Annotated in this window: 53 protein-coding genes and 2 pseudogenes (2 of these 55 running past the window's edge); 32 read left to right on the top strand and 23 right to left on the bottom strand. The window is 70.9% G+C overall.

Features of this window, described 5'->3' with window-relative positions:
* Positions 1-160, top strand: partial view of a phosphotransferase enzyme family protein gene (locus OG858_RS27125; protein ID WP_328544335.1) — the final stretch only. 866 nt of this gene lie to the left of the window's left edge; the window shows 160 of its 1,026 coding nt (coding positions 867-1,026); its start codon lies off the left edge, out of view; it ends in the stop codon at positions 158-160.
* Positions 161-191: 31 nt separating this feature from the next.
* Here the strand turns inward: OG858_RS27125 and OG858_RS27130 are convergent, their stop codons facing one another.
* The 4 genes and pseudogenes from OG858_RS27130 to OG858_RS27145 form a co-directional block, all read right to left on the bottom strand.
* Positions 192-587 carry a TOBE domain-containing protein gene (locus OG858_RS27130; RefSeq protein WP_046709707.1) on the bottom strand — a complete coding sequence of 132 codons (396 nt, stop codon included), beginning with the start codon at positions 585-587 and terminating at the stop codon, positions 192-194.
* Between the two features lie 320 nt (positions 588-907).
* Entirely contained in the window at positions 908-2,176 is a 1,269-nt protein-coding gene (locus tag OG858_RS27135; protein ID WP_328544334.1) for a pyridoxal phosphate-dependent aminotransferase, read from the bottom strand.
* Positions 2,177-2,344: 168 nt separating this feature from the next.
* A pseudogene (locus OG858_RS27140) lies at positions 2,345-2,656 on the bottom strand (serine hydrolase); the annotation flags it as partial.
* Positions 2,657-2,751: 95 nt separating this feature from the next.
* On the bottom strand, positions 2,752-3,189 hold the full coding sequence (locus OG858_RS27145; RefSeq protein ID WP_003974483.1) for a hypothetical protein: 438 nt from the start codon (positions 3,187-3,189) through the stop codon (positions 2,752-2,754).
* A 961-nt stretch (positions 3,190-4,150) separates the two neighbouring features.
* Here OG858_RS27145 and hemL point away from each other — a divergent pair.
* The 10 genes from hemL to OG858_RS27195 all read left to right on the top strand — a co-directional run bounded on the left by hemL (position 4,151) and on the right by OG858_RS27195 (position 16,692).
* Positions 4,151-5,470 (top strand): glutamate-1-semialdehyde 2,1-aminomutase, encoded by a 1,320-nt coding sequence (gene hemL / locus OG858_RS27150; RefSeq protein WP_319066383.1) that lies wholly within the window; start codon positions 4,151-4,153, stop codon positions 5,468-5,470.
* Positions 5,467-6,141 carry a histidine phosphatase family protein gene (locus OG858_RS27155; RefSeq protein ID WP_086754541.1) on the top strand — a complete coding sequence of 225 codons (675 nt, stop codon included), beginning with the start codon at positions 5,467-5,469 and terminating at the stop codon, positions 6,139-6,141. Before hemL ends, OG858_RS27155 begins: the two co-directional genes overlap by 4 nt.
* 666 nt (positions 6,142-6,807) lie before the next feature.
* Positions 6,808-8,085, top strand: coding sequence for a polysaccharide deacetylase family protein (locus tag OG858_RS27160; protein WP_319066382.1), 1,278 nt, complete (start codon positions 6,808-6,810; stop codon positions 8,083-8,085).
* Between the two features lie 110 nt (positions 8,086-8,195).
* A complete protein-coding gene (locus OG858_RS27165) occupies positions 8,196-8,798 on the top strand; it encodes a TlpA family protein disulfide reductase (RefSeq protein WP_327744794.1) in 603 nt (200 codons plus the stop codon).
* A 1-nt stretch (position 8,799) separates the two neighbouring features.
* On the top strand, positions 8,800-9,594 hold the full coding sequence (locus OG858_RS27170) for a cytochrome c biogenesis CcdA family protein (protein ID WP_327744795.1): 795 nt from the start codon (positions 8,800-8,802) through the stop codon (positions 9,592-9,594).
* Between the two features lie 4 nt (positions 9,595-9,598).
* Positions 9,599-11,338 (top strand): cytochrome c biogenesis protein ResB, encoded by a 1,740-nt coding sequence (gene resB / locus OG858_RS27175; RefSeq protein ID WP_327744796.1) that lies wholly within the window; start codon positions 9,599-9,601, stop codon positions 11,336-11,338.
* A gap of 187 nt (positions 11,339-11,525) precedes the next feature.
* Entirely contained in the window at positions 11,526-12,650 is a 1,125-nt protein-coding gene (gene ccsB / locus OG858_RS27180) for a c-type cytochrome biogenesis protein CcsB (RefSeq protein ID WP_086746091.1), read from the top strand.
* Positions 12,651-12,799: 149 nt separating this feature from the next.
* Positions 12,800-13,402 carry an RNA polymerase sigma factor gene (locus tag OG858_RS27185; RefSeq protein ID WP_086746095.1) on the top strand — a complete coding sequence of 201 codons (603 nt, stop codon included), beginning with the start codon at positions 12,800-12,802 and terminating at the stop codon, positions 13,400-13,402.
* Complete coding sequence (locus tag OG858_RS27190) at positions 13,399-14,535, top strand: CU044_5270 family protein (protein WP_319066381.1); 1,137 nt, start codon at positions 13,399-13,401, stop codon at positions 14,533-14,535. The genes OG858_RS27185 and OG858_RS27190 overlap by 4 nt, the downstream gene beginning before the upstream one ends.
* Before the next feature lie 495 nt (positions 14,536-15,030).
* Positions 15,031-16,692, top strand: coding sequence for an alpha/beta hydrolase (locus OG858_RS27195; RefSeq protein WP_328544333.1), 1,662 nt, complete (start codon positions 15,031-15,033; stop codon positions 16,690-16,692).
* A gap of 110 nt (positions 16,693-16,802) precedes the next feature.
* On the opposite strand, the gene OG858_RS27200 is transcribed toward OG858_RS27195, so the two are convergent.
* The 9 genes from OG858_RS27200 to OG858_RS27240 form a co-directional block, all read right to left on the bottom strand.
* A complete protein-coding gene (locus OG858_RS27200) occupies positions 16,803-18,857 on the bottom strand; it encodes a hypothetical protein (RefSeq protein WP_328544332.1) in 2,055 nt (684 codons plus the stop codon).
* Between the two features lie 73 nt (positions 18,858-18,930).
* Positions 18,931-19,116: a DUF397 domain-containing protein gene (locus tag OG858_RS27205; RefSeq protein ID WP_319321377.1), complete on the bottom strand. Its 186-nt coding sequence runs from the start codon at positions 19,114-19,116 to the stop codon at positions 18,931-18,933.
* Between the two features lie 29 nt (positions 19,117-19,145).
* A complete protein-coding gene (locus tag OG858_RS27210; protein WP_086750471.1) occupies positions 19,146-19,532 on the bottom strand; it encodes a GntR family transcriptional regulator in 387 nt (128 codons plus the stop codon).
* On the bottom strand, positions 19,525-20,310 hold the full coding sequence (locus tag OG858_RS27215; protein WP_256960682.1) for a hypothetical protein: 786 nt from the start codon (positions 20,308-20,310) through the stop codon (positions 19,525-19,527). The genes OG858_RS27210 and OG858_RS27215 overlap by 8 nt, the downstream gene beginning before the upstream one ends.
* Positions 20,311-20,510: 200 nt before the next feature.
* Positions 20,511-21,485, bottom strand: coding sequence for an isopenicillin N synthase family dioxygenase (locus OG858_RS27220; RefSeq protein ID WP_408059492.1), 975 nt, complete (start codon positions 21,483-21,485; stop codon positions 20,511-20,513).
* The gene (locus tag OG858_RS27225; RefSeq protein ID WP_328544330.1) at positions 21,478-21,990 is read right to left on the bottom strand and encodes a nucleoside deaminase; all 513 of its coding nucleotides are present in this window, start codon (positions 21,988-21,990) and stop codon (positions 21,478-21,480) included. The genes OG858_RS27220 and OG858_RS27225 overlap by 8 nt, the downstream gene beginning before the upstream one ends.
* A 126-nt stretch (positions 21,991-22,116) precedes the next feature.
* A complete protein-coding gene (locus OG858_RS27230) occupies positions 22,117-23,250 on the bottom strand; it encodes an abortive phage infection protein (RefSeq protein ID WP_319268429.1) in 1,134 nt (377 codons plus the stop codon).
* Positions 23,251-23,368: 118 nt separating this feature from the next.
* The gene (locus OG858_RS27235; RefSeq protein ID WP_319321376.1) at positions 23,369-24,106 is read right to left on the bottom strand and encodes a MerR family transcriptional regulator; all 738 of its coding nucleotides are present in this window, start codon (positions 24,104-24,106) and stop codon (positions 23,369-23,371) included.
* 189 nt (positions 24,107-24,295) lie between these two features.
* On the bottom strand, positions 24,296-25,294 hold the full coding sequence (locus OG858_RS27240; RefSeq protein WP_319320309.1) for a quinone oxidoreductase family protein: 999 nt from the start codon (positions 25,292-25,294) through the stop codon (positions 24,296-24,298).
* Between the two features lie 115 nt (positions 25,295-25,409).
* On the opposite strand from OG858_RS27240, the gene OG858_RS27245 reads away from it, so the two are divergent.
* Complete coding sequence (locus tag OG858_RS27245) at positions 25,410-25,736, top strand: ArsR/SmtB family transcription factor (RefSeq protein ID WP_086753979.1); 327 nt, start codon at positions 25,410-25,412, stop codon at positions 25,734-25,736.
* A gap of 116 nt (positions 25,737-25,852) precedes the next feature.
* Here the strand turns inward: OG858_RS27245 and OG858_RS27250 are convergent, their stop codons facing one another.
* Positions 25,853-26,260, bottom strand: coding sequence for a PLD nuclease N-terminal domain-containing protein (locus OG858_RS27250; RefSeq protein WP_328544329.1), 408 nt, complete (start codon positions 26,258-26,260; stop codon positions 25,853-25,855).
* A gap of 117 nt (positions 26,261-26,377) precedes the next feature.
* On the opposite strand from OG858_RS27250, the gene OG858_RS27255 reads away from it, so the two are divergent.
* Genes OG858_RS27255 through OG858_RS27265 form a run of 3 tightly spaced genes read left to right on the top strand, consistent with a single transcriptional unit; the run spans position 26,378 to position 29,352 of the window.
* Complete coding sequence (locus OG858_RS27255; RefSeq protein WP_319320306.1) at positions 26,378-27,835, top strand: menaquinone biosynthesis decarboxylase; 1,458 nt, start codon at positions 26,378-26,380, stop codon at positions 27,833-27,835.
* Positions 27,832-28,734, top strand: coding sequence for a menaquinone biosynthesis prenyltransferase MqnP (mqnP, locus tag OG858_RS27260; protein ID WP_319066372.1), 903 nt, complete (start codon positions 27,832-27,834; stop codon positions 28,732-28,734). The genes OG858_RS27255 and mqnP overlap by 4 nt, the downstream gene beginning before the upstream one ends.
* Before the next feature lie 45 nt (positions 28,735-28,779).
* Positions 28,780-29,352 carry a Uma2 family endonuclease gene (locus OG858_RS27265; RefSeq protein ID WP_086749872.1) on the top strand — a complete coding sequence of 191 codons (573 nt, stop codon included), beginning with the start codon at positions 28,780-28,782 and terminating at the stop codon, positions 29,350-29,352.
* On the opposite strand, the gene OG858_RS27270 is transcribed toward OG858_RS27265, so the two are convergent.
* The gene (locus OG858_RS27270; protein ID WP_086749873.1) at positions 29,342-29,965 is read right to left on the bottom strand and encodes a rhomboid family intramembrane serine protease; all 624 of its coding nucleotides are present in this window, start codon (positions 29,963-29,965) and stop codon (positions 29,342-29,344) included. The genes OG858_RS27265 and OG858_RS27270 overlap by 11 nt on opposite strands.
* 91 nt (positions 29,966-30,056) lie before the next feature.
* Between OG858_RS27270 and OG858_RS27275 the strand changes: the two genes are divergently transcribed.
* The 6 genes from OG858_RS27275 to OG858_RS27300 all read left to right on the top strand — a co-directional run bounded on the left by OG858_RS27275 (position 30,057) and on the right by OG858_RS27300 (position 34,616).
* Positions 30,057-30,755 (top strand): UbiX family flavin prenyltransferase, encoded by a 699-nt coding sequence (locus tag OG858_RS27275; protein WP_086749874.1) that lies wholly within the window; start codon positions 30,057-30,059, stop codon positions 30,753-30,755.
* 184 nt (positions 30,756-30,939) lie between these two features.
* Complete coding sequence (locus OG858_RS27280) at positions 30,940-31,398, top strand: Lrp/AsnC family transcriptional regulator (RefSeq protein ID WP_037693678.1); 459 nt, start codon at positions 30,940-30,942, stop codon at positions 31,396-31,398.
* Positions 31,399-31,462: 64 nt separating this feature from the next.
* Positions 31,463-32,626 carry an aminofutalosine synthase MqnE gene (mqnE, locus tag OG858_RS27285; RefSeq protein WP_086749875.1) on the top strand — a complete coding sequence of 388 codons (1,164 nt, stop codon included), beginning with the start codon at positions 31,463-31,465 and terminating at the stop codon, positions 32,624-32,626.
* 228 nt (positions 32,627-32,854) lie between these two features.
* A complete protein-coding gene (locus OG858_RS27290; RefSeq protein WP_319066370.1) occupies positions 32,855-33,379 on the top strand; it encodes a GNAT family N-acetyltransferase in 525 nt (174 codons plus the stop codon).
* A gap of 111 nt (positions 33,380-33,490) precedes the next feature.
* A complete protein-coding gene (locus OG858_RS27295) occupies positions 33,491-33,874 on the top strand; it encodes a DUF4229 domain-containing protein (RefSeq protein ID WP_086748182.1) in 384 nt (127 codons plus the stop codon).
* An 82-nt stretch (positions 33,875-33,956) separates the two neighbouring features.
* A complete protein-coding gene (locus OG858_RS27300; RefSeq protein ID WP_086748181.1) occupies positions 33,957-34,616 on the top strand; it encodes a TetR/AcrR family transcriptional regulator in 660 nt (219 codons plus the stop codon).
* A gap of 316 nt (positions 34,617-34,932) precedes the next feature.
* Here the strand turns inward: OG858_RS27300 and OG858_RS27305 are convergent, their stop codons facing one another.
* Positions 34,933-35,976 carry a MaoC family dehydratase gene (locus tag OG858_RS27305; protein WP_086748180.1) on the bottom strand — a complete coding sequence of 348 codons (1,044 nt, stop codon included), beginning with the start codon at positions 35,974-35,976 and terminating at the stop codon, positions 34,933-34,935.
* Positions 35,977-36,261: 285 nt separating this feature from the next.
* On the opposite strand from OG858_RS27305, the gene OG858_RS27310 reads away from it, so the two are divergent.
* On the top strand, positions 36,262-38,214 hold the full coding sequence (locus OG858_RS27310; RefSeq protein ID WP_328544328.1) for an AMP-dependent synthetase/ligase: 1,953 nt from the start codon (positions 36,262-36,264) through the stop codon (positions 38,212-38,214).
* Between the two features lie 29 nt (positions 38,215-38,243).
* Here OG858_RS27310 and OG858_RS27315 read toward each other — a convergent pair whose 3' ends face one another.
* Positions 38,244-38,726, bottom strand: coding sequence for a hypothetical protein (locus OG858_RS27315; RefSeq protein ID WP_086748178.1), 483 nt, complete (start codon positions 38,724-38,726; stop codon positions 38,244-38,246).
* 166 nt (positions 38,727-38,892) lie between these two features.
* Between OG858_RS27315 and OG858_RS27320 the strand changes: the two genes are divergently transcribed.
* The gene (locus OG858_RS27320) at positions 38,893-39,384 is read left to right on the top strand and encodes a hypothetical protein (RefSeq protein ID WP_143677171.1); all 492 of its coding nucleotides are present in this window, start codon (positions 38,893-38,895) and stop codon (positions 39,382-39,384) included.
* A gap of 63 nt (positions 39,385-39,447) precedes the next feature.
* Here the strand turns inward: OG858_RS27320 and OG858_RS27325 are convergent.
* Together OG858_RS27325 and OG858_RS27330 are read right to left on the bottom strand one after the other, a co-directional pair.
* Positions 39,448-39,780, bottom strand: a pseudogene (locus tag OG858_RS27325) (GNAT family N-acetyltransferase); the annotation flags it as partial.
* Positions 39,781-40,264: 484 nt separating this feature from the next.
* Positions 40,265-43,051 carry a helix-turn-helix transcriptional regulator gene (locus OG858_RS27330; protein WP_327724687.1) on the bottom strand — a complete coding sequence of 929 codons (2,787 nt, stop codon included), beginning with the start codon at positions 43,049-43,051 and terminating at the stop codon, positions 40,265-40,267.
* A gap of 256 nt (positions 43,052-43,307) precedes the next feature.
* Here OG858_RS27330 and OG858_RS27335 point away from each other — a divergent pair, with 256 nt between their 5' ends.
* Entirely contained in the window at positions 43,308-44,126 is an 819-nt protein-coding gene (locus tag OG858_RS27335; RefSeq protein WP_086753065.1) for a hypothetical protein, read from the top strand.
* Between the two features lie 86 nt (positions 44,127-44,212).
* Here the strand turns inward: OG858_RS27335 and OG858_RS27340 are convergent, their stop codons facing one another.
* Entirely contained in the window at positions 44,213-44,506 is a 294-nt protein-coding gene (locus tag OG858_RS27340; protein ID WP_086753067.1) for an AzlD domain-containing protein, read from the bottom strand.
* A 17-nt stretch (positions 44,507-44,523) separates the two neighbouring features.
* Complete coding sequence (locus OG858_RS27345; protein ID WP_327744799.1) at positions 44,524-45,309, bottom strand: AzlC family ABC transporter permease; 786 nt, start codon at positions 45,307-45,309, stop codon at positions 44,524-44,526.
* 104 nt (positions 45,310-45,413) lie between these two features.
* On the opposite strand from OG858_RS27345, the gene OG858_RS27350 reads away from it, so the two are divergent.
* A complete protein-coding gene (locus OG858_RS27350; protein ID WP_086749930.1) occupies positions 45,414-46,001 on the top strand; it encodes a helix-turn-helix domain-containing protein in 588 nt (195 codons plus the stop codon).
* 86 nt (positions 46,002-46,087) lie between these two features.
* Here the strand turns inward: OG858_RS27350 and OG858_RS27355 are convergent, their stop codons facing one another.
* Positions 46,088-46,291 carry a cold-shock protein gene (locus OG858_RS27355; RefSeq protein ID WP_007490911.1) on the bottom strand — a complete coding sequence of 68 codons (204 nt, stop codon included), beginning with the start codon at positions 46,289-46,291 and terminating at the stop codon, positions 46,088-46,090.
* Positions 46,292-46,671: 380 nt separating this feature from the next.
* Here OG858_RS27355 and OG858_RS27360 point away from each other — a divergent pair, with 380 nt between their 5' ends.
* From OG858_RS27360 to OG858_RS27380, 5 genes are all read left to right on the top strand, one after another.
* Complete coding sequence (locus tag OG858_RS27360) at positions 46,672-47,517, top strand: menaquinone biosynthetic enzyme MqnA/MqnD family protein (protein ID WP_086749931.1); 846 nt, start codon at positions 46,672-46,674, stop codon at positions 47,515-47,517.
* Positions 47,518-47,703: 186 nt separating this feature from the next.
* Positions 47,704-49,455, top strand: coding sequence for a serine/threonine-protein kinase (locus tag OG858_RS27365; RefSeq protein WP_319319259.1), 1,752 nt, complete (start codon positions 47,704-47,706; stop codon positions 49,453-49,455).
* A gap of 307 nt (positions 49,456-49,762) precedes the next feature.
* A complete protein-coding gene (locus OG858_RS27370) occupies positions 49,763-50,482 on the top strand; it encodes an A24 family peptidase (RefSeq protein ID WP_319319262.1) in 720 nt (239 codons plus the stop codon).
* 147 nt (positions 50,483-50,629) lie between these two features.
* A complete protein-coding gene (mqnC, locus tag OG858_RS27375; protein WP_060903836.1) occupies positions 50,630-51,829 on the top strand; it encodes a cyclic dehypoxanthinyl futalosine synthase in 1,200 nt (399 codons plus the stop codon).
* 7 nt (positions 51,830-51,836) lie between these two features.
* Complete coding sequence (locus tag OG858_RS27380) at positions 51,837-52,283, top strand: imidazolonepropionase-like domain-containing protein (protein ID WP_328544327.1); 447 nt, start codon at positions 51,837-51,839, stop codon at positions 52,281-52,283.
* 110 nt (positions 52,284-52,393) lie between these two features.
* Here OG858_RS27380 and OG858_RS27385 read toward each other — a convergent pair whose 3' ends face one another.
* Entirely contained in the window at positions 52,394-53,440 is a 1,047-nt protein-coding gene (locus tag OG858_RS27385; protein WP_328545303.1) for a chitinase, read from the bottom strand.
* 283 nt (positions 53,441-53,723) lie between these two features.
* Between OG858_RS27385 and OG858_RS27390 the strand changes: the two genes are divergently transcribed.
* Together OG858_RS27390 and OG858_RS27395 are read left to right on the top strand one after the other, a co-directional pair.
* Positions 53,724-54,173, top strand: a complete 450-nt coding sequence (locus OG858_RS27390; protein ID WP_327744800.1) for a hypothetical protein — start codon at positions 53,724-53,726, stop codon at positions 54,171-54,173.
* A 16-nt stretch (positions 54,174-54,189) separates the two neighbouring features.
* Positions 54,190-56,509, top strand: the 5' portion of a protein-coding gene (locus tag OG858_RS27395) for a bifunctional polysaccharide deacetylase/glycosyltransferase family 2 protein (protein ID WP_328544326.1). 20 nt of this gene lie beyond the right edge of the window; 2,320 of the gene's 2,340 nt are visible here — the first part of the coding sequence; it begins with the start codon at positions 54,190-54,192; the stop codon falls past the right edge of the window.

Here is a 56,509-nt window from a genome sequence, read left to right on the forward strand (position 1 = left end):
CCTGAACTATGTGCGGGTGCAGGCCGAGTGCGCGATCGACCCGAACGTGACCGCGTCGCAGCGGCAGTTCGCGAGCGCGGAGGTCGTGAGGATGCTGGGGAGGCTGCCGGATCCGGCAGCCGTCTCCCGGTTGGCGGAGGCGCTGGCTCCCGAGTGGTGAGGCCACCGTGCGCCACCGCGGGAGGGCCCGTTCAGGTTCGGTCGATGTGTACGTTCGTGGACTTCACCCGGGCCGTGGCCTCCATGCCGACCTCCAGGCCCAGTTCCTCCACGGCCTCCCGGGTGAGCAGTGAGACCAGGCGGTGCGGGCCCGCCTGGATCTCGACCTGGGCCGCCACGTCACCGAGCTTCACCGCGGTGACGATGCCGGGGAAGGCGTTGCGGGCCGATGTGTACGGGGCATCGGCCTCGTCGGTGGTGTCCGAGGCCAGCTCCACGGAGAACGCCGCGAGGTCCGTCCCGTCGATGAGCCGCCGCCCGTTCTCGTCGCGCCGTGTCGCCACCCGGCCCGCGTCCGCCCATCGCCGCGCGGTGTCGGGGCTGACCCCGAGCAGCCGCGCGGCCTGACCGATTGTGTAGGACTGCATGGACGCCAAGATATGCGGCGCCGGGCGTCCCCTCGGCTCCACGTCCGCCGCCGGGCCGACCGTTTGCAGTCCACCGGCCGGCCCGGCGCCTCACATGGCATGCATCGACAGCCTGCGGAAGCGCCGGAGCGCCGGTCGATGCGGGAGCAGTGGCGCGGTCGATGCGGGAGCGGCGGTGGGTGCTTCTGGGTCTCGCCGGCGTGATCGCAGCCTCGGTTGCTCCGACGGTGAGCCGGCCGCCGCGGGCATCCGTGCGTCCACGACCTGCGTGCCCACCGGGTCGCCCCTCTTGACCAGGGGCTGCGGCCGGGCGTCGCGGCTCACCGCAGCGTGGTCATGAACTTTCCCAACCGGGCGATCCCCTCGCGCAGTTCGTCCGCCGAGGCCGCGTAGGAGAGGCGGACGTGGGTGTCGGCGGTGTGCGTGCCGAAGTCCCGGCCGGGGGTGAGTGCGACGTGCGCCTCCCGCAGGGCCCGCTCGCAGAACTGCCAGGACGTGAGACCGGTCCCGCTGACGTCGAAGTAGACGTAGAACGCCCCGTCGGGCGGCACCGGGACCGGCAGCCCGATCCGCGCCAGCCCGTTCAGGACGAGTGCGCGCCGCTCGCCGAACTCCACCCGGCGGGCCTCGCAGACCGCCAGCGACTCGGGGGTGAAGCAGGCGAGGGCGGCGTGCTGGGCGGGGGCGGAGGCGCAGAGGAAGTAGTTCTGGGCGAGGCGTTCCAGGGCCGGTACGAGGGGCTCGGGGACGACGCACCAGCCGAGCCGCCAGCCGGTCATGCCGAAGTACTTCGAGAAGCTGTTGATGACGACGGCCCCGGGGTCGTACGACAGCGCGCTGCGCGGCGGCCGGCCCCGCTCGTCGTGGTCGCCCAGGTCGAGGTAGATCTCGTCGACGAGGCGCCACGCGTCGCGCTCGCGGGCGAGGTCGCAGAGGGCCTCCAGCTCGTCGGCGGGGACGGAGGTGCCCGTGGGGTTGGACGGCGTGGCCACCATCACGCCGCGCGTACGGTCCGTCCAGTGCGCCCGTACCGCCGCGACGTCCAGCTGGAACCGGCTCGCGGCGGTGGTGGGGACGAGGGTGACCTCGGCGCCGAAGCTCTCGACGATCTGCCGGTTGCAGGGGTAGGAGGGGTCGCCGATGAGCACCTCGTCACCGGGGTCGACGAGCGCGGCGGTGGCCAGCACGAGCGCTGCCGAGGCGCCGGCGGTGACGACGATCCGGCCCGGATCGACCTCGACGCCGTGCTGCTCGCCGTAGAACCCCGCGATGGCCTCCCGCAGGGCCGGCAGTCCGAGGGCCGCCGTGTACGTCATCGGCCGCCCGTCCATGACCTCCCGCATCGCCGCCACGACGGCCGGGGGAGCGCCGAAGTCCGGTTCCCCGAGGCTGAGTTTGACGACGTCGTGGCCCTGGGCGGACAGCGCGGCGGCCTGCTTGGCGAACTCCATGGCGTAGAAGGGGGCGACGGCCCGGGCCCGCCGTGAGATACGCACGCTGCCGGTGCTGCCGGTGCTGCCGGTGCTGCCGGTGCTGCCGGTGCCGCCTGTGCCGCCTGTGCCCGTACCGCTGTCGTTCACATTGCTCATGCCGCTCATGCTGCGGCCCGGAGGGGGCTCGGGGCCAGTGGTGACCGGGGTGCTGTCGGACATGGGGATGCCCAGCGGTGGCTGAGCATCCCCGTGGCGGTCGTCAGCCGCCCGGTGGGGGTTGCTCGCGCAGTTCCCCGTGCCCTTCAGGGGCGCGGGGCCGTGTGCTCATCGTGCCGTGAGTGCCTTTGCCACCAGCCCCGCCACCTTGGCCACCAGCGGGTTGTCCGAGGGGCCTTCGGGGGCGTGCTTGGTCGTCAGGACGGACAGGACGAGGGGCGGGCGGAGGGACGGCCAGACGACGCCGACGTCGTTGGCGACCCCGTACTGCGACCCGCCGCCGGTCTTGTCCGCGAGCGTCCAGTCGGCCGGAAGACCCGCGCGGAAGCGCTCGACGTTGGTGGTGTTGGCGATCAGCCAGTCGGTCAGCAGTTCCCGGTCCGCGTCCGGCAGCGCCCGGCCGAGGAGGAGTCGCGCGTAGTGCCCTCAACACGCCCCGGCCGCCTGACGGCCCCTCCCCGCTCATGACGAGGGCGGAGCCCGAAAGCCCCGCCCGAACACCATGAAGCCCCGGATCAGGGCCAGACCAGGCAGTACGGCTGATGCCCCGCCTCGTGCAGGCGGTGGCTGAAGTCCTGCCATTCGTGGAGGAGTTGGTAGACGTTGAAGGCGTCGCGAGGGCCGCCGCGGTCCGGGACCGTCGACCAGATGAAGGCGGCCGCGCCGACCGCTTCCTCGCCGATGCCTCTGAGGGGGTCGACGACCGTCATCGGGAGCTTCACGACGGCGTAGTCGGGGTGGAGGACGACCAGTTCGAGCGGGGGCACCTTGTGGAGGGGGACGCCTTCGATGCCGGTCAGCACCATCGCGGCCATCGTCTCCGGCTTGATCTTGGTGAACATGCCGTTCATGCCGAGTTCGTCGCCGCCGAGCTCCTCGGGGCGCATCGAGATCGGGACACGGGCCGCGGTCGCGCCGTCGGGCGCGCCGAAGTATTTGTACGTCACCCCCACCCGGCCACCATTCCTGCTCCCCGCCCGGAGCCGGTTGACCACATGGTCCAGGCCCTCCACACGGTCCGCGCGGTCCGCACTCTCGATGCGGTCCGGACGGTCCTTGCGGTCCGCACGGCTCCTGCGCTCCGCGCGACTCCTGCGATCCACCAGGTCAGGCCGGTCCATCCGGTCCGTCTGATCCATTCCGTCCACACGATTGACACGATCCACATGATCGGCACGATCCATACGGTCCATACCGTCCATACGGCTGCGCCGCCCGATCCGCTCAGGCCCAGCGCTCTGGATCCGGTCGGAGCCATTGGACGGGACCCGGTCGGAGCCGCTCTGGACGCGGTTGTCACCGGTCTCGGACCGGCCGGTACCCGCTTCCGTACGGTCGGCGTGGTCAGTACGGTCGGCGTCGCCTCGCGGACCGTCCGATTCGTGTGTGCCGTGTGCACTCTGCGGACCGTACACGCCCGGCTGACCCTGCGGGGCGTGCGGGGGCTGTGACCCCGGCGACGCCGGAGGCGCGGGTGGTACCGGTGGGGTCGGTGGGGTCGGTGGCACGGGTGGTACCGGAGGCAGCGCCGGCGGCGCCGCTTGCGGGCCTGGCGACGACCCCTGCGGTCCCGGCCCCGCCGACCCGCTCAGTTCGCCCGGCGCGCTCCGCTCCGTGGGCGCCCCGCGGTCCGACGAACCGGCCCGGTCGGTCGACCCGCTCCGCTCCTGCCGGGTCTCCGCGGCCTCCTCCGCCTCGCGTCGGTGCCTGCCCCGCCGGGCACGACGAGGACCGAGGTCACCGGTCCCCTCGCCCAGTCCGCCACCGCGATGCATATCTCCACCCGAACGCATTTCTGGGCCGCGTGACCCCCGCCGCGCAACCCGATCATCGTGTCAGTGACCTCCCCCGCGACCGCCCGCCGAAACGTGAGCGCAAACACCAGTCGGCAGGATCTTCGGAGCCTCTGACACCATGGCCTGTGTGAGCTATCCGTACGAAGCCCCAGTTTCGCAGACTCTCTTCGAGCGCGCGGCGGCCGTCACGCCCGGCGGCGTGAACTCTCCCGTGCGCGCCTTCCGCGCCGTGGGTGGTACGCCCCGGTTCATGGTGTCCGGTACCGGTCCCTATCTGACGGACGCCGACGGTCGCGAGTATGTAGATCTTGTGTGTTCGTGGGGTCCCATGATCCTTGGGCACTCCCGTCCCGAGGTGATCGCAGCCGTCCAGGAGGCCGTCTCGCGCGGCACCTCCTTCGGTACGCCCGGTGAGGGCGAGGTCGCGCTCGCCGAGGAGATGGTGGACCGGATCGGGCCGCTGGAGCAGGTGCGGCTCGTGTCCAGCGGGACCGAGGCCACCATGTCCGCGATCCGGCTCGCCCGCGGCTTCACCGGCCGCGCCAAGGTGGTGAAGTTCGCCGGGTGTTACCACGGTCACGTCGACTCGCTGCTCGCCGCCGCCGGGTCGGGAGTCGCCACCTTCGCCCTCCCCGACACCCCGGGCGTCACCGGCGCCCAGGCCGGCGACACCATCGTGCTGCCCTACAACGACCTCGACGCCGTGCGGGCCGCCTTCGCCGCCCACCCCGGCGAGATCGCCTGCGTCATCACCGAGGCCTCCCCGGGCAACATGGGCGTCGTACCGCCGCTGCCGGGCTTCAACCAGGGCCTCAGGGACGCCTGCGCCGAGAACGGCGCGCTCTTCGTCTCCGACGAGGTCATGACCGGGTTCCGGACCAGCAGGGCCGGCTGGTTCGGGATCGACGGGGTCGTCCCGGACCTCATGACCTTCGGCAAGGTCATGGGCGGTGGCTTCCCCGCCGCCGCCTTCGGGGGCCGCGCCGACGTGATGGCGTACCTCGCGCCCGCCGGGCCCGTCTACCAGGCCGGCACGCTGTCCGGAAACCCGGTCGCGACGGCCGCCGGGCTCGCGCAGCTGCGGCTGCTCGACGACGCGGCGTACGACGTCGTCGACACCGTGTCGCGGCGGATCCAGGGGCTCGTCTCGGACGCGCTCACCAAGGAAGGCGTCGCGCACACGGTGCAGAACGCCTCCAACATGTTCTCCGTGTTCTTCACGGACACGCCCGTGCGGAACTACGAGGAGGCCAAGGCGCAGGAGTCGTACCGCTTCAACGCCTTCTTCCACTCGATGCTGTCGCAGGGCGTCTATTTGCCGCCGTCGTCGTTCGAGTCGTGGTTCGTGTCGACCGCGCACGACGATCGGGCGGTTCAGCGGATCGCCGACGCCCTTCCGGCGGCGGCGCGGGCAGCAGCGGAGGCTTCGGCAGCATGAGTGACATCACGGTCGTCCACCTGATGCGGCACGGCGAGGTCGCCAACCCGGACGGGATTCTCTACGGGCGCCTCGACGGGTACCACCTCTCCGACCTCGGCCGCCGTATGGCCGACCGGGTCGCCGAGCATCTGGCGTCCCGGGACGTCACGCACGTCGGCGCCTCCCCGCTGGAGCGGGCGCAGGAGACGGCGACGCCGATCGCCAAGGCGCACGGGCTCGACCTCGCCACCGACGGGCGGCTCATCGAGGCGGGCAACGTCTTCCAGGGCAAGACCTTCGGCGTCGGCGACGGCGCGCTGAAGCGGCCGGAGAACTGGAAGCACCTCGTCAACCCCTTCAAGCCGTCGTGGGGTGAGCCGTACGTCGAGCAGGTCGTCCGGATGATGGGGGCGCTCGACGCGGCGAAGGACGCGGCGCGCGGGCACGAGGCCGTGCTGGTCTCGCACCAGCTGCCGATCTGGATCGTGCGGTCGTACGTCGAGAAGCGGCGCCTCTGGCACGATCCGCGCCGGCGGCAGTGCACCCTCGCCTCCCTGACCACGTTCACGTACCAGGGGGACAGGATCGTGTCCGTCGGCTACAGCGAGCCGGCGCGTGATCTGGTGCCGCCGCATCTGTTGGCCGGGGCCAAGCCGGTCAAGGGCAAGGACAAGGCCTTCGGAGCGTGAGCGCTCCGCTGGGTCGGGCCGGGTGAGGGTGGGCTGAGGCCGTCGGGCCGGGTGAGGGTGGGCTGAGGCTGTCGAGCCGGGTGAGGGTGGGCTGAGGCCGTCGGGGAAGTGCGGGCCGGTCGTGGTTGCTCGCGCAGTTCCCCGCGCCCCTGAAGGGTCTGCGGTTCCCGGTGTTCCTGAGGGGCTCCTTGGCCCCGGGGCTTTGAAGGGTCTGCGGTTCCCGGTGTTCCTGAGGGGCTCCTTGGCCCCGGGGCTTTGAAGGGTCTGCGGTTCCCGGTGTTCCTGAGGGGCTCCTTGGCCCCGGGGCTCTGAAGGGTCTGCGGTTGCGCGTGTTCCTGAGGGGCCCCTCGGCCCCGCGGCCCGCAGCGACCTGTAGTCCTTCGCGGTGCTCCTGACGGACCCCCGGCCACCGTGCCTCGGCGACGCCCGGGGGTTCCTGGTGAACCTGAACGACCCGTTGGCCCCGGCGCCCCCGAAAGACCCGCGGTTCCCCGTGCCTCCGAAGGCCCGCAGAGTTTTCCGTGTCGGCCGGAAGGTCTGTGCAGTTCTCCGCGCTCGTAAAGATTTGCGCTTGTCGGAGATCAATGGGAACCTTCGCGTCCTTTCATGCCTCTAAAGCGGTGTGCTTCACGTGAACTGGTACGTGGAATGACCAAGGGGGACGCAATGCGCGAAATATCGCGGAGGGGGATGCTCGGGCTCGGCGTCGGTGCGGGTGCGGTCGCGGGGCTGGGGCTGACCGGGTGCGGTACGGGGCTCGGGGGCAAGCCGGGCGAGGCCGGTGGGTCCGGTGGTGGCGGCAAGGGCCCGGGGAAGGGCGGGAAGCCGGAGAAGAGGGTGAAGCTGCTGGGTGACGGGTCGACGTCGTACACGGGGAAGCAGCCGAACCAGCCCAAGAAGCCGCAGCCGTTGGCGCCCGGCGAGACGCCGCCGCAGTTCGTGGTGTTCTCCTGGGACGGGGCCGGGGATGTCGGGAACGGCCTTTTCGAGCGGTTCCTGAAGGCCGGGAGGGAACACGACGCCCATATGACGTTCTTCCTCTCCGGCATCTATCTCCTCCCGGAGTCGAAAAAGCGCACGTACCTTCCTCCGAACAACGCCCCCGGCGCCTCCGACATCGGTTATCTGACGGATGAACACATCAAGTCGACACTGGGGCATGTGCGCACGGCGTGGCTCGACGGGCACGAGATGGGCACCCACTTCAACGGTCACTTCTGCGGTGGCAGCGGCTCGGTCGGGAACTGGACGCCGAAGCAGTGGCGCAGCGAGATCGACCAGGCGAAGTCGTTCGTCAAGGAGTGGAAGACCAACAGCGGGTGGACGGATGTCGAGCCGCTGCCGTTCGACTACGACAAGGAACTCATCGGCGGGCGGACGCCGTGTCTGATGGGGCAGGAGAACCTGCTGCCCACCGCGCGCGAGCTGGGCTGGCGCTACGACTCCTCCTCGCCCGGCGGCCTCCAGGTCTGGCCCAAGAAGAAGGAGGGCATCTGGGACCTGCCGCTGCAGTCCGTACCGTTCCCCGGCCGCAGCTTCGAGGTCCTCTCGATGGACTACAACATCATGTACAACCAGTCGCAGAACTCCACCCAGGCCCCGCCCGCCAACTACCCGGCCTACCGCACCCAGGCGACCGGCGCGTACGTCGCCGGCTTCCAGCGCGCGTACGAGACGAACCGGGCGCCGCTGTTCATAGGGAACCACTTCGAGGAGTGGAACGGCGGGGTGTACATGGACGCCGTCGAGGAGGCCCTCAAGCACATCGCGCGGGCCAAGGAGAAGGCGCCGGACGGGGAGATACGGATCGTGTCCTTCCGGCAGTTCGTGGACTGGATGGACGTCCAGACGCCGGACGTCCTGGCCAAGCTCCAGACCCTCGGGGTGGGGCAGCAGCCGACGGGTGGGTGGAAGGAACTGCTGGGGGCCGGTCCGACCGCGTGACCTCGCCGCTCCGGTCGGCCGACCTCGCCGCATCAGGCCGCCTGACCTCGCCTTACGGTGCCGTCTGACCCCGCCGTAAGCCCTCGAAACGGGCATGCGAAACTTTTCACATGAGTGTCCGTACGAGCCGTGGTCGTGCCGTTTTGCTCTCTGCCGGGGCCGCCGCCCTGGCGCTGTCGCTGTCCGCCTGCGCGGGCGGTGGCATCGAGGGCGGGGGCGGTGGGACCGGGTTCATCACCGGTTCCGACGGGATCGCGACGGTGAAGAAGGAGGACCGGGACGATGCGCCCGCGCTCTCCGGCAAGACCATCGACGGCGACCAGCTCGATGTCTCCTCCGCCTACAAGGGCAAGATCATCGTCCTGAACGTGTGGGGCTCCTGGTGCGCACCGTGCCGTGCCGAGGCACCCAACCTGGCCAAGGTCTCCGAGGACCTCGCCGACCAGGGCGTGCAGTTCGTCGGTATCAACACACGGGACACCAGCACCCGGCCGGCGGTCGCCTTCGAGGAGCAGTACAAGGTCGACTACCCGAGCCTGTACGACCCCACCGGCAAGCTGCTGCTGCGTTTCGAGAAGGGCTCGCTCAACCCTCAGCTGATCCCTTCCACACTGGTCGTCGACCGCGACGGGAAGCTCGCCGCGCGCACCCAGCAGGCGCTCAGCGAGGAGAAGCTGCGCAAGATGCTCAAGCCGATCCTCGCGGAGAAGTGACGTGGCCGGGACGTCCGTGCTGACCGCGACCACCGCACTGACCACGACCGCCGCCGACGTCAACTCGACCCTCACTGACGGGGCCCTGCTGCTCGCGCTGCCCATCGCCGTCCTCGGCGGGCTCGTCTCCTTCTTCTCGCCCTGCGTCCTGCCGCTCGTTCCCGGCTATCTGTCGTACGTCACCGGAGTCGGCGGCACCGATCTGGCCGACGCCCGCAAGGGGCGGATGGCGGCCGGGGCCGGGCTGTTCGTCCTCGGCTTCACCTTCGTGTTCGTCTCCAGCGGCGCGCTCTTCGGGTACTTCGGCCGGACCCTGCTGGAGCACCAGGACGTCCTGACCAAGGTGCTCGGCGGGCTCATGATCGCCATGGGTCTCTTCTTCATGGGGCTGATGCCCTGGCTGACCCAGCGGGAGTACCGCTTCCACACCCGGCCGGCCACCGGGCTCGTGGGTGCCCCGATACTCGGCGCGCTCTTCGGTATCGGCTGGGTGCCCTGCATCGGACCGACCCTCGCCACGGTCAACATCCTCGCTCTCGACCAGGCCAGCGCCGGTCGCGGGGCCCTGCTGATGGTGGCGTACTGTCTGGGGCTGGGCCTGCCCTTCGTGCTCGCCGCGGTGGCCTTCCGCAAGGCGCTCGGCGCCTTCGCCTGGGTCAAGCGGCACTACGTGTGGGTGCTGCGCATCGGCGGCGGCATGATGATCACGATCGGACTGCTCATGCTGACCGGCGCCTGGGACCGCATCATTCAGGAGATGCAGGTCTGGACCGCCGGCTTCACCCCTGGGATCTGAGCCAATGACGACGACCGACTCCGGCAACCGCGAGAACACCCCTGCTCAGCGCGGGAGCGCCGCCGACGACAACGATCTCGGCGCCGCCGGCTCGCAGCTCTCGACCGCCCCGCAGGAAGAAGCCCCCAACCTGCCGTCCCTGGGCGTGATCGGCTGGGCCCGCTGGTTCTGGCGGCAGCTGACGTCCATGCGGGTCGCGCTGCTGCTGCTGTTCATGCTGTCGCTGGCGGCGATCCCCGGCTCGCTGATCCCACAGTCGGGGCAGGACGCGGCCCGGGTCGCCGACTTCATGAAGCGGCACGACACGCTCGGGCCGGTCTACGAGAAACTCGGGCTGTTCCACGTCTACGGCTCGGTGTGGTTCTCGGCGATCTACATCCTGCTCTTCGTCTCGCTCATCGGCTGCATCGTGCCCCGCACCGGGCAGTTCGTCGGCCAGCTCCGCGGTCGTCCGCCGGGCGCGCCCAAGCGCCTGACCCGGCTGCCCGCGTACGCGACCTGGCGCACGGACGCCGCGCCGGAGCAGGTGCGCGAGGCCGCGCTGAAGGCGCTGAAGCAGCGCCGGTTCCGTGCGCACGTCGCCGGGGACGCGGTCGCAGCCGAGAAGGGCTATCTGCGGGAGGCGGGCAACCTCGCCTTCCACATCGCCCTGATCGTGATGCTCGTCGCCTTCGCCTGGGGCCAGCTCTACCGGTCCGAGGGCAACAAGCTGATCGTCGAGGGCGACGGTTTCGCCAACACCCTCACGCAGTACGACGACTTCAAGTCCGGCAACCTCTTCACCGCCGAGGACCTCAACCCGTTCAGCTTCGACCTCAAGAGCTTCCGGGGCACCTACGAGACGAGCGGCCCGAACAGGGGCACGCCACGTATCTACGAGGCCTCCGTCGACTACGCCGTCGGCGCCGACGGCAAGGAGCGGTCGACCAGGATCGAGGTCAACAAGCCGTTGGAGATCGGCGACTCGAAGGTCTATCTCGTCAGCCACGGGTACGCCCCCGTGATCACCATCAAGGACGGCAGGGGCAAGGTCGTCTTCCAGGACGCGGCGCCGCTGCTGCCGCTGGACGCCAATGTCACCTCCACCGGTGCGATCAAGGTCATGGACGGTTACACCGACGCCAAGGGGAAGTGGGACCAGCTCGGCATCCAGGCCTTCTTCCTCCCGACGTACGGCGGCAAGAACACCGCCGTGGTCTCGCAGTTCCCCGCGCTGCTGAACCCCGTGCTCAACCTGGAGCCGTACCACGGTGATCTCCGGGTCAACGGGGGCATCCCGCAGAGCGTGTACCAGCTCGACAAGTCCAAGCTGAAGGGGTTCAAGGACTCCAAGGGCGCGCAGGTGCGGGAGAACCTGAAGATCGGAGAGTCCATGACGCTGCCGAACGGTGCGGGCACGATCACCTTCGACGGGGTCAAGGAGTGGGCCGGCTTCCAGATCACCCAGCAGCCCGGCAGCGGGTGGGCCCTCGCCGGAGCGATCACCGCGATCTTCGGTCTTGCCGGGTCCCTGTTCATCCAGCGTCGGCGGGTGTGGGTGCGGGCGGTGGTCGGTCCGGACGGGGTGACCGTCGTGGAGATGGCCGGGCTGGGTCGCAGTGAGTCGGCGAAGGTGCCGGAGGAGCTGGGTGAGCTCGCGAGTGTTCTGTATGACCAGGTGCCGGGGGCGTCCGACGCCCCGGAGGCGGAGCCGGACGGTGTGTCCGGCTCCGACGCCGCATCATCCGAAGGGGCTGAGAAATGAATCCTCTCCCTCGCAGATCCAGGGAGATTCCTGGCTCACGCCGCCCAGCGGGCCGGCGGCCCTCCAGGTCTTCCACGATGAACGCCAGCCGGGTTGAAACCAGCCCGGTAACACGACCGCAAGCTTCCCGCCAGACCTCAACGCCCGGCCGCAAGTTGCCGGGATATTCACTCGAAGGAGTGCTGAGGTGATTCTCGCCGCCGCCACCAACGAAAACCTCGCGAACATCAGCAACACCCTGATCTACTCGGCGATGGCCGTGTACACCCTGGCCTTCTTCGCGTACATCGCCGAATGGCTCTTCGGGAGCCGGAGCAAGGTGGGTCGTACGGCCGCCGCGCTCACCGCCGGTGCCGGTGCGGCGAAGACGGCGGACGCGCCCGCGGTGACCGTGAAGACGGCCGGTGGGACCGGTGTGCTGGAGCGGCCGAAGGTGGTCGTGCGGGCCGCCGCCGGTGCCCGGGACGTGCCGGACGGACCCGGCGCGCACGGCGGGGACGAGCAGGGCGACCTCTACGGCCGTATCGCCGTGTCCCTCACCGCGCTCGCCTTCCTCGTCGAATTCGGCGGGGTGCTCACGCGGGCCCTCTCGGTGCAGCGGGCGCCGTGGGGCAACATGTACGAGTTCAACATCACCTTCTCCACCGTGGCCGTCGGCGTGTACCTCTCGCTGCTCGCGCTGAAGAAGAACGTCCGCTGGCTCGGGCTTCCGCTCATCACGACGGTCCTCCTCGATCTCGGTCTTGCCGTCACTGTCTTGTACACCGCCAGTGACCAGTTGGTTCCCGCGCTCCACTCGTACTGGCTGTACATCCACGTCTCCACCGCGATCTTCTGCGGCGCGGTCTTCTACGTGGGCGCGGTCGGCACGATCCTGTACCTGTTCAAGGACTCCTACGAGAGCAAGCTCGCGAGCGGCGGCCGGCCCGGCCGGTTCGCGACCTCCGTCATGGAGCGGTTGCCCGCCTCGGCCTCCCTGGACAAGTTCTCGTACCGGGTCAACGCCGCCGTCTTCCCGCTGTGGACGTTCACGATCATCGCGGGCGCCATCTGGGCGGGCGACGCGTGGGGCCGTTACTGGGGCTGGGACCCCAAGGAGACCTGGTCGTTCATCACCTGGGTCGCCTACGCCTGCTACCTGCACGCCCGCGCCACGGCCGGCTGGAAGGGCCGCAAGGCCGCGTACATCGCGATCGTCGCCTTCGCCTGCTGGCTGTTCAACTACTACGGCGTCAACATCTTCGTCAGCGGCAAGCACTCCTACGCGGACGTGGGCCTGGCCGTGCTGCACTCCGTCGGAGGCGGAGCCTGACGGTTCGGTTTCCGCGCGGCCGCCCCGTACGACTTCCGTACACCGAAGGCCGGTTCCCTTGTGACGTGAGTCACGGGAACCGGCCTTCGGTGTACGGACAGTGGGAGTACGTGGAGACAAATGACGGGGGCACGGGGGACCGGAGTGCGCTGCGCGCGCGGATCAGGGACGGGGACGCGGGGGCCTTCGGGGAGGTCTTCGACGCGTACGCGCGGTCCGTCTACAACCATGCCTTCCGGCTGACGGGGGACTGGTCGACGGCCGAGGACATCGTGTCGCTGACCTTCCTGGAGGCGTGGCGGCTGCGCGGCAAACTGGACGCGGAGGGCGGCTCGCCGCGCCCGTGGCTGCTCGGCATCGCCACCAACGTGGCCCGCAACACCCGCCGGGCCGCCCGGCGCCATGCCGCCGCCGTCGCGCGGCTGCCGAGGCCCGAGTCCGAGCGGGACTTCGCCGACGAGGTCGCCGGGAACCTCGACGACCGGGCGTATCTGCGGGCCGTACGCGCGGCGGTGGACCGGCTGCGGCGCCCCGAGCGCGAGGTGCTCGCCCTGTGTGCCTGGGGCGGCCTCGACTACGCCGCCGCCGCCGAGGCCCTCGGTGTCCCCGTCGGCACCGTACGCTCCCGGCTCTCCCGGGCCCGCGCCAAGCTTGCCGCGCAAGTGCGGGACGGGGAACCAGGCCGCGGGCGCGGACAGACAAGAGGCGGCCACACCTCCGTGGCCGGGCCCATCCAGGAGGGGAACCCGTGAACGACAACCCGTCCCCCCAAGAAGTTCCGTCCTCCCCGGGCATCCCGCCTGCCGAGGACCGGGACCTCCCGCCGGGCCGCCGACGCGTTCTGAGGGAGCACCTGATGCGTGAGATCGACAGTGGCGCGGAGCACGCGGCGAGCGCACGTAGGGCCGAGGACACCGAGGACACCGAGGACACCGAGGGCAACGGCCCGTCCGTGCGACAGTTCTGGCGGCGGCCCGCCTTTGTGGCGCCCGCCGTCGCCGCCGCGCTGACCGTCGCCGTGGTGGTCGGCTCCACCGTGGCCCAGAACGCCACCACGCCGCCGAAGCAGGGCGCGGACAGCGCGACCGGCCGACGCGGCGGGATCCCGAGCGACGAGAGCGCGACCGCGCTGCTGGAGCGGATCGCGGCGGCGGCCGGGAAGCGGACCCTGCCCCCGGTCAGGGACGACCAGTTCGTCTACACCGAGCAGGAGGACTACCACTGGAAGGCGGACGGCGCACTGCCGACCGTGAACTGTGCCATGACCCTGGAAGGGCACCCTTACGGCGTGCGCGAGATCTGGGCGTCGGTCGACGGGCGGCGTGCCGGGCTGTCCCGGCTGTACGAGGGCGACGACAAGGTGACGAACCAGCCCCTCGCCGAGCAGCTGCCCGGCAAGGACCAGGTCAACTTCTTCCGGGAGGCGGAGGACGAGCTGCCCACCGACACCGAGAAGATGTACCGCTATCTGTACGGGCTGAAGTCCGGCGAGAGGCCGTCCGGCAAGGCGTCCGCCGACCGGGACGCCTTCGACAAGGCCGCGGCGCTGCTGAGCGGGCAGCTTCTGCCGTCGAAGGCCGAGGCCGCGCTGTACCGGGCCGTCGCGCGGATTCCCGGGCTGACCGTGGAACGGGGTTCCGAGGACGCGGCGGGGCGGACCGGGATGTCCGTGGGGATCGAAGGGGCGTATCCCGGTGACTTCGCCCAGAGCCGCTCCCGCCATGAACTGCTGTTCGACACAAAGACGTTGGACTTCCTGGCCCTGAACTCGATCAACCTCGACACACCGGACGACGACTGCGAGGTCCTCGACGTCGGCGACCTCGTCTCGTCCGTGGCGGTCCTGCGACGGGGGGTCGTGGACGAGACCGGTCAACGGCCGTGACGACCCCGCCGCCGGCCGGTCCCGCACAGGCGGGGACGCGGCGGTGTGGGCGTCGTGTCTCACGCGGTCCGCCTCCTGAACGGCAGCCCCGAGGCCCCCACCGAGGCCCCCGGAATTCCCGCACACCAAGCCGGCGCCGCCCTCGGCGTGGCTCCCACAGGCTGCGCCGAGCGGTACCCCGCCATCCGCCATCGCGAGGCTCCTCGGTTCGGGCGTGTTCGAGCACGGGGACGAGGGCGACACCGACTTCGACTTCGGGCTCGACCGGGTGCTCGACGGCGTCGAGGCCCTGGTCGAGTCGCGACGCTGATGCCGGTCTCTCCGCGTTCTTGAGAACACCGCCCGGGGCCGGTTCTCCTACAACTCAGGTATCACCCGCCGCTGTTGTGTCATTCCCAGGGTGGAGGGAGGCGCGGCCCGGCGAGGGATCCGCATGCATGGCCGCTTCCTGAATGATCTTTCCTGTCCGAACGTGTGACCGGAAGGATCGATTTCGTGCGCAGACGACGTCTCGTGCCCCTGTTAGCCGTGAGTGTCACGGCAACGCTGGCTCCCGCGCTCGCCACCTCGACGGCCACCGCCGCTCCGGCGGCCTCCCCGTCGACCGTCTCCCGCTCGACCGCCTCCTCGTCCGCCGCCGAGGGCGCGCTGGACCGGTATGTGAAGCAGAAGCCGAAGTGGAAGCGGTGCGACGCCGACGCCCCGGCGAAGTTCCAGTGCGCCACCATCAAGGTCCCGCTGGACTACCGGGCCCCCGGCGGCAAGCGGATCGACCTGGCCATATCCCGGCTCAAGAGCACCGCGCCCGACAAGCGCCGCGGTGTCCTGTTCTCCAACCCCGGCGGCCCCGGGGGCTCGGGGCTCTACATGCCGCTGGGGATCCAGGAGTTGCTTCCCAAGGCCGCACAGCGGAAGTACGACCTCATCGGCTTCGACCCGCGCGGTGTGGGACGGAGCAGCCCGGTCTCCTGCGGTCTGAAGCCGAAGGAGGAGAACTGGCTGCGGCCCTACAAGAAGGAGACGTTCGCCAAGGATGTCGCCTGGGCACGCGGCGTCGCGAACAAGTGCGAGAAGAAGGCGGGCGGCACGCTCCGGCACATCACCACGCGCAACACCGCGCGTGACATGGATCTGATCCGGACGATCCTCGGTGAGAAGAAGATCTCGTACCTGGGTTACTCGTACGGCACCTACCTGGGCGCCGTCTACACCCAGCTCTTCCCGCGCCGGGCCGACCGGTTCGTGCTGGACAGCGCGGTCGAACCGGCGCGCGCCTGGCGAGGGATGATCCAGTGGTGGGCGGAGGGCGCGGAGCCCGCGTTCGACCGGTGGACCGGGTGGGCCGCCGAGCGTTCGGAGAAGTACGGTCTCGGTGACACCCCGAAGAAGGTCGACCGGACCTTCTGGGACCTGGTCGCGCGGGCCGAGAAGAAGCCCATCGAGGTGGACGGGCAGCCGATCACCGCTGATGACATCCGGATCGGTATGCGCGGGGCGGTCTTCTCCCCGGAGTTCGCCTCCGAGGCGATGGTGGAGCTGAAGAAGGCCGCGGCCGGCAAGCCCGCCTCGGCGAAGAAGCTCGCGGTGTTCGCCGGCTCCGTGGGGACCGGGACGGCAGGCGCCGCCGGCGGTGGCGCCGAGGTCCCGTCCGACAACTCGATGGCGAGCTTCTGGGCCGTGGTGTGCGGAGACAACTCGGCCGCGTGGTCCCGGGATCCTGAGAGCTATCGACGGGACGCCATCAAGGACAAGCGCCGTTACCCGCTCTTCGGTGACTTCGCGTCCAGCATCAAACCCTGTGCGTTCTGGGACAAGTCCGTGGAACCGGCGACCAGGGTGAACAACAAGGTCGGCTCCCTGGTCGTCCAGAACGAGTGGGACTCGCAGACCCCGCTGCCCAGCGGTCAGGCCCTGCACGCCGACCTGAAGGGCTCGAGGATGGTCACCGTCCTCGGCGGCGAGGGCCACGGCGTCTACCCGAACGGAAACGCCTGCTCGGACGGCGCGGTCAACGGCTACCTGCTCACCGGAAAGCTCCCGGCGAAGGACGTGACCTGCGAGGCGACGGCCGGCTCGAACGCGGAGGCACGGGAGAACCAGAAGCGGGACGTGCTCCCCGGTTCTCCGCTCCCGGAGCGTGCCCCGGACCGTTTCTGAGCCTCCCTTGACCCGCATGACCCAGTGAAGACGGGGCGGACCTCCTGGCGAGGTCCGCCCCATCGCGCGTCGCCGTCGCCGTCGCCGGAGTCGGAGTCGGAGGCGGTTGGTCACCCCACGCGCAGCGGGCGGCCCGCGAGCGCGTCGTCCGGCCAGTCCTTCGACGCCCGCCACAGGAGGGCGTCGGCGGCCGGGCGGGTGGCGGAGAGGTGTTCCAGGTCCCGGCACATGCGTTCGGCCACCTCGGGGTCCGGTAGGACGAGGGGATCCGTCAGCTGCCACACCGCGTGCAGCAGCCGGCGTACGCGGGCGTGAAGGGCCGGGTCCGGGCGGCCGAGTGCCACCGCGCCCCGGCCGTCGTCGTACGGGGCCGATGCGATGAAGGCCAGGGACTTCAGCCAGGTGCGGGGGTCCGCCCCGTGGAAGGTGTCGCTGAGGTGCGTCACCGCGAAGTCCGCCTCTCCCAGGGCGAGTTCGTGGTGGGCCCGGTGGAGGGGGCGGGCGCTGCCGTAGTGGGCGGCCAGGGTGTGGTGGGCGTCCCGCCAGGTCGGACGGTCCGGACGGTCCGGGCGGTTCGGACGGTTCGGACGGTCCGGGCGGTTCGGGCTGTCGGTGGTGGTCCCGTGGCGGAGCCGCAGCAACAGCAGGGTGCGTAGGAAGGCGTCGCCCACGAAGTGGTCGGGGGCGGGTGGGTGGCCCTCCGCCGCGAGCCGGTCCTCCAGGGCCTGTACGCCCGGCTCGCCGAACCCGGCCGGGAGCCGGGACTCGGCGAGGGCTACCGCCGAGTCGTGGTCGTGGGCGACGGCGAGGACGGCCAGCTCGTCGACGTGCTCCTCGTCCGGGAGCAGGCGGTCCAGCAGCAGTTGGTAGGTGGGGCGTCCGGCGTGGTCGGCGAGCAGCAGGTCGGCCGGCGCGGTGACTCCACGGGGGAGGTTCCGGCGGGCCGCTTCGGCCATGAGTGCCGTGCCGGCGGGATTCCCGCCGGTCAACCGGTGGATGGCGGACGGGAGCAGGGGCGGGAACGGCACCGGTATCGCCACTCGCGCCGGCGTCGGCGGCGGCGTCGACAACGGCACCGGCATCGGTGTTGGCATCGGTGTCGGTGTCGCCTGTTCCGCGCCGCAGGCCGTCTCCAGGACATGCCGCGTCTCGTCGGGTGACAGGGGCGGCAACGGCACCAGCAGGGCGTGCGACGACGGCGTACCACCCGGTGTCCAGCCGTCGGCACGGGTCGCCTCCGGCAGTGTGCGGCGGGTCGCGTTGCGCAGGGCCGGGTGGCCCTGTCCCCGCAGCCCGGCGAAGAACGACACCTGGTCGGCCCTGCCGTCGGCCCGGTCCCGCAGCACCGACTCCATCAGCCGCCGCCCCGCCGCCTCCTGCACGTTGTCGAGCAGGATCACCGGCCGCCCGGCCCGCTGCGCCCGAGGTACGACCCCCGCGTACGCGTCGTCCAGGTCCGCGAGCAGTGCCCGTACGAGGTGGTGCTCGGCGTGGGTCCGGGCGTCGCCGCCCGCCCTGAAGTGCCGGGAGAGGAGCACCAGGCCGAGCTTCGGGCTCCCCGCCGCGTGCGGATGGTCGCGGTACCAGACCGCGCCCCGGCGCAGCCGCCGGTGCGAGGACGACATGCCCTCACTGAACGCCTCCAGCGCGGCCTCGATGATCGCCTCGACCACCGGCTGCCCCTGGACCGACATCGACGACACCAGCCGGGCCACGGTCTTCCCGACCCACCGCCCCGCCAGCCAGCCGCCCGTGTCGCTCAGCAGCAGGACCCGCTCCGCCTCCGTGCAGATCCGCGACAGCCCGCGATCTCCCCAACCTCCGGCCGCCACGGCGAGCAGCCCGCACGCCAGCCGGGGGAACGTGATCCGCCCCGCCCCGCCCACGGGTTCCGCGAGCTGCTCCGCGATCGCCGACAGCGCCTCGTAGGCGGGCGACCAGGTCTCCGGGGGCCGGCCCGGGGGAGGCCGGTCGAACCGCGTCTCCTCGCCGTCGATCAACGCGACGGGAGTACGCCCCCGGCACGCCGCCCGCAACTCCCGCAGCACGGTGCTTCTCCCGAGCCCCCGGGCCCCCGCCAGCACCACGAAGGGGGGTTCCTCCGGGGGCTGGAACGCGGTGGGTATGTCGAAGAGGGCGTGGGTCTGCGTTGTTGCCGTTGTCATAGCTGCTGTGGTTATCAACAGCTGTGGAGGGAGGGGCCGTTGTTCCGGAGTACGGCGAAGGCTGACCGTTCGCTTACGACTCCGACCGAACAGCGCCTATGAAGGAGAGCCAGGCGGAGCGGTTGATGACCAGTACCGGGCCGTGGGGGTTCTTGCTGTCACGGACGGGGACGAGTCCGGGGAAACCGGGGGCTACTTCGATGCAGTTGCCGCCGTTGTCGCCGCTGTGGCTGCTCTTGATCCAGGTCGCCGTGCTCAGCTCGTACCTGGAAGAGGTCCCCTCGTGAACTAGGGCCGGTCCGGGCCCAGCGCCTCGCGGACCGCGGTCAGGATGGCCTCGGTGTCGGCGCCCAGGGCGCGGGCGGAGGAGGTGAAGTCGCGGGCGAGGGTGGCGAGTTGCACGGCGTGTGGGCGGGTCGGGCCGACGGGGGGTGCCGCCACCCGGGTGCCCGCGCCCCGGCGGGTGCGGATCAGTGCGCCGGCCTCCAGCTCGCGGTAGGCGCGGGCCACGGTGCCGGGTGCCAGTCCGAGGTCGGTGGCCAGCTGCCGCACGGTCGGCAGCCGGTCGCCCTCGGCCAGCCGCCCGGTGACGATCAGCGCGGCGAGCTGCGCGCGGATCTGCTCGTACGGCGGGACCTGGCTGGTGGTGTCGACGCGGACGGCGGCCTCACTCATCGTCGTAGGACCCCTCTGCCGCCGCCTCGTCCTCGACGGCCCGCGGTGCCACCACTGTGACCAGGGACCAGACGACGGTGATCAGGTTCAGCAGGGCCAGCGGGTAGAACACCCAGAAGGTGAGCACGCCCAGTACGCCGGCGCACCCCGTCTCCGTCAGCGCGAGGGAGACCATCAGCACGGCGTACAGCTGCTGGCTCGACACCAGTAGGCCCCACGCCCCGGTGACCGCCCACGCGCGGTCCCGGCGCTGCTGCTCCTCGCCGGGGCCGTGGGCGATGCGGCGCAGGGCCCAGACGCAGGTGGGAGTGGCTATGGCGAGCGCGCCGAACATCGGGAGGGTGTAGTACAGGCCGGGCCAGGGGCCGGTGGTCACGCGCATCCCGTTGCAGGCGAGGGTAAAGACCTTCCCTGCACTGAAGACGCGGTCGGGGTCGACGGAGGCCGTGATCACCAGCAGGACGACGAGGGAGACCCCCTGGAGGGCGATCAGAGGACCCATGCGCGGTGGCACATGGTCTCTGACCAGGCGCGGGGCGAGACTCGCGGTGCGGACGGCCTCCTGGGGGCGCAGGGTCAGGGCATCGGCGAGCAGGACGCCGGCCACCGCGCACAGGCCGAAGGCCGTGATGCAGAAGACCACGCGCTGCTCGAACTCGACGTCCCCCAGCGTGGACAGCTCCTGTGCGACCACGAGGCCTATGGCCAGCCCGGACCAGCGGGCGTAGTGGTCGGCGTGGTCGAGCAACCGGTGCTGGAGCGGCGCGGTGTCGAGCATGCGGAGATCCCCCCGGATCATCTTGTATCAAGCGGTGAGTACAAGATGCCCCGGCCGGGATCTTGTGTCAAACGTTCGATACAAGGTGACGCAGGGGGAGACGGCTTCCGGGGTGAGGAGGTTCCCGCGACGCGACGCGACGCGACGCGACGCGACGGGACGCGACGGGACGAGACGCGACGCGGGAGCGGAACGGTCGGTCAGTCGACGGTGATCGAGTCCAGCTGTGCCCGCAGGTAGACGTGCGAGTCCACGGGTGGGTGCGCCACCCGTCCGACCGGCGGGGGAACGGACTCGACGACCGTGCCCGGGGTGCACTCGCCGAAGTAGACCAGCGACATCAGCTCCTCGGCGGGCTCGTCGGCCGGGGGCGGCAGGACGCGGTGGCGTCCGGAACGCCAGCGGTCGCCGGTCCAACGGGCCATCAGGTCACCGATGTTGATGGTGAAGGCGGCGGGGTCGTACGGGGCGTCCTCCCAGCCGCCCTCGTCCGTGAAGACCTGGAGTCCGCCCTTCCCGGCCTGCCGGTCGAGGATCGTGACCGTGCCGAAGTCGGTGTGCGGGCCGATCCGGAACTGGCCCGGCACGGGGTCGCCGATGACCTCCGTGCCCGGGTACCAGTTGATGTTGAAGCCGTAGGTGGGGTGGCTCATGTGCCGGGAGAAGAAGTCCGGCTCCAGACCGAGGGCCTGGCCGAGGAGGGAGAGCAGCAGGTTCTCCAGCTCGGCCATCCGCGCCAGGTACTCCTCGCACAGTGCCCGCAGCTCCGGCACCTCCGCCGGCCACACGTTCGGCGCGTACCACTCCGCGTTCACGACCGGGTCGTCGAACGGCTCGTGCGTCGCGAACGTCAGCGACTCCTTGAGGTCCGGCGGAGTCTCCGTCCCCTCCGCGTACCCGTTGGCCTCGGCCCCCGGCCCGAGCCAGCCGCGTCCGCCGACCTTCACCTCGTACGCCTGCTTGGCCTCGACGGGCAGTACGAAGAAGGCCCGAGCGGCCTTGCGGATACGGGTCCGGAGGCTCGGATCGACCCCGTGCCCCGTCACGAGCAGGAAACCGGCGGTCTGGAGCGCCTCGTCGACGGTACGGGCGATGCCGGCACGGGCTTCGGGGCCGCCGTCGCGCCAGGGGCCCAGATCGATGGTGGGGATGCGGGGCGTCCTGGGCCTATTCACCGATGTCACCGATGTCCTCATTCCACAGTGCCGGGTTGTTCTCGACGAAGTCACGCATCAGGGACGCACACTCCGGGTCGTCCAGCACCAGGACCTCCACGCCGTGTTCGGCGAGCCAGTCGTGCCCGCCGTGGAAGGTCGTGGCCTCCCCGACCACCACCCGCGAGATCCCGAACTGCCGCACCAGGCCGGAGCAGTACCAGCACGGCGAGAGCGTCGTCACCATCGTCGTACCGCGATACGTCCGCTGCCGTCCCGCCGCGCGGAACGCGGCCGTCTCGGCGTGCATGGAGGGATCGTCGTCCTGGACCCGCCGATTGTGACCGCGCCCGAGGAGGCTGCCGTCCGGCCCGTAGAGCGCGGCCCCGATGGGGATGCCACCCTCGGCGAGCCCGGCCCGCGCCTCCTCCACGGCGGTGGCGAGCCATGCGCGTGCCTGTGCCTGTTCCTGTGCCTGTTCCTGATCCACGACGTCATCCACGACGTCATCCACGACGTCATTCATGGCCTCATCCATGGCCTCACTCTGCCCTCGGAACGCCGGGCTCACGTGTATCGCCCCGGATCAGGGCGGGGGAGGGGGTGTCCAGACGGCCGAGGTCGAGGCCAAGGTCGAGGTTCGAGGGCGAGGTCAGCAGGGGCGTGCGCGGCCGTACGCCCGTGCCAGCGCGCGGAACGCCTGCTTCGGTTCCCAGTGCCAGTCGCTGGCCGGGTCGCCGGGGTGGTCCTGGACGGGCTTGACGAGGGCGTAGCTCGCCAGGTCGAGGTCGTGGAGCGGGTCGTCGGGCCGGTGCGGGGAGTCGGGGGAGACGAAAGTGAAGGCGTGGGCGGCGTACAGGTCCATCGCCTCGAAGGCGCCGAGGACGTCGGTGACGTACGCGGCCTGGGTGGCCTCGCTGCGGGTGACGTCGCCCTTGATCTCCGGCGGCTCCTTCTCGTGGTCGACCACGCTCCACCCCATGCCGCCCATCTCGGGGGCGCCCTCGAAGGTGCAGCAGCCGTACTCCTGGATGGAGAGCGGCTTCCCGGGGCGGAGGTAGCGCCTGAGGTCGCGGACGTGGGCGGAACGGCTCGGGTGGTCGGCGTAGTAGTCGAGGCCGACGATGTCGAAGGGGGTCCAGTCGATCCAGTCGAGGGCCTCCTCGTCCGCGGCGGCATAGGTGAGGCGGCCCCGGAAGACGGAGCGGCCCACGGCGGCGGCCCGCGCGGTGAAGGCGCGCAGCTCGCGGATCATGTGCTCCGGGTCGAAGTTGCCCTTCAGCAGGTTCTCGACGCGCTCCAGGACGTGGTCACCCGGCACGATTCCCGGCACGAACAGCCAGAACTCACAGCCCACGCTGAGATGCGTGTCGACGCCCTGCCGCCGCAGCCCCTCCGCGAAGCGGCCGGTCTCCGCGAGATGGTCGAGGATGTCCGCGCGCGGCACATCCCCGAGCGTCGGCTCCAGCCACACGTTCAGTCCGCGCTCCGCCGCCTCCGCCGCGGTCCGGGTCAGCCGCTCCACCCCGTCCCCGGTCACCTTGACCGCGTCGGCCCGCAACTCCTGCCGGATCGCCCGCATGTCCCGCCGCACCCGCTGGGCACTCCACGCGGTCCCGGGCGTGTCCCCCGCCCCCACCTCGTACACGACACTCCGGTACGTCAGCCCCCGGCCCGCCTTCGGCGCGGTCGTCCCGATCAACGCCGCCGCCCGCGTGGTCGGCAGCACCGCCGCCGCCGTGGCCGCTGCCGCCAGCCCCAGAAACCGTCCCCGACCGATCCTCATCCGCCTGCCCCTCCCAGTGACTTGCGGCCAGTCTGGGCGGGCGAGGGCCTCGCCGCCGTCGGCCGATGGTCCAGGGGTGGGCGACGAAAGTATGGGATACGGATGGATGCGGACGTCTTCAGACGGAGGTCGCGTCGTCGGACGGCGTCAGATACGTGTGCAGGTGGCCCGCCCCCTCCAGCATCGCCGCCGTGCGGGTGGTCAGGGTGGTGTGGCGCGTCGTGACCGCGGTGCGGAGGGCATCGGTGCCGCCCTCGTGGCGGAGGTCTTCGAGGACGGGGTGGATGTGGTCGAGGAGGTAGTGGTTGCGGCGGAGGGCGAGGATGAAGCGGGCGTCGCGTACCTCGTCGGGGGTGTACTGGCGGTAGCCGGTGGCGCGTTCGCGGCGGGGGGAGAGGAGACCGGCGGCCTCCCAGACGCGGAGCGTCGACGTGCGCACGCCGAGCAGCGCGGCGACCTCGCCGATCAGCAGGTCGGTGCCGGGCACGTCGTCCTCGGGCGGCTCCCCGGCCAGCGTCCGAAGCGCCTCGCTCGTGGCCCGCAACGACACCCGCTCCGCGTGCAGCGCCGCGTGCTCCGCGTCCACCAGCGCCAGTGCCCCCGGCACGTCCCCCTCGTGCACGGTCCGCATGATCCGCGTCGCCGCAACCGCCCCGTACCCCTTCGACAGTGCCCGGTACGTCAGCAGCGCCCGCCGGTGCGCGTCCCCGAAGACCCGGTACCCCGAGTCCGTGCGCGGCACGGGCGGCAGCACCCCGGCCTCCTCGTAGTTGCGGATCTGCTGCGTGGAGACACCACAGAGGCGGGCGAGGTCGACGGGGCGCAGGCGGGCGGAGGTTCGATCGTGCGGGGGCATCGGGTCGAAGGGTAGGGCGGTTGACGGCGTGGGGGGAGGGCGTTCTCGGCCGAGGGAGGGCAGGGGCGGCTGAGGGCGGGCCGGCCGGCTGAGGCGGGGGCCGGCCGACTGAGGGTGGAGGCCGCCAGGCCCGTCACCGGCGGCGGTGCGGGGCAGCGCGGGGCGGTGCGGGGGGCGGCACCTGTGCTTCTATGCCTCCTCCTCGCCCCCCACCCGCAGCAGCAGCTTTCCCACGCTCTTGCGTGTGCCCATCAGCCGGTGGGCCTCCGCCGCCTCCGCCAGGCCGAACTCCGCGGTCACCGGCAGGGACACCGTCCCGTCGACGACCGTGGCGAAGGCCCGCTCGGCGAGGGCACGCAGTTCGGCGGGGGCGGACTTGGCGAGGGCGAGGACCGAGAACCCGGAGACGGTCAGGCCGAGGGCGTACAGCTCGGGCTGGCCCACGGCCCACGGCCGCTCCCCGCTCGCGTTGCCGAAGGAGACCAGGCGGCCGAACGGGGCGAGGGAGGCGAGCCCGGCGCGGAGCGTGTCGCCGCCGACGGGGTCGAGTACCAGGTCGACGCCACGGCCGCCGGTCGCGGCCCGCACCTCGTCCGTGAAGAACCCGGTGCCGGTGCCGGCGAAGACCTCGTCGTAGCCGTGGTCCAGCGCGTGCTTGGCCTTGGCGGCGTCCGACACGACCCCGTACACCGCCGCCGCGCCCGCCGCCTTCGCCAACTGCCCGGCCACGGTGCCGATCCCGCCTGCCGCGCCCTGCACGAGCACGGTCTCACCGGCCCGCAGCCGCCCCACCACGTGCACGAGCGCGTACGCCGTCGGCAGCACGGTGGGCAGCGTGGCGCCCGTACGGAGGCCGACCCCCTCGGGCAACGGGAACACGGTTGTCGCATCGGCCACCACGACCTCCGCGTACGCGCCCGCGTCCGTCAGCGCGGTCACCTGCTGCCCGACGCTCAGCCCCTCGACGCCCTCGCCGAGCACGCGCACCCGCCCGGAGACCTCCAGGCCGGGGCGGTAGGGGAGCGCCGGGACCCGGTAGCCCTCGGCGCGGGCCTTCAGGTCGGCGAAGTTCACCCCCGCGTACGCCACGTCGACGCTCACCTGCCCGGGGCCCGGCCCGGGGACTTCGGCCTCCACCACCTTCAGGACCTCGGGGTGGCCGTACTCCTGGAACTCGATCGCGCGCATGCCGGACTCCCGCTCGACTGTTCAATGAAAAGCGAACACTCGCGAGTGTATGGTTCTCGTCGAACACTCTGCAAGAAGCGAACGCTCCGCCAGGAGCGCGAGGGGAGGGGCGGACATGGTGGAACGTGCCGGTCACCGGGCGGCCCCCGAGCACACCCACCCCGACGACGTTCCGGTCCTGACCGCCCTCGCGGCCCTCGCCGATCCCGTACGCGTCGCGCTCGTGAGGGAGTTGGCGGGCTCGCCGGTCTGGACGCGCAGCTGCGGCAGCTTCGACGTGCCGGTGGGCAAGGCCGCCCTCAGCCACCACTTCTCGGTGCTCCGCGGCGCCGGACTCGTCGAACAACGCGACGAGGGCGCCAAACGCGTCAACCGCCTGCGTCGCGAGGAGTTCGACACCCGCTTCCCCGGACTGCTCACGCTCGTCCTGCGCGAGGACTGAGGCGGCTGCGGGAGGACTGAGGCGGCTGCGGGAGGACTGAGGCGGCTGCGGGAAGACTGAGGCGGCTGCGGGAAGCCTGAGGCGGCTGCGGGAGGGCCCTTGCTCCTCGCGGGTCCCTACTCCTCGCCGTCCTGCTTGTCCCGCTTCTCGCCCTTCTCCTCCTCCTGCCGCTTCAGCTCGTCCTCACGGCGGAGGAGATCGGCCTCCCAGCTCTTCAGCAGGGACTCGTCCTTCTTGTTGTCCTCGGCGAGGGACTTCAGGAACTCGGGGTTGTCGTCGGGGGCGACGTACTCCGTGCGCTGGTTGCGGTGCCACTCGGAGGGCGTGCGGCCGCCGCCGGGGGCGGCCCGCAGCTTGCCGGCGGCGAGCCAGGCGATGGGGCCGACGATCCAGAAGAGCAGGATGATGAAGACCCAGGCGATCTTCGGCAGGTGCTTCGCCTCGTCCTCGGGGGTGTTGAGGCAGTCGATGAACGCGTAGATCGTCAGCGCCAACGGCACGAGGTACATCAACACCCTGAGCATGGAACAGCCCCCTGGAAGCGGTGGCGGACCGGACGACCGGCCGCCGGTGACGACGGCGGGGCCGTGCGCGGGGCCCCGTGACGGGGTCAGGGTAGCCCCTCGGGGATACTTGGCCCCATGGCTTACGACGATCTTCGCTCCCTGCTCCGCGCACTGGAGCGCGAGGGCGATCTCAAGCGCATCAAGGCCGAAGTCGACCCCTACCTGGAAGTCGGGGAGATCGTCGACCGGGTCAACAAGGCCGACGGCCCCGCCCTGCTCTTCGAGAACGTGAAGGGCTCCTCGATGCCCCTCGCGATGAACGTCTTCGGCACGGACCGCCGCCTGCTGAAGGCCCTCGGCCTCAAGTCGTACGGCGAGATCAGCGAGAAGATCGGCGGCCTGCTCAAGCCCGAGCTGCCCCACGGCTTCGTGGGCGTGCGCGAGGCGTTCGGGAAGCTCGGCGCGATGGTGCACGTCCCGCCGAAGAAGGTGAAGGCGGACAGCGCCCCCGTCCAGGAGGTGGTCCTCCAGGGTGACGACGTGGACCTGGAACAGCTTCCGGCGCTGTTCACCTGGCCGAAGGACGGCGGCTCCTTCTTCAACCTCGGGCTCACCCACACCAAGCACCCCGAGACCGGCGTACGCAACCTCGGCCTCTACCGCCTCCAGCGCCACGACAAGCGCACCATCGGCATGCACTGGCAGATCCACAAGGACAGCCGCAACCACTACCAGGTGGCCGCCAAGCGCGGCGAGCGCCTGCCGGTCGCCATCGCCTTCGGCTGCCCCCCGGCCGTGACCTACGCCTCCACCGCACCCCTCCCCGGTGACATCGACGAGTACCTGTTCGCCGGGTTCGTCTCGGGCAAGCGGATCGAGATGGTCGACTGCAAGACGGTGCCGCTGCAGGTGCCGGCACAGGCGGAGGTCGTGATCGAGGGCTGGCTGGAGCCCGGCGAGATGCTCCCCGAGGGCCCGTTCGGCGACCACACCGGCTTCTACACCCCGCAGGAACCGTTCCCCGCCCTGAAGATCGACTGCGTGACGATGCGGAAGCGGCCGTTGCTCCAGTCGATCGTCGTAGGCCGTCCGCCGACGGAGGACGGGCCCCTGGGCCGCGCGACGGAACGCTTCTTCCTGCCACTGCTGAAGATCATCGTCCCGGACATCGTGGACTACCACCTCCCCGAGGCGGGCGGCTTCCACAACTGCGCGATCGTCTCGATCGACAAGAAGTACCCCAAGCACGCGCAGAAGGTCATGCACGCGATCTGGGGCGCCCACATGATGTCCCTGACCAAGTTGATCGTGGTGGTCGACTCCGACTGCGACGTCCACGACCTCCACGAGGTCGCCTGGCGCGCCCTCGGCAACACGGACTACGCCCGCGACCTCTCCGTGGTCGAGGGCCCCGTGGACCACCTGGACCACGCCTCCTACCAGCAGTTCTGGGGCGGCAAGGCGGGTATCGACGCCACGAAGAAGTGGATCGAGGAGGGCTACACGCGGGACGGGGGCTGGCCCGACATGGTCGAGTCGGACCCGGCCACGGCGGCCCTGGTCGACCGCCGCTGGAAGGAGTACGGCCTGTGAGCAGTGCCTCCGCCGCGATCCCGCAGCCGGGCCGGACGAAAGCCTTCCTCCGGCTGGTGATGATCGAGCACTCGGTCTTCGCGCTCCCCTTCGCGTACATCGCCGCGCTCACCGCCATGTTCCAGCTGGACGGCAACATCCACTGGGCCCGGCTGCTCCTCGTCACCATCTGCATGGTGGGCCTGCGCACGTTCGCGATGGCGGTCAACCGGATCATCGACCGCGAGATCGACGCCCGTAACCCGCGTACGGCACACCGTGAGCTGGTGACGGGCGCGATGTCGGTGCGTCACGCCTGGACGGGCGCGCTGATCGCGGTCGTCGTCTTCCTCGGCTCGGCGGCGCTGCTGAACCCGCTCTGCCTGGCGCTCGCCCCCGTCGCCGTGATCCCGATGGTCGTCTACCCCTACGGCAAACGCTTCACGAACTACCCCCAGGCCATCCTCGGCCTCGCCCAGGCCATGGGGCCGGTGGGCGGGTGGCTCGCGATCACGGGTACCTGGTCCTGGGACGCGGTCGTCCTCGGTCTGGCCGTCGGCATCTGGATCGGCGGCTTCGACCTCATCTACGCCTGCCAGGACATCGACTCCGACCGCGAATCCGGCGTCCTGTCGGTCCCGGCCCGCTTCGGCATCCCGGCGGCGGTGTGGGCGGCGCGCGTCTGCCATGCCCTGACGACAGCGCTGTTCGTCTGGTACGCGGTGATGACGGACGCGGGCGCCTTCCTGTGGCTGGGCCTGGCGATCGTCGCGGGCGCGTTCGTGTACGAGCACACGATCGTCCGGCCGCACGACCTGTCCCGGCTGAACCGCGCGTTCTTCTCCGTCAACGGGTTCATCGGCATTGCCCTGTTCGTGTGCGCGCTGCTGGATCTTCTGGTTCGGGGTCTGACCCTCTGATTACCGTCGGCCTACCATCGAGAGCAGGACCCCAGGGAGGCCAGCGTGACCGTCTCGGGCATTGACCGCCTGCACTCGCAGCTCAGCAGGCTGGAGGACATGTTCCCCGGCTATCTGACGGAGATTGTCGAGGGCAGCATCGTGATGAACCCGGTCAGGCCGTTCCACGGGAAGACGATCCTGAGGGTGTCGGCGAACCTGGAGGAGCAGCTTCCGCCGGACTGGGCGCTGGTGAGCGATGTGGCGTTCCCCTTCGACGATGCCAACGAGTTCTGCCCGGACATCGCGGTCATCCCGGCCGAGGCGGAAGCGGAGAACCGCAGCTCGTATCCCGCCGATCTGATCGAGTTCGTGGCCGAAGTGGTGTCGCCGGAGAGCATCCGCCGCGACTACGAGATCAAGCCTCGCTGGTATGCCTCCCGAGGCATCACCCACTACGTGATCCTGGATCCGCTCAAGGGCCACGCCGTCATGATGTGGAATCCCGGCCCCGACGGCTACCAGGGCCGCGACACCATCCCCTACGGCCCTGACCTGACCGTCGGTGCTCCCCTCGGCAAACTCACGATCGCCACCGCCCGCCTCCCCGTGGACCCGAAGGCGCGCCCTACGCGCTGAGCGCCCCGCGGGGTTCGCGCCGCCGGAACAGGAACGCCGCCACCACCCCCGTCACCAACCCGATCAGATGCCCCTGCCAGCTGATGCCGGTCTCGGTCGGCGCGATCCCCGCCAGGATCGACCCGCCCCAGACGGCCGCGACGAGAACCCCGACCGCCACCCCCATCAGCCGCCGCTCGACGAACCCGCTGACGACCAGGAACCCGAAGAGCCCGAAGACGACGCCGGAGGCGCCCGCCGTGTTCGTGTTGTCCGGGGATATCAGCCAGACACCCAGCCCGTCCGCGACGATGATCAGCGCACACACGGCGACGAAACGGCGCAGCCCACCGAGCGCCGAGAGGAACCCCAGCACCAGCAGTGGAACGCTGTTCGCCGCGACATGGGCGAAGCCGAAGTGGATGAACGAGGCCGGCACGACATCGACCAGCTCGGGCACAGAGCGCGGGATGATCCCGAAGTCGTCCAGCGCGTGACCGCTCGCCACGTCGATCACTTCGAGCAGCCACAGCAGCGCCACCCAGCCCACCATGAGCTTGGCCGCGGCCTTCGCACGGTCCCCGCGCGACCACTCCCGCTCAGGGCTGAGCGCCCCGCGTACTTCACCAGCCATGTCGAACCCCCGAGTCAACTCGTCCCTTCCAGGAAACGACCGTGCCCCCTTGACCGGTTCCCGTCCCGCGGCGCCGGATAGGCTCGGTGCCGTGAACCCAGTCAAGCCAGGAGAGACGCCGCGTACGCCTTGGATCGTAGGGGTGTCCGGCGCATCCGGCACCCCGTACGCCGCGGCTGTGCTGCGTGCGCTCCTCGCCGCCGACGAGAGCGTCGACCTCGTGGTGTCCCGGGCCTCGCGGCTGACCCTGCTGGACGAGACGGGAATCTCCTTCCGGGACGCCCACTGGCGCGACGACCTGCGCGAATGGCTGTCCCGAGGCGCCGACGGCAAACCCGGCACGTTCACCGCGGACGTCGACGGCGACCGCGTACGGCACTGGAGCGCCGGTGACCTGGCCGCCGGACCGTCCTCGGGCTCGTACCCCGTCAAGGGGATGCTGATCGTCCCCGCGTCGACGGCGTGTGTCGCGGGCGTGGCCCTGGGCCTCTCCAAGGACCTGCTGCAACGGGCGGCGAGCGTGACCCTCAAGGAGGGCCGGCGTCTCGTGGTCGCCGTGCGCGAGACCCCGTTGAACGGGCAGACCCTGCGGCACCTGGTGACCCTGGACGAGGCGGGCGCGACCGTGCTGCCCGCGTCCCCGGCCTTCTACGCGGGGGCCACGCACATCCAGGACCTGGTGGACTTCGTCGCCGGACGGGTGCTGGACGCGGCGGGCGTCCCGCACACCCTGTACCGGCGCTGGGAGGGCGACGTGGGCGGGGCGCGCGCTTCCCACCCGGCCACCTGAGCGCCGTACACGGTCACTTCTCGCTCGCTTCTCGCCCCGTACCACTTTCACGCAGGACCCCACGCACCACTCACGCAGCACCACTCACGCAGGACCCCACGCAGCACCACTCACGCAGCACCCCACGACACCACTCTCACGCAGCACCCACAACGCAACTCTTCAGCGGAAGGCAACCGATCGCATGGACGCGGTGGACAGGCAGCTCATCCAGGCCCTGAGGGAGAACGGCCGGGCCTCCTACGCGGAGCTGGGACGCCTCGTCGGTCTGTCGGGACCCAGTGTCACCGACCGCATCAACCGGCTGGAGGCGGCCGGTGTCATCACCGGCTATCGGGCCACCGTCAACGCGGCCTCCCTCGGCCTCGGAGTGACCGCCCTCATCGGCATCTCGCTCTCCGACGCCGCCGACCACGAGGACGTGGCGACGCGGCTGCGGGACCTGGCAGAGATCGAGGACTGCTGGTTCATCGCCGGCGACGACTCGTTCATGCTCAAGGTGCGCGCACCGGACGTCGACGGCCTGGAGAAGACCATCCGTCGGCTCTCCGGTACCCACGGTGTCTCCCGGACGCGAACGACGATCGTGCTCTCCACGAAGTGGGAGAACCGGGTGGGTGAGCTGCCGGAGGAGGAGCAGTAGGGGAGTGGACGTAGGGTTGACGAGGACTTCGGGGCAGGCAGGTCGGTCGGTGAAAGGTGTGGGCATGGACGTCGGGCTCAAGCGCGAGCTGGAGGAGAAGGTCCGCTCCGGCGAGCGGCTGACCCGCGAGGACGGCATCGCGCTGTACGCGTCGGACGACCTGGCCTGGCTGGGCGGTCTGGCGCACGAGGTGCGGACGCGGAAGAACGGCGACGTCGTCCACTTCAACGTCAACCGCCACCTCAACATGACCAACGTGTGCACGGCGTCGTGCGCGTACTGCTCCTTCCAGCGCAAGCCGGGGGAGAAGGACGCGTACACGATGCGCATCGAGGAGGCGGTGAAGCTCGCCAAGTCGATGGAGGGCGAGAACCTCACCGAGCTGCACATCGTCAACGGCCTGCACCCGAACCTCCCGTGGCGCTACTACCCGCGCTCGCTGAGGGAACTGAAGGCCGCCCTCCCGAACGTGTCGCTGAAGGCCTTCACGGCCACGGAGATCCACCACTTCGAGACGATCAGCGGCCTGTCGGCGTCGGAGATCCTGGACGAGCTGATCGACGCGGGGCTGGAGTCGCTCACCGGCGGCGGCGCGGAGATCTTCGACTGGGAGGTCCGGCAGCACATCGTGGACCACCGCACCCACTGGGAGGACTGGTCGCGGATCCACCGCCTGGCGCACGAGAAGGGTCTCAAGACCCCGTGCACCATGCTCTACGGCCACATCGAGGAGCCGCGTCACCGCGTGGACCACGTCCTGCGCCTCCGTGAGCTCCAGGACGAGACCGGCGGTTTCCAGGTCTTCATCCCGCTGCGCTACCAGCACGACTTCGTCGACATGCAGGACGGCAAGGTGCGCAACCGCCTCCAGGCGCGCACCCAGATGGCGACCGGCGCGGAGGCGCTGAAGACCTTCGCGGTGTCGAGGCTGTTGTTCGACAACGTCCCCCACGTCAAGGTCTTCTGGGTCATGCACGGCGTCCAGACCGCCCAGTTGGCGCTGCAGCACGGCGCCGACGACATGGACGGCTCGGTCGTCGAGTACAAGATCACCCACGACGCGGACAACTACGGCACGCCGAACAAGCTGACCCGCGAGGACCTGTTGGACCTCATTCGCGACGCCGGCTTCCGCCCGGTCGAACGCAACACGAAGTACGAGATCATCCGCGAGTACGACGGCCCGGACCCGGCGCGCCGGGAGTCCCCTCAGCCGATGCGGGTCTGACTCGGCCGTTTGTTCGTCCATGGGTCCGGTGGACCTTCTCGCGCAAGAAGCACGGGGCGCAGCCCCTGCTTCTTCAGGGGCGCGGGGAACTGCGCGAGAAGCCCCACCGGGCCCGCGGACGGGGGTCGAAGGGGCGCAGCCCCTGGGACGGGACGGGACGGGACGGGTAGGGGCGGCGGGGGCGAATCCCTCTTGAGACGACCCGCACGTAATGACTACGGTCACCTCATGCCCCTTACGTTCCACCTGGACCCACCCCTCACCCCCGCCCTCCAGGAAGGCATCCTCACCCTCTGGACAGCGGTCTCCAACGCCGGCGGAGCCGTAGGCTTCGTCCCCCCGGTCACCCCGGAGGTCATACGGCCGGAACTCCTCAAGCACCTGATCGCCATGGCAGAAGGCAGACACCGTCTCCTCCTCGGCCTCGACGACCACGGCACCCCCGCCGCCACCGCCTTCTTCAGCTTCAACACCCACCGCCTGCAGACCCACTGGGTCTGGCTGTACACCGTGATGGTCCACCCCGCCCACCAGGGCAAGGGCTACGGCCGCGACCTCATGAGGGCGGCCGAATCCGCGGCCCGCGGCTTCGACGGCATAGACGCGATCCGCCTCGGCTGCCGAGGCGGCATGGGCCTGGAACACTTCTACGCCTCGTGCGGCTACAAGGAGGTCGGCCGAGTCCCCGACGCCATCCGCGTCGCCCCCGACGACCACCGCGACGACATCACGATGCTCCTGCCCCTGACCTGAGGCCGGCCCGACACGGAGCCCACACCCCCCTGCAAGATCGCCCGCCGACCGTGCTTCACTGGACGGTGCCCTTTGGCAATGTCCGGAACGGAAACGGAAGAGTGGATTGAGATGCTCCGCTACACACTGATGCGCCTCGGTATCTTCGCGGGCTGCTTCGTGGTCGTCTGGGCCCTCGTCTACTCCGGCATCGCCCCGCGCGGCCTCGGCGCCTCCAACGGCATGTGGATCGTCGTCCTCTCCCTCCTGGTCTCCGCGCCGATCAGCTTCGTCGCCCTCCGCAAGGAGCGCGACCGGGCCTCCGCCCAGATCGCCCCCCGCCTCGACCGCTCCATCGGCCGCGTCAAGTCCAACCTCGCGGCCAACCGCAGCCAGGAGGACGAGGTCGACGACGAGGCGAGGACGCAGAGCCCGGAGCCGGCCGAGCCCGTCGAGGCCGCCGAGAGCGCCGAGCCGGCCGAGGCCGCCCAGCCGGTGTCCGGCAAGGCTTCCTAGCACCGCACGCGGGGCCGCGGCGGCAAACCCCTCGCCAGACGCGCAGGCACGTCCCCGCCGTCGGAACCGTACGCTTGCCCGCATGGGTGCTGTGAAGAGCAAACGGATGCCCCGCGCGGTACGGGAACAGCAAATGCTGGACGCGGCGGTGCGGACCTTCGGGCAGCGCGGTTACCGGGCCGCGTCGATGGACGAGATCGCCGAACTGGCGGGCGTGTCCAAGCCGTTGGTGTACCTGTACCTGAACTCCAAGGAAGACCTCTTCACGGCCTGCATCCGCCGCGAGGCCAAGGCGCTGACCACCGCCGTACGTGCGGGCGTGAACCCCGACCTGCCCGCCGACCGGCAACTCTGGGAAGGGCTGCGGGCGTTCTTCACGCACACCGGGCGCAACCCGGACGCCTGGGCCGTGCTGCACCTCCAGGCCCGTACGCACGGCGAGCCGTTCGCCGCCGAAGTGGCGGCGATGCGTGAGGAGATGGTGGCGTTCGTGACCGGGCTGATCCTGGTCGGCGCCCGGGAGGCCCGCCGCGACCCGTCGCTGCCCGAGCGCGAGGTCGCCGGTCTCGCCGAGGGCCTCGTCGGCGCCGCCGAGGCCCTCGCGGCCTGGGCCAACGCCACGCCCGGCATCACCGCCCGCCAGGCCGCCGCGACCCTGATGAACTTCGCGTGGGCGGGGCTGGGCGACCTGATGGAGGGGCGACCCTGGACACCGCCGCCTGCGGGAGAGCTCGGGGAGTGATCTTCGAGGGGCGGGTGCGGGTGGTTCGCGGTTGCTCGCGCAGTTCCCCGCGCCCCTGAAAAGCAGGGGCTGCGCCCCGCGCTTTTCGGTCCCCAGGGGCCGTTGTCGCCCACCCGCACCCGCACCCGCACCCGAATGGCGACCTCTTTGCACCGCCCCCCACGGGGCACGGACGGCTGCACGGCGAACGTCGGCGTGAACGGCCACTCCCCGGAGGCAGGCGGCAGATACGGGTCGCCCCGAGGGGCGGCAGCGCGCACTCCACGACCGTGTCCGGGTCGACGCCCACACTCGTGAACGCGATGCTCACCTGTGCTCAGGCAATGAGCGGGTACACGTGGCCCCTCACATGGACCCGCGGACGGACCTGCTCCCCGCCCGGCCCGGGGGCGTCTTCGCTCCGCAGTTCGAAGCCGCCCCACGCCTGTCCGTCCGCCGTGTACGTCACCGCGCCCGGCAGCGGTACCGGGGCCCGGAACTCCGCGCGGACGAGAGTCGCCGGGGGCGTGCCGTGCTCGGCGAGACACCGGGCCACGGTCCACATGCCGTGCGCGATCGGCCGGGGGAAACCGAACAGTCGGGCGCCGAGCGGATGCAGATGGATCGGATTGCGGTCGCCGGACACCGCTCCGTATCGTCGCCCGACATCCCCGGCCAACCGCCACTCGGCGACGGCGGGCGACAGCTTCGGCTCCTTCCGCGCCCGCTCGCGCGCATCGGCGCGCCCGTCCTCGCTCCCGCCGGCGTGCCCGTCCTCGCTCCCGCCCGCGTGCGCCTCTACCCTCCCGCCGGTCCGCGCCTCCTCGCTTCCCCCTGCGGGCGCGACCTCGCTCCGCCGGTGCCGGGCGAGATACGTGCTCCGCGACTCCCAGGCGAGCCCGCCCGCGTCCTCGCCCCCGTCCCGCACCTCGGTCACCACCGTCGCCTCGGTGCCCCGCCGATGGGGTGCCAGCCCGTCGACGTACACGGTGATCTCGTACTCCCCGGTGGCGGGCAGCCGTCGCCGCCGGGTGATCTCGATCGACGTGTGCACGAGCCCGAGGAGGGGCAGCGGGAAGTCCCGGCCGGCCATGATCCGCATGGCGAGCGGAAAGCCGAGGACGTGCGGATACGTCAGCGGAACGGCGTCCTCCCCGGTGGGGAACCCGCAGACGCGCTCGTACGCGGCGAGCCGGGCGAGGTCGATCCGAACGCCGGGGAGGACGAGCCGGGTGGCTGTGCCGCGGCGGGGGCCACCCGTCCCGGCTCCCCGCAGGGCGCCCTCACGGGGCAGCCGGAGGCTCTTGCAGGGGGAGAGGAGCGCGCCCCGGGCGAGAAGACGGCCCAGGGCCGGGGCGTCGGTGAGCGTGAGGGTACGCATCGAACGGTCTCCTCTGCATCCTTCTCGCGCCCGGTCCACGGGACGGATTCCACTCGCTTGCTCCACCATCAGGTTACCCGAGGTAACGGCTCTGGCAAGGTGGTCTCGTCGCCCGGTAGCTGAACGACCCTCAGGTAACTTGTCGGGCCCTTGACCTGCGCATGAGCAGCCAGGGACACTGCACATCCCCAGCCCCGGACCATCTCCGGACCATCGCCGCACTCACACGAACCTGTCACACCAACCCCGTACGATCCGGGCACACCGAACGCCCAGGAGTCGCCCGTGTCCAGCCTCGAACACACCGAACCCGCCCTGGTGGAACCCGAGTTGAAGCGGCTGGACGGCACAGTGCGAGAGGCGTACGTCCCGGCGCTCGCCGCGCCCGTGACCTACGGCTCGCTCGCGGACATCCCCTTCGACAACGCGTCCCACGAGCCCGACTCGGTCGTCCTCAGCCGCAAGCGCAGTGCTGCGGCTACGGAGAAGGACGCGGACCACGGTGCGCACAAGGACGCCGACAGGGGCGACGGCGGGTGGCAGGACGTGACGGCGGCCGAGTTCGCCGCCGAGGTGCTCGCGCTGGCGAAGGGCCTGATCGCCGAGGGCCTGATGCCGGGCGACCGCATCGCGATCATGGCGCGGACGACGTACGAGTGGACGCTCCTGGACTTCGCGGCCTGGGCGGCGGGCCTGGTGACGGTCCCCGTCTACCCGACCTCCTCCGTCTTCCAGACCCGCTGGATCCTCCAGGACTCCGGCGCGGTGGCGCTCGCCGTGGAGACCGCGGGCCAGGCCGCCGCCCTCGGCCCCGAGCTGGACCGCATCCCCGACCTGCGTCACATGTGGGTCTTCGAGAAGGGGCACCTGGACCGGCTGGCCGAGCTGGGCCGGGACGTGTCGGACCAGGAAGTGGCCGTACGGCGCGGGGTGCTCGGCCCCGACACCCTGGCGACCCTCATCTACACCTCGGGCACGACCGGCCGCCCCAAGGGCTGCGCCCTCACCCACGGCAACTTCTGCGCCGAGGTCGACAACGCGATCGACCTCCTCTACCCCATCTTCCGCGCGAAGACGGACGAGGAGGCCTCCACCCTCCTCTTCCTGCCCCTCGCCCATGTGTTCGGCCGTATGGTGGCGATCGGCTGTATGCGGGCGAGGGTCCGCCTTGGCCACTCGCCGAGCTTCCGCACGGAAGACCTCCTCGCCGACCTCAAGTCCTTCCGCCCGACGTTCCTCCTGGTCATCCCCTACGTCATGGAGAAGGTCTTCAACACGGCCCGCGCCTCCGCCGAACGCATGGGCCGCGCGTCCTCGTACGACCGCGCCTCCGCGGTGGCCCGCCGCTACGGCGGGGCCCTCGAAGCCGAGCAGCACGGCACGGGCCCCGGCCCCTCCGCCCTGCTCAAGGCGGCCCGTACCTTCTACGACCCCCTGGTCTACCGCCGCATCCGCAAGGCGCTGGGCGGCAAAGTCCGTTACGTCATCTGCGGTGGCAGTCCCCTCGGCCGCCGCCTGGCCGCCTTCTACGCGGGCGCGGGCATCGACGTCTTCGAGGGCTATGGCATGACGGAGACGACGGCGGCCGTGACCGTCACCCCGCCCAACCGGCCCCGTCTGGGAACGGTCGGCCGCCCTCTGCCCGGCACACGGGTCCACATCGCCGCCGACGGCGAGATCCTGCTCCACGGCGGCCAGATCTTCCGCGGCTACTGGGACCCGCAGGCCGGCGGAGTCGTCCCGGCGGGCCCCGACGGCTGGTTCGCGACCGGCGACATCGGCCACCTCGACGACGAGGGCTACCTCACGATCACCGGCCGCAAGAAGGAGATCCTGGTCACCGACAGCGGCAAGAACGTGGCCCCGGCCCCGCTGGAGAACTGGCTCCGCTCCCACCCCCTGATCGCCCACGCCATGGTCATAGGCGACCGCCGCCCCTACGTCACCGCCCTGCTGACCCTGGACCCCGAGGGCATCACGCACTGGGCCCTGATGAACGCCAGGCAGGACACCCCCCTCGAACACCTCGCCACGGACCCGGACCTGCGATCCGTCCTGCAGCGCGCCGTGGACGAGGCCAACCGCCTCGTCTCCCGCCCCGAATCCATCCGCAGGTTCACGGTCGTCCCCGGCGGCTTCACAGAGGAGGAGGGCCACCTCACCCCGTCGATGAAGCTGCGGCGGGAGGTCGTGGAGCGGTCCTTCACGACGGAGATCGAGGGGTTGTACGAGAAGTAGCCCGCGCGGTGGTGAACCGCGGAAGCGGCCTACTGCCCGGCGGCCGGATCGCCATCCCCCAGCGCGACCCACCAGTACCCGTCGTCCTTGACCAGCAACAGCTCCTGCTGCTGGTCGGTCCTGCCGTAGGTGAGCCGGACGGGATTGAAGTAGTCCACGACCCCCTCCAGCACGGTGACGTCGACGTGCCCCCGGGCGCCCTCGCCGAACTCCCGCACCTGCTCGTAGGCCGCGACCCGGGTCCCGTCGTACGCCGGCCCCGCCAGCTCCATCAGCCCTTCCACGTCACCGGCCTTGAGCCGCTGCACATACGCCCGCACGACAGTGTCGACGTCCTCGGCGGTCTCCCGGACATCGGGATACTTCGACTTCGCGGCCCGCACGGTCACATCGATCCGGGGGGAGTCGGCGAGCGAGTACGGCGCCCGGAACCAGTTCCACCACACGACCGCCCCGACCCCGAGGGCCACGACCAGCCCGGCACAGCACAGCAGAACGCCCCGCTTCTTCATCGACCTCGACCCGCCCCGTCCCGTTCCGTGCCAACGACCGGACCAACCCGCGGTCCGGCTCCTCCCTCAAAGAGTCGACTCACCCGGATCCGGTTGTGCGCACCGACGAACTCCCCAGCTCAACAGCGCGTCTCACGCACGGACGAGGCCGATACCGTGTGGTCGCATGATCCGAAGACACGTGACACAACTGCTGTCCTCGAAGTGGGGCAAGCTCTCCATGGCCGGCGCGCTCCTGGCCGCCGCTCTGTGGGGCTGGTCCGCCGTACGGACCTTCACATCGACCGACCAGGACGACAACACCGCGGCCCAGCTCTCCTCCACCGCACTTGTCGTGAGCGCCGTCGCTCTCCTGTTGCTCGGCCTCCACGAGAGGCACCTGCGGATGCAGCGGGGAGAGGGAGAAGCCCTGGGCGCGAGGCAGGTGCTGCACGACCTCCGCTCCCTGTCCACCTCGGCCAACGGCAAGGTCGCCCTGGTGTTCGCCGCCCTCGGGGTGGCCGGGTGGGCGTACGCATGGGTGTTCGTGCGGCTGCTTGGATGGGACATGGCACTGGTCCCGCCCGGCGACGACGGAGGGCTGTTCGTGGCCGCCGGGACGCTCGGCTGTGTGGCCGCGGGGATCTTCGCGGTGACGCACTTCAAGGAGCGGCACTGAGCCACCGGGTCGACGTCCGTCACCGGTGGCCCTTCGGTCATGTCGGCCTTCTCTGACGGCGGCGCCCGACAACTCGGCGACCACCTCGCCCTGTTCCTCCTCCGCGGTGGGCACGGGCCGGAACCCCAGCGAGGTGTAGAGGCGCTCGGCGACGGTGTTGTCCGGTTGGTACGACAGGCGCAGGACCGCACAGTCCGAACGGTCCGCCAGCCATCGCACCAGGGTCCACGCAGCCGCCCGCCCGACCCCCTTGCCCTGCTCGCCACCGTCGATCAGCATCCCGCCGACCCAGTACGAGCCGTCCTCGTCCCGCCCCCACATGACATGCCCCACCACGGTGTCGTCGGCGCAGACCGCGAGCGAGTTCCACACACCCTCACGGAGGGACGGGAGGAGTTGACATCCTCACCTGCGTGAACGCAGGTAGGTCAGCACCACCGCTACGTGGTGTTCCCTCGGGTTCCTGCTTCATCGGCCCCTGCCACCGAGAGTGGTCTGACAAGGTCTCCACGGCTTGACGTCCCGCCAGTCCGGCGGTGGGTCCGCCAACTACGTTGTCGGACAAGGCGAATTCAGCAGTGTCGCTGCGGCCCGCTGGGCCGCTGGGCCGCTGGGCTCAGGATGCCCTACACCTCCACCCTGAAGAGTGGAGCCCTGGGCAAGTGTTCGGTAGTGAGCGGCCCAGCGCCGGCACGTACCGTCGCTGGCCGTCCAGTGGAGCGACGTCCGCGACGGCCCGCCAGTTCTCGTCGTCCAGGTCGTGCAGAGCGATCCGTCGCCCCACTCCGTCCAGCAGACCGTGACTGATCAAGCGGGAAGGGTACGGCCGTCCCCGCCCGCGAGGAAGGCGGTCCCGGGGGAGGGTGGCACGGGGCCGTCCTCAGTCCAGCAGATCCGCCGCCGTCAGCAGTCGCGTCAGATCCGTCCGCGAGCGCACCCGCAACTTCCGGTAGATGCGGGTGAGATGGGCCTCGACCGTCTTGCGGGAGACGAACAGGGACGCCGCCGCCTCCGTGTTGTTGAGGCCGCGGGCGATGGCGCGGGACACCTGGAACTCCTGGGGGGTCAGCTGGTTCAGGGCGCCGCCCATACCGCCGGCGGGCGACTGGGGCGTGCTCGACATGCCTCCCGCCGCCGCGAGTTCGCTCGCCGCGCGGCGGGCCCAGGGGACCGCGCCGAGCCGTTCGAAGCAGGCCAGGGCGGAGGCGAGGGGTGTGCGGGCGGCTCCCGGGCGGCGGTAGCGGCGCAGGACCTCCGCCTCGCACAGCAGGGTCCGGGCCCAGTCGAAGGGGCCCGTCGTGCGGTGGTGGGCCTTCAACGCCGCCCCGAAGTACGCCTCCGCCTCCTCCGGTGTCCCCGCCAGCAGCCCCCGGACCCGGGCCGCCGCTGCCTCCGCCGAGGCGAGGCCCGTCTCCCGGGCCCGTTCCTCCAGCCAGGACACCACCTCGGCGGCCCGCGCCGGGTTCCCCGCCCGTACGTGCGCCTCGGCCAGGTCGGCCGCGAACGGGACCACCTCCGGGTTGCCGATGCCCTGCTCCACGGCCAATGACAACGTTTGCTCCAGCTGGTCGGCGGCCGCGTCGTGGTCGCCGTGGGCGAGCGCCGACAGGCCCAGCACGGCCGTCATGTGGAACTCCTGGCAGCCGATCCCGTACGCCCCGCACTCCCGCCGCGCCCGCGCCACATGCTCCTCGCACTCGACGCGGTCGCCGCGCAGGGCTTCGAGGCGGGCGAGGCAGTACAGGGCGTAACTCACGCACGTCAGCTGGCCCAATTCCTCCGCCCAGCGCAGGGCCTCCGTCAAGTCGCCGCGCGCGGAGGCCCACTGGCCGATCCGGGTCTCCAACTCGCCCCGTACGGCGAGGGTGAAGCCCAGCACGCCCACCGCGCTGTGCCGCCGGGCCGACTCCACCGCCGTGTTGAGCAGCCGGCGCCCCCGCACGAACTCCTCCACGCGGCTCCAGGCCTGCCCGGCGATCGCGTACACCTGCTGGTCACGGACGGGGTCGCCGCCGGTGCCGTGGCGGTCGGCGGCCCCCAGCATCTCGCGGCCCTCGGCCGTACGGCCGGCCATGACGAGGGCACCGCCGAGGAGGGTGAGGCTGTACCAGCGTTCGGGGCCGGACTCGGAGGCGAGGGCGAGGGACTCCTCGGCCACGCGGACCGCCGCCGGGACATGACCGTCCAGGCGCGCGGCGGCCGTGGCCTCCGCGAGGAGCAGACAGGCGCGGGTGCGGTCGGTGTCGCGTACGGCGTCGGCGGCGTTCATGAGGAGGCCGTACGCCTGCGCCGTCTCGCCCTTCCAGGTGTACATCCGGCCCAACAGGCCCTGGATGGCGGCGCGTACGGCCGGGTCCGGGGTGATGCGCAGGGCCTCCTCGCACCACTGCGGGCCTGCCGGGGAACCGCTGAGCAGGGCGTCGGAAGCGGCGTGGTGGAGGCGGTCGGCGCGGGGCGCGGGGTCGGGGGTGAGCTCGGCGGCACGGCGCCAGGCGAGCGCCGACTCGCCGAAGGCACTGCGGCGGCGGGCCTCCCGCGCGGCCTCGGCGAGCGCCGCCGCGGTCTCCTCGTCGGGGCCGGGGGTCGCGGACGCCCGGTACCAGGCGTGCAGCGGGCCCGTACTCACCTCGGCCAGCGCCTGGAACGCGGCGTACCGGTGTGCGAGGGGGGCTCGGCCCAGCACCAGTGCGCGCAGCACCGGGTGGTGGAAGTCCAGCCCGTCCGCCGTGGCCGTGATCAGGCCGTCCTCCTCTGCGGGGGAGAGCGCGTCGAGGGAGAGGCCGGCCGCCTCCAGCGCCTTCCGTAGCGGGCCCGCCGCCGTCGAACGGCCGGCCGCCAGCACGACCAGCGCCCGGCGGGCGGGATCCGGCAGACCGTCGATACGGGTCGCCCAGGCGCGCTCCAGATGACTGCCGAGGGACGGCGGGTCCAGCAACGGCCGCTCACCGCGCGCCTGTTCGTCCGTCAGCCCGCTCGCGATCTCCCGCAGGGCGAGCGGGTTGCCACCGCTGATGCGGACGAGGTCGGCGAGCACGTGGGGTGTCACGCGGCCGTCCAGCAGAGTGGCGCACTCCTCCGGCGCCAACCCGCCGACCTGCACGGTGGGGATGGAGCGGCGGGGGCCCGACTCGCCGTGGTCCTCGCGGGAACCGAGGGCGAGGGCGACCCGTTCGCTGGACAGGCGGCGGGCGACGAAGAGAAGGACGCGCTGGGAGGAGGGATCCACCCAGTGCAGGTCGTCGACGAGGACGACGACCGGGCGCTCGTCGCCGAGCGCCGCGAGGACGTTGAGGGCGCCCATGCAGGCGGCGTACGGATTGCCCGGCGGGTCCCCCGGGTCGCCGCTCAGGGCCAGGCAGGACTCCAGGGCCGAGCGCTGGACGCCGGGGAGTTCCCTGAAAAGGGATGAATGGGGCATCAGTAGGTCGCCGAGGGTGGCGAAGGGGAGCACGGTCTCGGTCTCGATGCCCCGGGCGCGCAGGATCGTGCCGGGGGCCGCGCCGGAGGTTCCGGCCCTCGCTCGCTCCGCCGCGTAGTCCAGCAGGGCGGTCTTCCCGATGCCGGGTTCGCCCCACAGCAACAGCGCCGCCCCACCCGCCCCACCTGCCACGAGCAGGTCGTCCATCAGCCGGCGTTCCCGCTCCCGGCCGACGAGTCCCCGTAACAATGCGCCACCTCCTGGTGCCCGCCTGCGCCCGGTCCCGCCCGTCCATCATGCCCCCAGGGGGAGTTGTCAGGGGAGATGTAGGGACTTCCCGGAAGCGAGGGCGGCCGCCCCGGGCCTTCAATGGTTTTGCGCGACAGCAGCGCAGGGGGATCGCACCACAGAGGGATCGCACCACAAGAGGTAGGCACCACAAGAGGTAGGCACCACAAGGGAAATCAGGGGAATGAACCAGGTCGCGGAACCAGGGGGACGGCACATGCCGGCATCCGAGGGACGCGGGGATCTCACCTCGGGATCCGACCGGCTCGACTCGGTCGAGATCAAGGTGACGTTCTCGGGTGCGGGCGCGGCCGCCGCGACCGGGGCGCTGGCGCCGGACACCGGGGGAGCCCGGCGCCGCGTCTACTTCTGTGAGAACCTCGCCCGCTCCACGGCGCCAGGACAACTGCCGCTTCTGGATGCGGGGTTGATCCTGCGCCTTCGGGCGGGGAGCGGGCGGGGCGGGGCCGTGACCGCGGAATTACGGCCCTGTCGCCGGTCCCGGCTCTCGGAGCGTTGGCTGCGTTTCCGTGAGCGGGGACCGGACTCCTTCCACCTGGCGGGCGCCTGGTCGGGCGACCGCCGGGTCCTCTCCGCCACCTTCGTCTCCGACTGCGGGCGTACGGCCGTGGAGGCCGCCGCCGCCGGCACCGAGCCGCTGGACCTCGTCTTCTCCGACAGTCAGCGTGCCTTCCTCGCCGACTGCGCCGACATCGACGTCGGCTTCGGTTCCCTCGACGTCCTCGGCCCCGTCCACACGGTCCGCCGCCACGGCGTGCGCCTCGACCATCACGAAGTGACCCTGGAGCACTGGACGTTGCCCGGCGGGGGCGGCGACGACGAGGGCGTCCCTCTGGAGTGGCTGGAGGTCTCCGAGCGGGTCGCCCCCGAGGGCGCCGAGGTCGTCCAGGCCTCCCTCACCGCCCTCCTCAAGGGCAAGGGGCTCGAACCCGACCTCGGCTCGGGCATCCGGGTCCGTCGGGTCCTGGAGGAACTGGTCGCACAGGGCGCCCGGCGATCCCCGTGGAGGCAGTGAGGCAGTGAGGCGGTGAGGCAGTGAGGCGGTGAGGCGGTGAATTCCACGCGGCCGGTGTCGGAGTCGTGCGGATGCGGTGAGTCCGGCTAACCGACCCCGACCGCTCGCAACCCCGCCGAGGCCGCCGCCGCACCCAGGACCACCACCGCGAACGGCGCCCTCCGCCATGCCAGCACCCCGCCCACCAGCACTCCCGCGGGCCGTGCCCACCCGGCGAAACCGCCGCCCTCGGTCAGGGCGCCCGTGGCCAGCAACGCCACCAGCAACACCACGGCGGCCCCGGCCAGCAACTCCCGCACCCGGGCGGGGATCTCGACCCGCCCCTGCAGCGCGGGCCCGGTGAGCCGGAAGACGTACGTCCCCACGGCGAGCACGACCATCGCGCCGACGACCGGACTCACGACACCCTCCCGTCCGCCGCATCCGCCGCATCCGCCGCATCCGCTGGATCCGCTGGATCCGCTGGATCCCCGGGATCCGCCGCATCCGAACCACCCGCCGCATTCACCGACGCCCGCCACACGACCAGCCCGGTCAGCGCCAGCAGCACGGGGACGCCTGTGGGCGTCACCGGAGTCGCCGCCAGCGCCACCACCGCACCCAACAGCGCGGCCCGCCGTACGGGCGGCTGATCCCGCAGGGCGGGCAGGACCAGCGCGGCGAGCACGGCGGGGAAGGCGGCGTCGAGGCCGTACGTGGCGGTGTCGCCCAGCGCGGTACCGGCCAGGGCCCCTGCCAGGACGCACACGTTCCAGACCGTGAAGAGGCCGAGCCCCGAGACCCAGAACGCGGCCCGGCGCCGTACGGGATCGCGCTGGGCCAGAGCGAAGGCCACCGTCTCGTCGGTGACGAAATGCGCGCCCACGAAGCGGGCTGCCTTCCCCGGCCCCAGCACATCGGCGACCGCCAGGCTGAACGCCGCGTTGCGTGTGTTGAGCAGCAGCCCGGTCGCCGCCGCCGCGAACGGTCCGCCCCCGGCCAGCAGGATCCCCACCGCGCTGAACTGCGCCGCACCCGCGTACACGACGAGCGACATCACCACCGGCACCCATACCGGCAGCCCGCCCGCCACCGAGATCGCGCCGAAGGAGACGCCGACCACCCCGCCGGCGAGACAGACGAGGGAGATGTCCCGGAGCAGCGCGGGATCATGAACCTGGAGTGTTCGGAGAAGCGAACGCATGTTCTCTACAATGAACAGCAGGCGGGTCGTTCGTCAAGACGAACGTTCGTACTTCTGTGGCGAACGGAGTGAGTGGGATGAGCGGAGCGGGCGGAGCGAGCGGGATGTCGGACGCGGTGTCCGGAGACGGGGGGCGGCCCCCGTCCCGCCTTCCCCTCGACTGGATCGCCGCCTCACTCCGCCGTGAGCGCACCCGTGCCGGTCTCTCCCTCTCCGAGCTGGCCAAGCGCGCCGGGATCGCGAAGTCGACGCTGTCGCAGCTGGAGTCGGCGAGCGGCAATCCGGGCATGGAGACGCTGTGGGCGCTGGGCGTGGCGCTCGGGGTGCCGTTCAGTGCGCTGATCGAACCGCCGGTCCCGGCGGTGCAGGTGGTCCGGGCGGGCGAGGGGCCCACGGTCCACTCCGAGCACTCCAGTTACACGGCGGTCCTGCTGTCCGCGAGTCCGCCGGGCGCGCGACGCGACATCTACCGGACCCACCTCGAACCGGGGTCGGTGCGGGAGTCGGAGCCGCACATTCCGGGGACGGTGGAGCACCTCACCGTGAGCACGGGCCGGGTGAAGGCGGGCCCGAGGGGCGAGGAGGTCGAACTCGGCCCCGGTGACTACATGGCGTTCCGGGGCGACGTGCCGCATTCGTACGAGGCGCTGGCGCCCGGGACGACGTTCGTGCTCGTGATGCAGCACACGTAGGAGGGAAAAGGCAGGAGCCCCTTCGCCGAAAGGCAAGGGGCTCCTTGGGTACTGCTCTCAGACGTCGTCAGAGGGGCATCCCTCGATCAGACGGGCGTGACGTTCTCCGCCTGCGGGCCCTTCGGACCCTGCGTCACGTCGAAGGAGACCTGCTGGTTCTCCTCCAGCGAACGGAAGCCGTTCGCGTTGATGGCGGAGTAGTGGACGAACACGTCCGGACCGCCACCTTCCTGGGCGATGAAGCCAAAGCCCTTTTCGGCGTTGAACCACTTCACGGTTCCGGTAGCCATAAGCCCTCCTTGGGCCCAAAGGGTTTGCCCTGCTCCAGAACCCTGCAAGTGTGAAAACAAGATGCCGCACAACTGCATACGTCTGAAAACGACGAGAGCCCGCGGTTACATGCTCCGCAGGCTCTGTACTGCAAGGGAAACCAAACTGCAACTTGCGGCGAGCCTAGCACGCAGGCAGGGGAATGCAATAGAGGCCTAGATCACGTCACCCGGATGTTTGATCGGCTCGAGTCGCGGGTTGACGCATCGCCTCTTCTGCACCACCGGCCTCGCGAACGACACGCCGTCGAAAGTATTGACACGGGGTGTACATCCGGTTTACCGAGCCTCTCTCGGCCCCCGGAGCCCGCACCGTATCCCATGAGGGCTAGCCTCGCGATGTGGACAATTCTCGCAACCGGCCGCGCGTCGGCCACATCCAGTTCCTGAACTGCCTGCCCCTGTACTGGGGGCTCGCGAGAACGGGCACGCTCCTCGACTTCGAGCTGACCAAGGACACCCCTGAGAAGCTCAGCGAGCAGCTGGTGCGAGGGGACCTCGACATCGGGCCCATCACGCTCGTCGAGTTCCTGCGCAACGCGGACGACCTGGTCGCCTTCCCCGACATCGCCGTCGGCTGCGACGGGCCGGTGATGTCCTGCGTCCTCGTCTCCCAGGTGCCCCTCGAACGCCTGGACGGCGCACGTGTCGCACTGGGCTCCACCTCGCGCACCTCCGTACGCCTGGCGCAACTGCTGCTCGCCGAGAGCGTCGGCGTACAGCCGTCGTACTACACCTGCCCGCCCGACCTCCCGCTGATGATGCGGGAGGCGGAGGCGGCGGTGCTCATCGGTGACGCGGCGCTGCGGGCCAACCTGCTCGACGGCCCGAACTACGGGCTGGAGGTGCACGACCTGGGCGCCATGTGGAAGGCCTGGACGGGGCTGCCGTTCGTCTTCGCGGTGTGGGCGGCGCGGCGGGAGTACCTGGAGCGGGAGCCGGAGGTCACCCGCAAGGTGCACGAGGCGTTCCTGGCCTCCCGCGACCTGTCCCTGACCGAGGTGACCAAGGTCGCCGAGCAGGCGGCCCGCTGGGAGGCCTTCGACGAGCAGGTCCTGGAGCGGTACTTCACCACCCTGGACTTCCGCTTCGGCGAGCCCCAGTTGAGCGCGGTCGCCGAGTTCGCGCGGCGGGTCGGCCCGACCACCGGATTTCCGGCGGACGTGAAGGTCGACCTGCTTTCCTGAACATTTCCTCCCGAAGTCCCGGCGAACTTCCCGGAATTTCGTTTGACGAATTCCCGGTTCTGTGGGATCGGCAGCCGACGTTCGCATTCTCATTCGGGCGTACGGCACTACGCTGCTGGGGAGTCGTGCGTCGTGGAGAGCTCGTACGGGGTGACGCGCGGGAGACGTACGGGGGAGGTGTCGCCCATGCAACCGCTCGATGTCGGCGAGCCCACGGTCGTGGGGCCCTACCGGCTGCTCGGCCGGCTCGGGTCCGGCGGGATGGGCCGCGTCTATCTGGGGCGCAGCGCGGGCGGCCGTACCGTCGCCGTCAAGATCGTGCACCCGCACTTCGCCCTCGACGAGGAGTTCCGCGCCCGCTTCCGGCGTGAGGTCGACGCGGCCCGCCGCGTGGGCGGTTCCTGGACGGCCCCCGTCCTGGACGCGGACCCGGAGGCGTCGGTCCCGTGGGTGGCGACGGGCTACGCGGCCGGCCCGTCCCTCGCGGCGGCGATCGCGGACAGCGGTCCGCTGCCCCCGCACTCGGTACGGGTCCTGGGCGCCGGCCTGGCGGAAGCACTCTCGGCGGTGCACGCGCTGGGCCTGGTCCACCGGGACGTGAAGCCGTCGAACGTGCTGCTCACCGTCGACGGCCCCCTCCTCATCGACTTCGGCATCGCCCGAGCCACGGACGGCACGGCCTCGCTCACCTCGACGGGCGTCTCGATCGGATCCCCCGGCTACATGTCCCCCGAGCAGATCCTCGGCAAGGGCATCACCGGCGCGGCGGACGTCTTCTCCCTCGGCGCGGTCCTCGCGTACGCCGCGACGGGTCAGTCCCCCTTTCCCGGTGACTCCTCCGCCGCCCTCCTCTACAAGGTCGTCCACGAGGCGCCCCGACTGGACGGCCTGGAGGGCGACCTGCGCGACCTGGTCGAGCACTGCCTGTCCAAGGATCCCGCCGCCCGCCCCGCCCCCGACGAGGTCGCCCGCACCCTGGCCCCCCAGGGCGCGGCCTCCCTGGTGACGGCGGGCTGGCTGCCGGGCCCGCTGGTGGAACAGGTCGGCCGGAGCGCCGTGCAGCTCCTGAACCTGGACGCGGCGGAGGAAGTCCCGTCCGGACCGATCGGATTCAGCAGTCCGTCGGTCGGGACGGCGGGGGCGGGGGAGTCGGCGGCGGCCGGGACCCCGCCCGGCGACGCGCGGGCGGAAGCGCCCGCCACGAGCGGGGTGTTCGGGCCGCCGCCGGTGATGTCGCCGTCGGCGCCGCCCGTGACGCACGTACCCGGGCAGCGGGCCGATGCCGTGGTGGCGGACACGGTCCCGCCGGAGTCACCCTCTTCGCAGTCGGCGCCGGGCAAGCTGTCCCTGAGCGTGGCCGCCGCCTCCACGACCACGGCGAACGGGCGTGGCCGGAAGGTGAGTTGCTCGGTCGCCCTGGCGATCGCGGGAGCGTTCGCGGTGGTGAGTGTGGGGGCGCTGTTCGGGCTCGGGGTGCTGCAGGGCGAGGACGAAAAGGGCGACACGGCCGCCAAGAAGCCGTCGGCGAGCAGCAGTTCGAGCGACGAGAACCAGTACTCGGAGCAGCCTGGGGACACCGAGGGCGAGTTGCCCGAGAAGTACCTGGGCACCTGGGAGGGCGAGGGCTACGCCCTCGGCGGCAACCTCCCCGCCGGAACCTTCACCGTCACCCTCGAACAGGCATCGGTGGGCGACCCGCTGGGCACCTTCCGCTCCGTCGACCTCCTCGGCGGCACCTGCGACGACAGGCTCGTCCTCAAGAAGGTCACCCGGAACAGCATCCTCGCCACGAGCATCGCCGACACCAAGAACAACCCCGGCACCTGCACCAAGAACACCCACGAGATCACCCTCACCCCCGTCGGCGCCGAACTCCAGTACACGTCGAACAACGCGGACGCGGGCGACCCGACGGCCCGACTGGCGAAGGTGAAGTGACGTGGGGACGGCGGCGGTTCGGCCGCGGTCGGGAAAGAGACGACGGCCGCTGCGGGCCGAGAAGGCACGGGGCGCAGCCCCTGCTTTTTCAGGGGCGCGGGGAACTGCGCGACCAGCCCCCACCGGACCCGCACCTGGGGGTAAAAGGGGCACCGCCCCTGGTGGGGGCACCTCCCGCTCGAGCGAAGCCGAGAGTGGGGGAGGGACGGGCAGGGGCGGCGGGGGCGACCGAACCCCGCCACACCACAGGCACCCCGCCTCATAGGCTGACCACGTGTCTCTCGACCCCTGGCTGATCGCACTCACCATGGCCGCCGCCCTGTGGGGCGGAGCCGTGGGCACACTGCTCCCCCGCCCCGCGTACCGCTTCACCGTCGACGAGGAACACCCCTGGCAGCACGAATGCCCCGTCGGCCACCGCATCACCGGCATCGCCTCCGGCTGGCTCGGCCCGGCCCGCTGCCCGACACCCCCCACCTGCGCCTACGGCCCCCGCACCACCACCGTCGCCACCGCGACCGCCCTGGTCTGCGCCGCCCTCGCCCTGGCCACCGGCCTCCGCCCCGAACTCGCCGTATGGCTGCTCCTCGCCCCGCTGGGTGTACTGCTCACGCTCGTCGACCTCAGGGCACAACGCCTCCCGGACCCCCTGACCCTCCCTTTCGCGGGCCTGGCCCTGGCCCTGCTGGGCGCGGTCGCGTTCGTACCCGAGCACGCCGGCCAGTGGCGTACGGCCCTGTACGGCGCGCTCGCCCTCGGCGGCTTCTACTTCCTCTTCTTCCTCATCCGACCCGTGGCCCTCGGCTTCGGCGACGTGAAGCTGGCCCTGGGCCTCGGCGCCGTCCTCGGCTGGTACGGCTGGGGCGCTCTGTACCTCGGCACGTTCGCCGGCGCGCTCATCGGCAGCGCCTACACCCTGGTCCTGGCGGCCCGGGGGCGCGCCGTACGCGGACAACTGGTCGCCCTGGGCCCGTTCATGATTGCCGGCGCGTACGTCGGGCTGCTGCTGGAGGCGTACGCGGCGTGAGACGGCCCCGTACCCCGGGCACCTGCTGCCCCGGGGTGATGCCGCGCCACGGAGTTGTCCACGGGCGGACGGGGTGACGTCGGGTGATCCGCGGCCCTGGCGTAGGCTGGCCGGGTCCGTTCAACCCTTACGAAAGGGACGCTCCCGGTGACCGAGAAGGCCGACCTTCAGTCCGTTCTCGACCGTGCCGCCGAGGGTGGGCGGATCACGCCAGAGGAGGCGCTCGACCTCTACCGCGACGCCCCGCTGCACGCGCTGGGCGCCGCCGCCGACGCCGTACGCAAGCGGCGGTACGCGGGCACGGAGCACATCGCGACGTACATCATCGAGCGGAACATCAACTACACGAACGTGTGCGTCACGGCGTGCAAGTTCTGCGCGTTCTACGCCCCGCCGAAGGACAAGGACAAGGGCTGGACCCGCGACCTCGACGACATCCTGCGCCGCTGCGCGGAGACCGTCGAGCTGGGCGGCACACAGATCATGTTCCAGGGCGGGCACCACCCGGACTACGGGGTGGAGTACTACGAGACGCACTTCGCCGCCATCAAGAAGGCGTTCCCGCAGTTGGTCATCCACTCCCTGGGCGCGTCCGAGGTCGAGCACATGGCCCGGATCTCGAAGGTGGGCGTGGAGGAGGCGATCACGCGGATCCACGCGGCCGGTCTGGACTCCTTCGCGGGCGCCGGCGCGGAGCTGCTCCCCGCACGCCCCCGCAAGGCCATCGCGCCGCTGAAGGAGTCCGGTGAGCGCTGGCTGGAGATCATGGAGATCGCGCACGGGCTGGGCGTGGAGTCCACCTCCACCATGCTCATGGGCACCGGCGAGACCAACGCCGAGCGCATCGAGCACCTGCGGATGATCCGTGACGTACAGGACCGCACCGGCGGCTTCCGCGCCTTCATCCCGTACACCTACCAGCCCGAGAACAACCACCTCAAGGGCCGTACGCAGGCCACGCTCTTCGAGTACCTGCGGATGATCGCCATCGCCCGGCTCTTCATGGACAACATCGCCCACATCCAGGGCTCCTGGCTGACCACCGGCAAGGAGGTCGGCCAGCTCTCCCTGCACTACGGCGCGGACGACCTCGGCTCGATCATGCTGGAGGAGAACGTCGTCTCCTCCGCCGGCGCCAAGCACCGCTCCAACCGCATGGAGATCATCGACCTGATCCGCAAGGCGGGCCGCGTCCCCGCCCAGCGGACCACGACCTACGAGCACATCGTCGTCCACGACGACCCGGCGAACGACCCCGTCGACGAGCGCGTCATGTCCCACATCTCGTCGACGGCCATCGAGGGCGGCACCGCGCACCCCGAGCTGAAGCTGCTGAACGCCAACTAGGGCTCGCATGCTGACCATTCACGCCGCCGACGAGGTACGGCTCACGTGGGACGACCCGGAGCCGGTCAAGGACGGCGCCGTCGCGGTGGAGGGCGACCGGGTCCGGGCCGTGGGGCCGCTGGCGGAAGTCCGGCAACGGTTCCCGGGCGCCCGGGTGCGGCACTGGCCCGGAGTGCTGGGCCCCGCCCGCATCCATGAGGGCCCGCTCCCGGACGCGCCCTCCCCGCGGGAGCGCATCCACGCGGTGCTGAAGTCGGGCGCGGTCGCGGTCCTGGAGGGACACGCGAACACCCCGGAACTCCGCGCCGCCGCCCAGCGCAACGACGTGGTCGTACTCCCCGGCACCCGCCCCACGGAAATCGTCGCCACCGGGCGGGCGGACCTCGCCGTCTTCGACTCCGGCGAGTGCGTGGCGACGGTGTGCGCAGGGCGTCTGGTCCACCGCCGCCGCTGAAGGGCAACGCCGCCGTTTCTTGCTTTCAGGAGCGCGGGGAACTGCGCGACCAGCCACACACGACCCGCGGCCCGCAACGCTCAGAACCCCCGACCCGAACCCGGACCGGCTCACCCCGAGAACGCCTTCCCGAACGCCCCGTCCTCCTGATCGACCCCACTGCAGTCGACCAGCTCGTCGTTCGCCCCGTCCCCGCACTCCTGATCCCGGAAGGTCGCCCACATCGACACCCAGGCGACCCCTTTCTCCTCCGCGAACTCCCGCACCTGCGCCGCGTCCTCCAGCGTGAACGTCTCGTTCTCGACGTCGTTGACGCCCAGCATCGACGTCAACGCCAACGCCCCCCACGCCGTCGACCCACTTGTGCCGAAGATGTCCATCAGCTGCTCGTGCGCCGCCTCGGCCGACTGCTCCGCGTAGTCGCCCATGTCACCGCCGTACGAACTGGCGTAGTTCATGGTCATGATGTTGACCGTGCTGACCTGGACCGCGTTGTCGTTGGCCGAGTCGAGCAGGGCCACGCCGTCGTCGTCGAGGCCGGACGGCATGACGGGGAGGGTGAAGGAGACCGAGAGGTCGGGGCGGTCCTTCTGCAGGAGCGCGATCGCCTCGGAGCGCAGGCCGACGGAGTCGGAGTCCTTCAGCGCGTCGCCCTCGACGTCGAAGTCGGCGTCGGTCGAGCCGGCCGCGTCGAGCGCCGCGCCGTACGCCTCGGCGAGCTCGGACGCGCTGTCACAGGCCTGGGCCAGCTCCGTGCCCGAGGCGCCGCCGAAGGAGACCCGCACCGACGCGCCGGAGTCGGTGAGCGCCGAGATCCGGGACTGCACCGCCGAGTCGTCGATCGCCTCCGTCCCGTTCCACGCGGGCGTGCACGCGTCGCCGTCGGCGATCACGAACGCCAGGTTGTACGCGGCGGCCGACCCGGCGTCGTCGAGGTCCGAGGCATCGGTGGCGTCCACGTACGGCGCGTACGTCGTGGACGTCCTGGTCGCCTCGGTCGCCTCGGTCGTCGACTCCTCGGCGGCCGACGGCGCGCCGGCCGAACTCGCCGGGCTGCCGGGCGTGGACGAGGACTCGCCGGTGTTCGAGGTGCAGCCCGCGCAGGCCAGGACCATCAGAGATATCAGCCCGACGGCCGATTTCAGGGAATTCCTCACGGTGCTCACGAGGGAAATGAATCACAGTCGGCTGTGCTTCATGTGTGCTTCTTGAAGATTGCAGAGCCGAAGGGTGGTCACGGAACGGTGACCGACAAAGGGCTCGCGAGTCGGGCAAACGTGCCCTTTTCGGTGGGGTGTATCCCCGCAAAGGCAAACACCGACGACTTCGCAGTCGTTCATGGATTCTCTAAGGAAACGGACAGGTTAAGGAGTTTCTCATGGGAGTCTCACAAGAGAACCTGGGAATTGGCCAAATAAAGGCCGCCTAATGTCCGGGGATATGCAATCCGAGTCCGCCAACGAAAACCTCACCCCCGAGGCCGTGTACGAGATCACCTCGGCACCGGCCCGCGGCAGCCGCCGCAAGGAGGGCAAGCAGGGCAAGCAGCACAAGGGGTCGGCAGAAGAGGGCCCCGTGTTCGTCGACAACTCCGGGCGCCGCGCCAGACTGCTGCGCCGCTGCGGCACGCTGCTGGGTGTCGTCTGCCTCGGTTACGCCGTCGTGCTCGGTATGGCGTTCATGGGCTGGGGCATCTCCGCGTCCCCGACCGAGCTGTTCCCCTTCGGCGGAGGCGGAGGCGGCGGCCGGTCCGGCGCACCGGGCAACGGCAACGGCCCGCAGCCCCAGGGCGGCATCGCGCCCGAGGGCATCCCCTCGGGCGCCCCCGGCGGCACCCCGCCCTCCGCTGCCCCCACCGCCGTACCCTCCCCGTCCGCGTCCGCCAACTGACGGGAGCGCACACCCCATGAGTACGACCACACCCGCGCGCCGTGGCCGCCGACGCGCCCCCTCCAAGCTCCAACGCGCCACCGGCAGGGCCGCCGCCCTGCAGAAACCCCGCGTCATCCTCGCCCTGCTGCTCCTGCTCGGACTGACCAGCGTGATGCTGCTCGACGGCTATCTGCGCGCCGAGGTCGGCGGCGACCAGCGCGTCCGCACCGGGGCCAGCTCCAGCGACGTGCCCGAGGACATCCTCGACGGCGGGCCCATCCTGACCTTCCGCGGCGGTCAGGCGCAGACGCAGTCCGTGCCGGACAGGACCATCGCGCTCACCTTCGACGACGGTCCGAACCCGACCTGGACCCCGGAGATCCTCGACGTCCTGAAGAAGTACGACGTCCCCGCGACCTTCTTCGTGGTGGGCTCGATGGTGTCGCGCTACCCGGCCATCGTCGAGGACATGGTCGAGGCCGGTCACGAGATCGGTATCCACACCTTCACGCACGTCGACCTGTCGTACCAGAGCGACGCCCGCATCACCCGGGAGATGACCCAGACGCAGCTCGCCCTCGCGGGCGCGGCCGGCATCACGACCACGCTCTTCCGTGCCCCGTACTCCTCCGAGACGGACGCCATCGACAACTACAGCTGGCCCGTCTACCAGAAGCTCGGTGAGGAGGGCTACACCAGCGTCTTCGTCGACACCGACAGCGACGACTGGAAGCGGCCCGGCGTAAAGAAGATCATCAAGTGGGCCACGCCGGACGACGGCAAGGGCGCCTCGGTCCTCATGCACGACGCGGGCGGCGACCGCTCCCAGACCGTCAACGCGCTCGGCACGTACATCGAGAAGATGAAGGCCAAGGGCTACACCTTCACCACCGTCAGCGGGGCCCTGCAGAAGGACGACGCCGGGAACGGCCAGAACAACCAGAACAACCAGAACAACCAGCAGAACCAGCAGAACCAGCAGAACGGTGCCCCCGGCGGCGCCCCCGGGACCGGTGCGCAGGACGGTGCCCCCGGCGGCGCCGCCGCCAACGGGCAGGGCACCCCGGGCACCTCCGACGCCCAGGCGGCGCACCGCACCGCCACTGGCGCCACCCTCTACGAGGGCAGGGCGCTCGTCGCGGCCGTGTACGTCGCCGAGTACGCCGTGCCGACGCTCTCGGTCGGCCTGATGGTCGTCGGCGTCGCGGTCATGGGCCGCTTCGGGCTGATGCTCGTCCTCGCCCGGCGCCACTTTCGCGAGCGGAACAGACGCCGCTTCAGCTGGGGGCCACCGATCACCGGCCCGGTGACCGTCGTCGTGCCCGCGTACAACGAGAAGGAGTGCATAGCCAACACGCTGCACTCCCTCGCCCAAAGCACCCACCCCATCGAGATCATCGTCGTCGACGACGGCTCCACGGACGGCACCAGGGAGATCGCCGAGGCCCTCGGATACCCCAACGTCCGGGTCATCCGCCAGGAGAACGCGGGCAAACCCGCCGCCCTCAACAACGGTGTACGCAACGCCAGTCACGACATCGTCGTGATGATGGACGGCGACACGGTCTTCGAACCCGACACCGTCGCCAGGCTCGTGCAGCCCTTCGCCGACCCGAGCGTCGGCGCGGTCGCGGGCAACGCCAAGGTCGGCAACCGCGACACCATGATCGGCGCCTGGCAGCACATCGAGTACGTGATGGGCTTCAACCTCGACCGCCGCATGTACGACCTGCTGCGCTGCATGCCCACCATCCCGGGCGCGATCGGTGCCTTCCGCCGTGACGCCGTGCTGGAAGTGGGCGGCATGAGCGAGGACACCCTCGCCGAGGACACCGACATCACCATCGCCATGCACCGCGCCGGCCGGCGTGTCGTCTACGAGGAGCACGCCCGCGCCTGGACCGAGGCCCCCGGCTCGCTCAAGCAGCTCTGGTCACAGCGTTACCGCTGGTCGTACGGCACCATGCAGGCCCTCTGGAAGCACCGCAAGTCCCTGACGGACACGGGTCCGTCGGGCCGTTTCGGCCGCGTCGGCATGCCGCTCGTCGTCATCTTCCAGGTCATCACCCCGGTCTTCGCCCCGCTCATCGACGTCTTCACCGTCTACGCGATGATCTTCGTCGACTTCCAGGCGTCCCTGCTGGCGTGGCTGGCGGTCCTGGGCGTCCAACTCGTCTGCGCGGCATACGCCTTCAAGCTGGACAAGGAGAAGTACCGGTACCTGCTGATGCTGCCGCTCCAGCAGCTCGCCTACCGCCAGATGATGTACCTGGTCCTCATCCACTCCTGCATCACCGCCCTGACGGGCGGCCGCCTGAGGTGGCAGAAGCTGAAGCGCACGGGCGAGGTCGGCA

The organism is Streptomyces europaeiscabiei (assembly GCF_036346855.1).
In the GTDB taxonomy this organism is placed as follows: domain Bacteria; phylum Actinomycetota; class Actinomycetes; order Streptomycetales; family Streptomycetaceae; genus Streptomyces; species Streptomyces europaeiscabiei.

Bases quoted from the DNA above. Each gene is read 5' to 3' on its own strand.
- OG858_RS27130 (WP_046709707.1), bottom strand. From the start codon at position 587: ATGCAGTCCTACACAATCGGTCAGGCCGCGCGGCTGCTCGGGGTCAGC.
- OG858_RS27135 (WP_328544334.1), bottom strand. From the start codon at position 2,176: ATGAGCAATGTGAACGACAGCGGTACGGGCACAGGCGGCACAGGCGGC.
- hemL (WP_319066383.1), top strand. From the start codon at position 4,151: ATGGCCTGTGTGAGCTATCCGTACGAAGCCCCAGTTTCGCAGACTCTC.
- OG858_RS27155 (WP_086754541.1), top strand. From the start codon at position 5,467: ATGAGTGACATCACGGTCGTCCACCTGATGCGGCACGGCGAGGTCGCC.
- OG858_RS27160 (WP_319066382.1), top strand. From the start codon at position 6,808: ATGCGCGAAATATCGCGGAGGGGGATGCTCGGGCTCGGCGTCGGTGCG.
- OG858_RS27165 (WP_327744794.1), top strand. From the start codon at position 8,196: ATGAGTGTCCGTACGAGCCGTGGTCGTGCCGTTTTGCTCTCTGCCGGG.
- resB (WP_327744796.1), top strand. From the start codon at position 9,599: ATGACGACGACCGACTCCGGCAACCGCGAGAACACCCCTGCTCAGCGC.
- OG858_RS27200 (WP_328544332.1), bottom strand. From the start codon at position 18,857: ATGACAACGGCAACAACGCAGACCCACGCCCTCTTCGACATACCCACC.
- OG858_RS27210 (WP_086750471.1), bottom strand. From the start codon at position 19,532: ATGAGTGAGGCCGCCGTCCGCGTCGACACCACCAGCCAGGTCCCGCCG.
- OG858_RS27215 (WP_256960682.1), bottom strand. From the start codon at position 20,310: ATGCTCGACACCGCGCCGCTCCAGCACCGGTTGCTCGACCACGCCGAC.
- OG858_RS27225 (WP_328544330.1), bottom strand. From the start codon at position 21,990: ATGAATGACGTCGTGGATGACGTCGTGGATGACGTCGTGGATCAGGAA.
- OG858_RS27230 (WP_319268429.1), bottom strand. From the start codon at position 23,250: ATGAGGATCGGTCGGGGACGGTTTCTGGGGCTGGCGGCAGCGGCCACG.
- OG858_RS27235 (WP_319321376.1), bottom strand. From the start codon at position 24,106: ATGCCCCCGCACGATCGAACCTCCGCCCGCCTGCGCCCCGTCGACCTC.
- OG858_RS27240 (WP_319320309.1), bottom strand. From the start codon at position 25,294: ATGCGCGCGATCGAGTTCCAGGAGTACGGCCACCCCGAGGTCCTGAAG.
- OG858_RS27245 (WP_086753979.1), top strand. From the start codon at position 25,410: ATGGTGGAACGTGCCGGTCACCGGGCGGCCCCCGAGCACACCCACCCC.
- OG858_RS27250 (WP_328544329.1), bottom strand. From the start codon at position 26,260: ATGCTCAGGGTGTTGATGTACCTCGTGCCGTTGGCGCTGACGATCTAC.
- OG858_RS27255 (WP_319320306.1), top strand. From the start codon at position 26,378: ATGGCTTACGACGATCTTCGCTCCCTGCTCCGCGCACTGGAGCGCGAG.
- OG858_RS27270 (WP_086749873.1), bottom strand. From the start codon at position 29,965: ATGGCTGGTGAAGTACGCGGGGCGCTCAGCCCTGAGCGGGAGTGGTCG.
- OG858_RS27280 (WP_037693678.1), top strand. From the start codon at position 30,940: ATGGACGCGGTGGACAGGCAGCTCATCCAGGCCCTGAGGGAGAACGGC.
- mqnE (WP_086749875.1), top strand. From the start codon at position 31,463: ATGGACGTCGGGCTCAAGCGCGAGCTGGAGGAGAAGGTCCGCTCCGGC.
- OG858_RS27290 (WP_319066370.1), top strand. From the start codon at position 32,855: ATGCCCCTTACGTTCCACCTGGACCCACCCCTCACCCCCGCCCTCCAG.
- OG858_RS27295 (WP_086748182.1), top strand. From the start codon at position 33,491: ATGCTCCGCTACACACTGATGCGCCTCGGTATCTTCGCGGGCTGCTTC.
- OG858_RS27300 (WP_086748181.1), top strand. From the start codon at position 33,957: ATGGGTGCTGTGAAGAGCAAACGGATGCCCCGCGCGGTACGGGAACAG.
- OG858_RS27305 (WP_086748180.1), bottom strand. From the start codon at position 35,976: ATGCGTACCCTCACGCTCACCGACGCCCCGGCCCTGGGCCGTCTTCTC.
- OG858_RS27315 (WP_086748178.1), bottom strand. From the start codon at position 38,726: ATGAAGAAGCGGGGCGTTCTGCTGTGCTGTGCCGGGCTGGTCGTGGCC.
- OG858_RS27320 (WP_143677171.1), top strand. From the start codon at position 38,893: ATGATCCGAAGACACGTGACACAACTGCTGTCCTCGAAGTGGGGCAAG.
- OG858_RS27335 (WP_086753065.1), top strand. From the start codon at position 43,308: ATGCCGGCATCCGAGGGACGCGGGGATCTCACCTCGGGATCCGACCGG.
- OG858_RS27340 (WP_086753067.1), bottom strand. From the start codon at position 44,506: ATGGTCGTGCTCGCCGTGGGGACGTACGTCTTCCGGCTCACCGGGCCC.
- OG858_RS27345 (WP_327744799.1), bottom strand. From the start codon at position 45,309: ATGCGTTCGCTTCTCCGAACACTCCAGGTTCATGATCCCGCGCTGCTC.
- OG858_RS27350 (WP_086749930.1), top strand. From the start codon at position 45,414: ATGTCGGACGCGGTGTCCGGAGACGGGGGGCGGCCCCCGTCCCGCCTT.
- OG858_RS27355 (WP_007490911.1), bottom strand. From the start codon at position 46,291: ATGGCTACCGGAACCGTGAAGTGGTTCAACGCCGAAAAGGGCTTTGGC.
- OG858_RS27365 (WP_319319259.1), top strand. From the start codon at position 47,704: ATGCAACCGCTCGATGTCGGCGAGCCCACGGTCGTGGGGCCCTACCGG.
- OG858_RS27370 (WP_319319262.1), top strand. From the start codon at position 49,763: ATGGCCGCCGCCCTGTGGGGCGGAGCCGTGGGCACACTGCTCCCCCGC.
- OG858_RS27380 (WP_328544327.1), top strand. From the start codon at position 51,837: ATGCTGACCATTCACGCCGCCGACGAGGTACGGCTCACGTGGGACGAC.
- OG858_RS27390 (WP_327744800.1), top strand. From the start codon at position 53,724: ATGCAATCCGAGTCCGCCAACGAAAACCTCACCCCCGAGGCCGTGTAC.